This window comes from Flavobacterium sp. FG68 (assembly GCF_057808895.1).
Genome location: NZ_JBMDIY010000039.1, coordinates 1 through 55,920, shown reverse-complemented (window position 1 = coordinate 55,920; position 55,920 = coordinate 1). Strand labels below are relative to the sequence as shown.

41 protein-coding genes, 1 tRNA gene and 1 pseudogene are annotated in these 55,920 nt (G+C 32.3%); 20 read left to right on the top strand and 23 right to left on the bottom strand.

Annotated features, from left to right (window positions below; genetic code table 11):
• Positions 1-105: 105 nt before the first annotated feature.
• The 3 genes from ACODSB_RS20670 to ACODSB_RS20660 are packed head-to-tail and all read right to left on the bottom strand — an operon-like array spanning position 106 to position 8,289.
• Positions 106-597 carry a hypothetical protein gene (locus tag ACODSB_RS20670; protein WP_488938406.1) on the bottom strand — a complete coding sequence of 164 codons (492 nt, stop codon included), beginning with the start codon at positions 595-597 and terminating at the stop codon, positions 106-108.
• A complete protein-coding gene (locus ACODSB_RS20665; RefSeq protein ID WP_488938405.1) occupies positions 594-4,787 on the bottom strand; it encodes a DUF6443 domain-containing protein in 4,194 nt (1,397 codons plus the stop codon). The genes ACODSB_RS20670 and ACODSB_RS20665 overlap by 4 nt, the downstream gene beginning before the upstream one ends.
• A gap of 10 nt (positions 4,788-4,797) precedes the next feature.
• Positions 4,798-8,289 (bottom strand): RHS repeat domain-containing protein, encoded by a 3,492-nt coding sequence (locus ACODSB_RS20660; protein ID WP_488938404.1) that lies wholly within the window; start codon positions 8,287-8,289, stop codon positions 4,798-4,800.
• Between the two features lie 547 nt (positions 8,290-8,836).
• Here ACODSB_RS20660 and ACODSB_RS20655 point away from each other — a divergent pair.
• The 6 genes from ACODSB_RS20655 to ACODSB_RS20630 all read left to right on the top strand — a co-directional run bounded on the left by ACODSB_RS20655 (position 8,837) and on the right by ACODSB_RS20630 (position 14,232).
• The gene (locus ACODSB_RS20655) at positions 8,837-9,382 is read left to right on the top strand and encodes a DUF4494 domain-containing protein (protein ID WP_488938403.1); all 546 of its coding nucleotides are present in this window, start codon (positions 8,837-8,839) and stop codon (positions 9,380-9,382) included.
• 177 nt (positions 9,383-9,559) lie between these two features.
• The gene (locus tag ACODSB_RS20650; RefSeq protein ID WP_488938402.1) at positions 9,560-11,071 is read left to right on the top strand and encodes an ArnT family glycosyltransferase; all 1,512 of its coding nucleotides are present in this window, start codon (positions 9,560-9,562) and stop codon (positions 11,069-11,071) included.
• Positions 11,072-11,596, top strand: a complete 525-nt coding sequence (locus tag ACODSB_RS20645; protein WP_488938401.1) for a DUF4269 domain-containing protein — start codon at positions 11,072-11,074, stop codon at positions 11,594-11,596.
• A gap of 126 nt (positions 11,597-11,722) precedes the next feature.
• A tRNA-Met gene (locus ACODSB_RS20640) sits at positions 11,723-11,795 on the top strand.
• 161 nt (positions 11,796-11,956) lie between these two features.
• Positions 11,957-13,051 carry a Ppx/GppA phosphatase family protein gene (locus ACODSB_RS20635; protein WP_488938400.1) on the top strand — a complete coding sequence of 365 codons (1,095 nt, stop codon included), beginning with the start codon at positions 11,957-11,959 and terminating at the stop codon, positions 13,049-13,051.
• A gap of 206 nt (positions 13,052-13,257) precedes the next feature.
• The gene (locus ACODSB_RS20630) at positions 13,258-14,232 is read left to right on the top strand and encodes a polyprenyl synthetase family protein (protein ID WP_488938399.1); all 975 of its coding nucleotides are present in this window, start codon (positions 13,258-13,260) and stop codon (positions 14,230-14,232) included.
• A gap of 39 nt (positions 14,233-14,271) precedes the next feature.
• On the opposite strand, the gene ACODSB_RS20625 is transcribed toward ACODSB_RS20630, so the two are convergent.
• Positions 14,272-14,598, bottom strand: a complete 327-nt coding sequence (locus ACODSB_RS20625) for a hypothetical protein (protein WP_488938398.1) — start codon at positions 14,596-14,598, stop codon at positions 14,272-14,274.
• Between the two features lie 122 nt (positions 14,599-14,720).
• On the opposite strand from ACODSB_RS20625, the gene ACODSB_RS20620 reads away from it, so the two are divergent.
• Entirely contained in the window at positions 14,721-14,933 is a 213-nt protein-coding gene (locus ACODSB_RS20620; RefSeq protein WP_488938397.1) for a helix-turn-helix domain-containing protein, read from the top strand.
• A gap of 258 nt (positions 14,934-15,191) precedes the next feature.
• Here the strand turns inward: ACODSB_RS20620 and ACODSB_RS20615 are convergent, their stop codons facing one another.
• The 9 genes and pseudogenes from ACODSB_RS20615 to ACODSB_RS20575 form a co-directional block, all read right to left on the bottom strand.
• Positions 15,192-15,605 carry a hypothetical protein gene (locus tag ACODSB_RS20615; RefSeq protein ID WP_488938396.1) on the bottom strand — a complete coding sequence of 138 codons (414 nt, stop codon included), beginning with the start codon at positions 15,603-15,605 and terminating at the stop codon, positions 15,192-15,194.
• A gap of 406 nt (positions 15,606-16,011) precedes the next feature.
• Positions 16,012-16,610, bottom strand: a pseudogene (locus ACODSB_RS20610) (REP-associated tyrosine transposase).
• Between the two features lie 435 nt (positions 16,611-17,045).
• Positions 17,046-17,522, bottom strand: coding sequence for a hypothetical protein (locus ACODSB_RS20605; RefSeq protein WP_488938395.1), 477 nt, complete (start codon positions 17,520-17,522; stop codon positions 17,046-17,048).
• Positions 17,523-17,528: 6 nt separating this feature from the next.
• Entirely contained in the window at positions 17,529-21,026 is a 3,498-nt protein-coding gene (locus tag ACODSB_RS20600) for a DUF6443 domain-containing protein (RefSeq protein WP_488938394.1), read from the bottom strand.
• Between the two features lie 32 nt (positions 21,027-21,058).
• Entirely contained in the window at positions 21,059-24,850 is a 3,792-nt protein-coding gene (locus ACODSB_RS20595; protein ID WP_488938393.1) for a DUF5977 domain-containing protein, read from the bottom strand.
• A 313-nt stretch (positions 24,851-25,163) separates the two neighbouring features.
• Complete coding sequence (locus ACODSB_RS20590; RefSeq protein ID WP_256637064.1) at positions 25,164-25,469, bottom strand: hypothetical protein; 306 nt, start codon at positions 25,467-25,469, stop codon at positions 25,164-25,166.
• Between the two features lie 165 nt (positions 25,470-25,634).
• Positions 25,635-26,165, bottom strand: a complete 531-nt coding sequence (locus ACODSB_RS20585) for a hypothetical protein (protein ID WP_488938392.1) — start codon at positions 26,163-26,165, stop codon at positions 25,635-25,637.
• 2 nt (positions 26,166-26,167) lie between these two features.
• Positions 26,168-26,785 carry a cysteine hydrolase family protein gene (locus ACODSB_RS20580; protein WP_488938391.1) on the bottom strand — a complete coding sequence of 206 codons (618 nt, stop codon included), beginning with the start codon at positions 26,783-26,785 and terminating at the stop codon, positions 26,168-26,170.
• 242 nt (positions 26,786-27,027) lie between these two features.
• Entirely contained in the window at positions 27,028-27,885 is an 858-nt protein-coding gene (locus ACODSB_RS20575; RefSeq protein WP_488938390.1) for a leucine-rich repeat domain-containing protein, read from the bottom strand.
• Between the two features lie 181 nt (positions 27,886-28,066).
• On the opposite strand from ACODSB_RS20575, the gene ACODSB_RS20570 reads away from it, so the two are divergent.
• Both ACODSB_RS20570 and ACODSB_RS20565 read left to right on the top strand, forming a co-directional pair.
• Entirely contained in the window at positions 28,067-28,558 is a 492-nt protein-coding gene (locus ACODSB_RS20570; RefSeq protein WP_180860033.1) for a DUF1761 domain-containing protein, read from the top strand.
• Positions 28,559-28,677: 119 nt separating this feature from the next.
• On the top strand, positions 28,678-29,823 hold the full coding sequence (locus tag ACODSB_RS20565) for a GNAT family N-acetyltransferase (RefSeq protein WP_488938389.1): 1,146 nt from the start codon (positions 28,678-28,680) through the stop codon (positions 29,821-29,823).
• A gap of 33 nt (positions 29,824-29,856) precedes the next feature.
• Here the strand turns inward: ACODSB_RS20565 and ACODSB_RS20560 are convergent, their stop codons facing one another.
• Entirely contained in the window at positions 29,857-30,726 is an 870-nt protein-coding gene (locus ACODSB_RS20560) for a diacylglycerol/lipid kinase family protein (protein ID WP_053470646.1), read from the bottom strand.
• Between the two features lie 62 nt (positions 30,727-30,788).
• Between ACODSB_RS20560 and ACODSB_RS20555 the strand changes: the two genes are divergently transcribed.
• Positions 30,789-31,751 carry an App1 family protein phosphatidate phosphatase gene (locus ACODSB_RS20555; RefSeq protein ID WP_488938388.1) on the top strand — a complete coding sequence of 321 codons (963 nt, stop codon included), beginning with the start codon at positions 30,789-30,791 and terminating at the stop codon, positions 31,749-31,751.
• A 159-nt stretch (positions 31,752-31,910) separates the two neighbouring features.
• Here the strand turns inward: ACODSB_RS20555 and ACODSB_RS20550 are convergent, their stop codons facing one another.
• Entirely contained in the window at positions 31,911-33,824 is a 1,914-nt protein-coding gene (locus tag ACODSB_RS20550) for an ABC-F family ATP-binding cassette domain-containing protein (protein ID WP_488938387.1), read from the bottom strand.
• A gap of 107 nt (positions 33,825-33,931) precedes the next feature.
• Here ACODSB_RS20550 and ACODSB_RS20545 point away from each other — a divergent pair, with 107 nt between their 5' ends.
• The gene (locus ACODSB_RS20545) at positions 33,932-34,315 is read left to right on the top strand and encodes a DUF983 domain-containing protein (RefSeq protein WP_180860027.1); all 384 of its coding nucleotides are present in this window, start codon (positions 33,932-33,934) and stop codon (positions 34,313-34,315) included.
• Here the strand turns inward: ACODSB_RS20545 and ACODSB_RS20540 are convergent.
• From ACODSB_RS20540 to topA, 8 genes are all read right to left on the bottom strand, one after another.
• Positions 34,296-35,369 (bottom strand): NAD(P)/FAD-dependent oxidoreductase, encoded by a 1,074-nt coding sequence (locus tag ACODSB_RS20540; protein ID WP_488938386.1) that lies wholly within the window; start codon positions 35,367-35,369, stop codon positions 34,296-34,298. The two genes, ACODSB_RS20545 and ACODSB_RS20540, sit on opposite strands and share 20 nt — an antisense overlap.
• A gap of 76 nt (positions 35,370-35,445) precedes the next feature.
• Entirely contained in the window at positions 35,446-36,435 is a 990-nt protein-coding gene (porN, locus tag ACODSB_RS20535; protein ID WP_053470624.1) for a type IX secretion system ring subunit PorN/GldN, read from the bottom strand.
• A 344-nt stretch (positions 36,436-36,779) separates the two neighbouring features.
• Positions 36,780-37,769: a type IX secretion system ring subunit PorN/GldN gene (gene porN, locus ACODSB_RS20530; RefSeq protein ID WP_053470625.1), complete on the bottom strand. Its 990-nt coding sequence runs from the start codon at positions 37,767-37,769 to the stop codon at positions 36,780-36,782.
• A gap of 43 nt (positions 37,770-37,812) precedes the next feature.
• Entirely contained in the window at positions 37,813-39,354 is a 1,542-nt protein-coding gene (gene porM, locus ACODSB_RS20525) for a type IX secretion system motor protein PorM/GldM (protein ID WP_053470626.1), read from the bottom strand.
• A gap of 52 nt (positions 39,355-39,406) precedes the next feature.
• On the bottom strand, positions 39,407-40,051 hold the full coding sequence (gene porL / locus ACODSB_RS20520) for a type IX secretion system motor protein PorL/GldL (RefSeq protein ID WP_053470627.1): 645 nt from the start codon (positions 40,049-40,051) through the stop codon (positions 39,407-39,409).
• 72 nt (positions 40,052-40,123) lie between these two features.
• Positions 40,124-41,527: a T9SS ring complex lipoprotein PorK/GldK gene (gene porK / locus ACODSB_RS20515; protein ID WP_053470628.1), complete on the bottom strand. Its 1,404-nt coding sequence runs from the start codon at positions 41,525-41,527 to the stop codon at positions 40,124-40,126.
• A gap of 263 nt (positions 41,528-41,790) precedes the next feature.
• Positions 41,791-42,942 (bottom strand): formimidoylglutamase, encoded by a 1,152-nt coding sequence (locus ACODSB_RS20510; RefSeq protein ID WP_488938385.1) that lies wholly within the window; start codon positions 42,940-42,942, stop codon positions 41,791-41,793.
• A gap of 3 nt (positions 42,943-42,945) precedes the next feature.
• On the bottom strand, positions 42,946-45,462 hold the full coding sequence (gene topA, locus ACODSB_RS20505) for a type I DNA topoisomerase (RefSeq protein ID WP_488938384.1): 2,517 nt from the start codon (positions 45,460-45,462) through the stop codon (positions 42,946-42,948).
• Positions 45,463-46,167: 705 nt separating this feature from the next.
• Between topA and miaB the strand changes: the two genes are divergently transcribed.
• The 9 genes from miaB to ACODSB_RS20460 all read left to right on the top strand — a co-directional run bounded on the left by miaB (position 46,168) and on the right by ACODSB_RS20460 (position 55,860).
• Positions 46,168-47,613: a tRNA (N6-isopentenyl adenosine(37)-C2)-methylthiotransferase MiaB gene (gene miaB, locus ACODSB_RS20500; protein ID WP_488938383.1), complete on the top strand. Its 1,446-nt coding sequence runs from the start codon at positions 46,168-46,170 to the stop codon at positions 47,611-47,613.
• An 85-nt stretch (positions 47,614-47,698) separates the two neighbouring features.
• A complete protein-coding gene (locus ACODSB_RS20495) occupies positions 47,699-48,070 on the top strand; it encodes a GxxExxY protein (protein WP_488938382.1) in 372 nt (123 codons plus the stop codon).
• Positions 48,071-48,205: 135 nt separating this feature from the next.
• On the top strand, positions 48,206-49,468 hold the full coding sequence (locus tag ACODSB_RS20490; RefSeq protein ID WP_488938381.1) for a sigma-54 interaction domain-containing protein: 1,263 nt from the start codon (positions 48,206-48,208) through the stop codon (positions 49,466-49,468).
• Positions 49,469-49,566: 98 nt separating this feature from the next.
• Positions 49,567-50,073, top strand: coding sequence for an LptE family protein (locus ACODSB_RS20485; RefSeq protein WP_180860013.1), 507 nt, complete (start codon positions 49,567-49,569; stop codon positions 50,071-50,073).
• A 103-nt stretch (positions 50,074-50,176) separates the two neighbouring features.
• A complete protein-coding gene (locus tag ACODSB_RS20480) occupies positions 50,177-51,883 on the top strand; it encodes a tetratricopeptide repeat protein (protein WP_488938380.1) in 1,707 nt (568 codons plus the stop codon).
• Between the two features lie 4 nt (positions 51,884-51,887).
• Entirely contained in the window at positions 51,888-52,226 is a 339-nt protein-coding gene (gene secG / locus ACODSB_RS20475) for a preprotein translocase subunit SecG (RefSeq protein WP_073488821.1), read from the top strand.
• Between the two features lie 141 nt (positions 52,227-52,367).
• Positions 52,368-52,643, top strand: coding sequence for a co-chaperone GroES (locus ACODSB_RS20470; protein ID WP_012023920.1), 276 nt, complete (start codon positions 52,368-52,370; stop codon positions 52,641-52,643).
• 85 nt (positions 52,644-52,728) lie between these two features.
• Entirely contained in the window at positions 52,729-54,357 is a 1,629-nt protein-coding gene (gene groL / locus ACODSB_RS20465; protein WP_053470637.1) for a chaperonin GroEL, read from the top strand.
• A gap of 300 nt (positions 54,358-54,657) precedes the next feature.
• On the top strand, positions 54,658-55,860 hold the full coding sequence (locus ACODSB_RS20460) for an alkaline phosphatase family protein (RefSeq protein WP_488938379.1): 1,203 nt from the start codon (positions 54,658-54,660) through the stop codon (positions 55,858-55,860).
• The last annotated feature ends 60 nt before the right edge of the window (positions 55,861-55,920 follow it).

Here is a 55,920-nt window from a genome sequence, read left to right as displayed (position 1 = left end):
TAAAGTTAAGATTTAGTTCTTAACTAGAACTCCATGCTAAGTTAGCACATCCAGACATTTGCGCAGCTTTTTCAGTTGAACTCTTCGGAGAGCAGGGTACATTACCTATTCTATCACTAACTTTGATACATTAACAAATGTTCCAATATCAATAGTTGACTTATCATTTACTTTATGTAACAAAAAATGAAGAGTATCTATTTTAGTATTTTTGGGGTATCTTATCATAAACACTCCATTGCCAGAACCTAAATTACCAAAATGTTTTTCCTCTATTTTCCATTCTAATAAGTATTCACTTTTCTTAAACTCTTTGCTTATTTTTTTTAATTTCAAGACAATTTGATTATTTGGAGATAATGCAACTTTTCTTTTTTCCCCTTTTATAACTTTATAATGCCAAACTTTTTCAATCCATACAGAATCAATAATATCTAAATCTCCCGTTTGCAATTTATTTGCTGTAGAGAGATAAAACCCATTTTCTTTTGAATTTGAAATTGTTGAAGATGCTTGAGGTGTTGCCGTATTGAATTCATTACAACTAACACACATTAACGCTATAATGCACAGACAAATTAAAACTTTCTTTCTCATTTTCTTGACAATATTGTTCGTGGCACGTTCTTATTTGCTTGTTTTATATTATGGTAAATATTATTTGGAACTACTGTATCATAAAAAATTTCTCCTGCGGAATAACCTCCATATACTTTATTAGTGTCAATAGTTCTAATACCTAACTTATTTAAGGTTTCATTTACGGCTTGCCCACAATTATTAAAAATAAGTGAATATTTACTTAATGCCTGTTTTGTCATTTCCTTTTCTCCTTTTTCAGCTGTGGATGATTGTATTTTAATTACTACACCTTCCTTATATTCCGAATAATCCTTATCAGCAAAAAATTCATTAATAGTATGAAATGTGTCTTTCCTAGCATCTAAAGCAGGCCCGCCACTTACTGGATTATTGCCACTATTAGAATTTTCATCTTCGTCTCTACCCTCTTTTGAAATAAATACCCATCCCGTATCGTCATTACCTACTAATAAAGCATTATGTCCAAAACCGCCTGCTCCTTTTGGCGCATTTACTACAGCAACATAATCACCTTTTTTGTATTGTTCTTGTTTAGGTGTAGAAATACCGTGGCTTGCTTTTGCTTCTTCAAATGACACTTCTTTATTTCCATCTTTATAAATTCCTTTTCTTCCTGAATTATGGGCATCCCAATCGTAGGTAGCTAGCATTCCATCTGGGTCAATAAAAAATACAGGATTGTTATAACAATACGTATATGGTGACCATCTTCTAGACATTTCTGCTAATGGGTCAATATTTATCCAACGTCCAAGAGCAGGGTCATAATTTCTAAAACCATAATCGTACATTCCAAGCCCTAACTCCTCCTGCAACTCTTTTCCGTTGTACTTATACTTTAATCCATCATTAGTAGAATTTTTAGCAATATTATATCCTTCTTGTTTTAACCCAAAAGGATAATAGTTGTTTTCTTCCTGAATAACAAGATTTTTGTCATAACTCAAACGGATATTCCCAAGATGATCTTTATATTGATATATATATTTAAAAGAACTTGCTGTTACAGCTTCCACATATCCTTCAGCAGTTGGGAAGAACTTAAGTCCTGTATTTACATATTGATACCCTCCCAAATAATCTGTTGTTGTAACACTTAACGGTGAGGTAACACTTACAACTTTCTGCACTTTCTGCCCTACTGCATTATAAAGATATACAATGTTTCCTGTTGTACCAAAAGTAATTTTTGTTGGAAGGTTTAAATGGTTATAGGCAATAGCAGTAATATTCTTGTTGTTATCCTTTGTCATATTGCCATTTACATCATAAGCATAATCATCTACTGTATTGGCTGCACTATCTACAAATCCGCCTGCTTTATTAGCTGCCAATGCATTATCGGTTACTTTCATTAACTGGTTGCCCGTATTATTATTTAGATAATTGTATACTAAATCGTCTATAAAAACAGTACTGGAACCATTTAAACCATTGCGTTTTAAGGTCTGGATATTACCATTTTTATCATACGTTAAAACCTCATTATAGGTATTAGCAAGTGTGCTGCCATTTTTAAAATAAGCATTTTTTAATCGGTTTAAATTATCATATTTATAACCGTAAGCTCTAATAATACCCGCATCTGAATTTGTAGCCCAAAATGTCTCTGCGATATTTCCATTATATAATGGTACTACATCCGGACTTGTCGCTGTTGGATTATTATAGTTTAAACTAAATGCAAATAAATCCTTTGGATCTCCACTTTTTTGAAGACCTGTTATATCATTGATATTCGTAAGCCAGCCGCGAATATTATAAGTGTAATTAATATTTTGTGTTGGAATTGTTGTATTATTACCTACGTTTTTAGAAACCAGCTGCCCTAACTCATCATAAGTATTACTGGCTAAAAGTTCAATTGTTCCTCCGTTTATTTGATGTGTATTTGTTTTTAAACGATCCTGATCTGTGTAGGCAAAGGTATCTTTTGTTTCAATTTCAGTCCCAGTAATTCCAGCCCTGCTATGTTTTGTAATGCTGTACTCAATTTTACCTGAAAAATCAAGCTTGATGTCTATATAAGTATAGCCTCCAAGAAAGTTTTTAGTATAATTGCGAATTGGTCTGGCCTTAGAATCATAAAGTATATGGCTTGTTTCAGCTCTTACAGGACTTGTTGTGGTATCATCCAAAATTCTTGTCCATGACCCTGTTGCTAACCCTACTGGCTTTACAGTTGTATTGTAATATACATTCTGAGTGGCTGCCTGTGCCGGAATAGTCGGCGGATCTGGATAATCGTAATTATCGTAGTAATTAACTGTTAAAATATGATAAATGGCAGCTGGCGAAGGAGAAGCTAAATTAGTAGGCCAGACTACATTGGTATAACGTATATTAACATTATTAATATTGTTAACAGCAGAAGCTGTTTTAACTTCACTAAAATTTGTTGTCTCTGCATTTCTGGCCCCCTGAAGATTTGTCCTGTCTAAAGCAGTTACAGATACAGCCGGCATCCAGCCGGTAATAACAGGCCTGTTCAAAGCATCATATTTGGTAATCAGCCAGCCTGTAGAAGTTGTATTATTAAATGGTGAATTGGCTGGTCCTGTCGCCACAACTCTATCGAGTCTATCATAAATAATAAATTCCCATTGTTTGCCCGGCAGTTTTTTCTCTACAAGTCGATTACGAGAATCATACTTATACTGATAACATAAATCGTTTAAGGAATTTTGCAGGCTGTTGTCAATTTGGGCGCTAAAAGTACTTCCGGCAGCAGCATTAAAACCTGGTAATAATCGTATTGAATTAGAAGCTGTTAATGATAATGAAGCCCCTGAAGCTACTGTGACCGTAGATGTAATATCAATTGGTATGTTTAAGGCATTAATAAGATCAACTGCTTTAGGAGGCATTACATAGGTTAAATTACCATACTGATCGTAAACATAATAGGTATCGTGTTTTACTCCTGCATCATAGGTGCGTTTTAAGATTAACTGTCCTTCTTTATTTTTAAACTCAACTGTTGATCCATTACTTTCTGAAGGTGATGCTGTCGTATTCTCATCATAAGTTATAGTCTTAAAAAGCTGATTAACAATATAAAGGCCACTTTGATTTCCCTTACTTAATGCAATATCATATAAGCCTGAAGTTGAATTCCAGATTGCATTTACAGTATAATTTTTTACAGCATCATTGGTTACATTGGTCTGATAAGCCATTTTTACCGTATGGTTATTCGCAAGCGCCCAATCTGCTCCCGGTGCTGCCTGCTGTAAAACACGATTTAATGGAGAATCTTCTAATTGTTTTTCGCTAAAAGGGTTTGTATTTGCCACGCCATAATTAGTCTGGTATTGTGCAACTAAATTAGGAAACAGAGTAAAAGGATTAATATAATTGGCATTATTTTGTGTAGATGCATAAGGAAGATATTCTCTTACCTGCCTCCCAAAACCATCATACTCAATAGGTGTTACTATATCTTTTCCAGAGTTGGAAGCTTGGTAATCTAAACTTTGTATTGGCCTTCCCAAACCATCAAAATATGTAACTTTTTGTGCAGCCTGAACTATTGTAGGGTTTGCTATACTAGTTGTAGTGGGCGTTTTATAAACAATATTCCTAATAGCATTTTGATTCTGCAGACTTGCTTCTAAAGTTGTACAATTGGCACTTGTACCCGGAATCGTTGGACAATTGTCTGTATTATCAAGAACATAATTCCCAGGTGGTTTGGTACATTGCTGAGCAATAAAATTTAAAGGATCACCCAATCCGTCTAAATCATTGTCCAGATACCAAGTTTTTGCGGTATCACAAGCCAGATTTTTAGTAAAACTTAAGTAACATCCGTTCCAGCTTGTTGGTGAATTTGTTAAATAAAAAACCAATGCATTGTTTTCAATTTTTGCAGCAAAATTTGCTAAAGAACTTCCTTGAGCCGATGAAAGTTGTCCTAATTCCATATTAGGCAATGCAGGAGAAATAGTTAACGTTGCAACAGTACCAATTTTTAAATAACCTGAACTAGCCCAAGTTGCATTAATAGAAATTGTTAAGACATCATTATTTACACAAATTGTACCTCCGCCAGTTCCTGACTGACCATTGTTATTTAAACTTGGAACGCTAATATTTTGTGTGTAATTAGGATAAATTCCAGCCTGAACCTGACCAAAAAACATCATTAAAAAGAAAACTAAGCAATAATTATAATTTTTCATCTTTCTCATATTAGTTTTTATACTGGTATTTGTTTTCTGACAATATATTATCATTTTTATCCTTAACGTTTATCAATCTTCCAAATGAATCATACGTGTATGTTATTTTATCATTTTTGGGGTCCGTGATAGTACTCACACCAATAAGCGGGATATGACTAAAAGTCGAAACCATAGCATTAGGCAAAAGATCTCTCAGTGTGTTAATTGATGCTAGCTGATCTTCGTTATAAGTATCCAATACAGTTGTGGTTATTCCTAAAGCAGCAGCTACATTTGCGTAACTCGCATTTTCTATTTTAGCAATAGGCTGAGTTTGTTTGTATCCCCATAAAATGGTTACAGGAATTCCGTTTTCTAATGTATATTGCTGAATGTTGGCTTTAGAATCATATTTATCATAAGTAACTTTCCTTTCAGGAGCTGTATAAGTCGGACTATTTGTTCCTTTACCCGCAAAAATGTACTTAGGCAGAATCCAATTACCAGTTGTAGCATCTTTTGCATATTGTGTATTTTGTCTCGACAGAAGTTCCGTATTTTTACGATTCTCAGTAACTATTGGAATTCCTGTCATCTTTGCATTAGTCATTATATCTTCAATAGGGTCAAGTTGAGGGCGTTCTTTCGAATAGTAATATGTGGTAACAAGTTTATCACTATTGGTAGTGAACTGATCATCGTTACTAGTTTTATTTGTACTCGTTTTAATATTTAAGTCAGAATCATACGTTAAAGTTTCATCAACTGACACCGCATTACCATTAAAGTATGATCTGGTATTAGTTCCTACTAATTTAACATTACTTGATATCAGAGGATATGATACAAATGTAAAATCTGTCATTCCAGGATAAAGCATATCATTACAAGAAGAACTCAAGCCTCTTAATTGATTAATATTTATTATACCAAAAGAATACTGATCTGGACTTACACTTTGGTAAGAATAACTTTTCTGAAATAAAAGCGTGTTATTTTTATCATAAGAAGCTTCAAATGAAAGAAGTCCATTAAAATAATTCAAAACAGTTGGAAAGTTTTTACCACTTATATTTTCATAATTATAATAAGTATATATCTTTTTTCCATTAGTTAAATCATTATTATCCACTTCAGTTTCTTCAATACTTTCATAAGCAACCAGACCTCCGTCACTTGTAAATAGATTATCAGACGAAATTGAAATTTCATTACTTACAGTTGCAGTTGTAACAAGCTGGCCATTTACAGCGTCTGGCTCTCTAACTTCGCAAAATGTTTCTTGGGTTGATAAAGGTTGAAAGCGTGTTAAAATTCTTCCTACTGAATACTTTAAGTTTTTCTTGTTTGCAATATTTCCTGTTGAAGAATAATTTTTAATGGTGTTGACTCTCAAACCTCCCGTTTTACTTACTTTAGTAACACCAGTATCGTCGTAATAACGAAAATCTGATTTTAATCCCGCAATTTTATAAGTATCTGAAGTACTATATTGAAGTGTATTTATAATATCTACCGCATAAATAACAGTTGGATCGGGATCATAATCAATTCTAATAGATTCGTTCCATGTTTTTCCATGATTTGATTCAAATGCAACCCTTAGTTCATCTGTAACTTTCCATTGTTTGATAATTGTTGTAACCCCTTGCTTTGTTTTAGAAAAAACAATTCTGGAAGCATTATTACCGGGATTAAAATTATCATAACTATAAACCGGCGCATTGGGATTAGGAAAAGGTGTATATCCATCATTAATGACATTAGTGAAAGATATTGTAGTTGAATTTGCCAATTTAAAATCATGGTGATAAACATCTGTGCTCTTACCAAAACTAGTTAAACTTTTAGGTTTATAAGCTTTGGCTAATTCTACTTTATCAGGAATAAATTGATTAGAAAATGAATTAGGTTCATATTCAAATTCAGAAAAACCACCTGTAGGATAAGTTATTTTTTTCAGCATATACGTTCCTGCTTTTTCATTATCTGTATATCTGTTTATTCCTTGATAGTATCCATATCTAAAAGGAACCTGATAAGTGGCTTGCTGGCCATTTATATAGGCAGGCTGATAATATTGCATTTGATATTCATAATCAAAATAAGCTAAATCAGGCAGTAAGGTTTTATTATCTATACCATTAAAATAACCCCAAAAATCTTTAGCAAATGAAATTTTCATAGGCATAGTTGAACTAAGGTCATATTCAAGTTTATAAGTTGGCATAGTTCTGTCCTGATTACCCTGACTATCATAACCAATTTCTTTTACCGTATCTAATTTTAGTCTTTTCCCTAATCGATCTTTATTGGTGTTATAAAAACTCAATGAATTGCTTACACTAGGGTTTCCTAAATATTCCACATAAGGAAAATAACTATAGCCCAATTCAAAAGTTTTTATCTTTTTATTTATTACTCCTCGGTACGAAATATCAATAGCTTTTAATCTTTTTGGAGTTGGTAAAGATGTTACAGGAACAATATCTTCTCTATCTTCAAGTATAAAATCAATGACAGTACTATTTGTCGTTATTTTTGATAATATTTTTATATCATTTTGAACAATTCTATTTCTTAATCCCTTAACATTTTGATTTTCACCTGAGCAAGTTTCGGTAATTAAATATCTTTCCTGAAAAGATAAGTTCGCCGAAGAAGCATTGATATAAGAAAAATCAATTTTATTCCCGTTTACAAGGGTAATTGATGACAACCAATATGTTCTTCCTACTCTATCCACCTGATCAGGTTCTGTATCTGTATTAAAAGCTTGTTCGCTCACCCCAAATGTATACGTTATCCCATCGGATGTTTTCGCAGTCATATTTGTCATATCAAAAACAATATCTTCTGTCTTATTTAACTGAATAACCTGTTTTGTTTCAAAATCTATGTAGAAACTTCCAGAATGACCTCCGAAATTAAATTGATAAATATCTGGCTGTGCACCACCTTGTTCGATAAGATTTTTAACGTCGAAAGGAAATGTTCCATTAGGCAGAGGATAAAGATTATCAGATTCAGGCGAAGCATAACATCTGTGTCTTAAATGTTTATAACTTCCTTGATAACCATAATTTAAAATAATATTTTTAACATGAGAATAGTTTTGAGGTACTACTGAATAAAACATATCCATATCATCTCTTTTTCCTCTAACTTCTTGAATAATGCTGCCGGCAGGTGATAAATCCCATCCTAAGCCTACCCAGGTTGCTTCATCAGAAACCTTAATACCTGAACTATGATATCTTAATTGAATTGGAATTTCTATTCCTGCTTCCTTAATGGTGTAAATTGGAATCGAAATATTTGCCGTCCCTGTATTATATCCAATGGGAATATCTCCGAATCTCCCTAAAAGTGCTGCCTCAGGAGATGATGGAATATTAATTTTAGGAGAAAAAGTAGAAACATTTTGCGAATACAAAGTCGCACTTAAACCGAAAAACAAAAAAAACAACGTAAAAAAATTGCTTTTTTGTTTAATAAAATAATTAATAATAGATTTCAATTTGTTTTGGTTGGAAAGGGTCATATAATTAGTTGAATTATTATAAACTTGAGCTAAGTGGATTTTCAACACAATATTAATGCATTTTTTAAATGTTAATTTTTTATTTTTTTAACAAGACAAAACTTCTTTATTGTTGCTTTTTAAAAACATTTGGAAATCAATTAATTATTATATTTTTGATTAGTTTTTGTAAGGGCAAAAAACATTTTAGCAAGATTAATATAAATGAAAATCACATTTTTATTTTGATGCTAATCTATATAATTAGCTATTTAATTTTTACGGTAATTCCATATTGTTTTTTAGTTTTAGATCGAAAAAATTCTTGTTATAGATCTTAATATTTCAAAAACATTAATTTTATTTTCAACATAAAACTTCAAGAGCATCAAATTAAATTTTGATAAATTTTTATTTAAAAACATAATTCCAAACCAATCAACACTTTACAAAAAACAAGTACAAATTGTGAATATCTATTTTTTAAATTCCTGATTTATTTTGCTGTAAAATCTATCTTTGGCATCCTTAAAAATTAGAAAAAATGAGTGCAATTTGGTACGAATGCAAAGTAAAGTATAGAAAAACCGATGAAACTGGAGGCCAAAAAGTTTTAACAGAACCTTATTTGGTAGATGCAATATCTTATACAGAAGCTGAAAAAAGAATTAATGAAGAAATGGCCGCTTATATTAGTGAAGAATTTAAAATCACCAATATTAAAGTAGCAAATTATGCGGAGATTCATCCATTTGAAAATGCTGACCGCTGGTTTAAATCGAAAGTTTCTTTGATTGCTTATGATGAAGAAAGCGGAAAAGAAAGAAAATCAAACATGTATATGCTGGTTCAGGCAAATGATGTGAGAGAAGCTTTTGATAACACAATTCATGTTATGAAAAATACAATGGGAGAATATTCTATTCCTGCCATTTCAGAATCGCCAATTATGGACGTTTTCCCATATTTTAGCGGTGAGGAAGAAGAAACCGAAATGCTGGAAAGATTCAACGCTCTAAAAGCTTCAAAACCTGCAAAAGCAGATGAAGAAATAATAGATCACATGGAATTTGAAACCGTAGAGGAATAATTTTTTTTAAACTTCAAAAAATTAAATTCCAAATTCCAATATTGAAATTTTAATAAATCAGCTTCAGAGAAATCTGGAGCTTTTTTATTTTCGGGCAGAAAAACTTATAGGTATTTTCAAACCAAAATAAATCCTATATTCGTTATACAAAACCATTTACAACCAACCAAAAACTTCATGAATAAAAAAACACTTATTTTAATTGGGTTTATTATTTTAAAATTTGTCTTGCAATATGTTTTAATAAGTCCCGAATATGATTTGCAGCGCGATGAATATTTACATCTCAATCAGGCGCATCATTTGGCTTGGGGTTATTTATCTGTTCCTCCGATAACTTCGTGGTTTTCTTATATTATATTACTGCTTGGGAATTCTGTTTTTTGGGTCAAGTTCTTCCCTGCTCTTTTTGGTGCTTTGACACTTTTAGTTGTCTGGAAAACTATTGAGCTTTTAAAAGGAAATTTATACGCTTTAGTTTTAGGCGCACTTTGTATTTTATTTTCGGCTTTATTAAGGATCAACATGTTATACCAGCCAAATTCATTTGATGTTTTGTGCTGGACATTATTTTATTATATTTTGATTCAATATGTTACTTCAGAAAAATCAAAATGGCTTTATATAGGAGCCGTTGTTTTTGCTTTTGGATTTTTAAATAAATACAACATCTTATTTCTTTTAATTGGCCTTTTACCGGCAATTATACTTTCTGAACAAAGAAAAATATTCGCAGAGAAAAAATTATATTTCGCCTTGATTTTAGGGTTATTATTGATTTTACCAAATTTGTTATGGCAGTACAATAATCATTTCCCAATTGTACATCATATGAAAGAATTGGCCGAAACACAATTGGTAAACGTAGATCGTGCAGACTTTGCAAAAGAACAGATTTTATTTTTCATAGGTGGATTCTTTGTCATTCTTTGTTCTTTTTATGCCTTACTTTTTTATAAACCATTCGAAAAATATAAGTTCTTTTTTGCGTCGATAGTTTTTACATTAATTGTCTTTTTATACTTCAAGGCAAAAGCTTATTATGCAATTGGCTTATACCCTATTTATATCGCTTTTGGCTCGGTTTTTCTTGCAGATGTTTTACAAAATGGATGGAAACGCTTTTTAAAACCTGTATTTATTGCACTTCCTTTACTATTTTTTATTCCGATGTATTACTTGGCTTTCCCAAATAAAAGCCCAGAAAAAATAGTTGCAGAAAAATTGGAAACGCACCGCTGGGAAGATGGAAAAGAACATAATTTATCGCAAGATTTTGCCGATATGCTGGGTTGGAAAGAACTTGCACGAAAAACAGATTCGGTTTATGCTTTGTTTCCAAAAACAGAAAATACTTTAGTACTTTGTGACAATTATGGTCAGGCCGGAGCTATAAATTATTATACCAAAAAAGGAATTAAAGCCGTGTCTTTTAATGCCGATTATGTAAACTGGTTTAACCTAAATCTGTATTATACAAATCTAGTTAGGATTAAGGAATTTGACAAAGACAGTAAGGAATTTGTAGAAACGAGTCCTTATTTTGATATCTCTTTAATTGGCGGCGAAATCACAAATAAATACGCCAGAGAATACCGAACCACAATTTTTATTTTTAAAAACGCGAAAATCAACATCAACAAAAGGCTTGAACAGGAAATCAAAGAAGAAAAAAATTACGATAAATAAATGATTGATTTCAGCAATATTGAATATTTAAAAACCGGAAATCCAAAACAGATTGAAGCTTACGAAACCTTAAAGCAAAATAAGGTTATGGAAGCTCTTTTTGAATTTGATCCAATTTTGGCCGGAACAATTCCCATTAATATTGATATTGAAAACAGTGATCTGGATATTATTTGTTATTGGAAAAACAAAACCGAATTTATTGCAGCAATTTCTTTTTCTTTCGAAAATAAAAATGAATTTAAAATTCAAGAAACTATTATTGACGAACGCGAATCTGTAATCGCTAATTTTAAAATAGATGATTTCGAAATTGAAATCTTCGGACAAAATATTCCAACCAAAAATCAAAACGCGTACAAGCATATGATTATTGAACATGAAATATTAGAATCAAAAGGTGAAAATTTCCGTTTAGAAATTATTAAACTCAAACAAAATGGTTACAAAACCGAGCCAGCTTTTGGCGAATTATTAGGTTTAAAAACCAATCCCTATTTAGAATTACTAGAATATAAATTGTGACTTAAGGAATTATAAACCACAATTTACTAAATATCAATCACTTAAAACTAAAGTTATTAAAATGAAAAATTTTCAATAATTTCTTTGCATAACAGTATTTAGTGCGTATCTTTGCACCCGAAACATCGCGGGATAGAGCAGTAGGCAGCTCGTCGGGCTCATAACCCGAAGGTCACAGGTTCGAGTCCTGTTCCCGCTACTAAGTAAAAGCTTCAGAGAAATCTGGAGCTTTTTTCTTTATAAAAAAAAGCACTTCGTAAAAAAGCATGCTTTTTGATTGATTTTCTTTACGTTAACGAGAAGAAAAGCAATAATTATCTTAATTATTTATTTAAAATTATATTTTAATCGTAAACTCCAATGTTTAAAAAAAACAACCCCCAAATTTTTCTTTTTACCCTTTTAAGTTTATTTTTTTCCATCAATTCATTTTCTCAAAAAAATCTTTATGCCGGAATTGAAGTTGGCCGAAGAGCGATAAAAGTTTCTGTTCTGGATGTAAGTAATATCAAGAAAGCTGATTATAAAATTCTTTCGTTTTGGACAGAGAGAATTAATTTTGCCGAACATATTGCTAATACCGGCGAACTTACTGAAGACGATATTAACAGAGCCAGCACTATTGTAGCTGAACAATTAACAAAAATACGAGCAGAATACAAAATGCCCGAAACCAATATTTTTATTGTAGCTGCACCTGTTTTCTCATCTGCCCGCAACGCTGATGTTTTAAAAAATAAAATTGCGACGCTAACGAACAAAGAACTTGAAATACTTAATGTTAACGAAGAGGCTAAAACACTGGTTAAAGGTGCAATGCCGCCAGTTGATTATTCTAATGCTTTTTTGCTTGATATTGGTGCGCAAACTACTAAAGGCGGATACATTGATGAACTAGAAGATAATAAATTAGAGTTTATCCCTTTAGAACTTGATTTTGGTACAATGACACTTACTGATGCAGTGAAAAAAACGGTTGTAAATCAAGCGCAGGTTAATGATATGTCGGCATATCAGGAAAAGTCTTTTGATTTTAACTCGGTGCTTCGTAAAAAAGTACAAGCATTACTGGATAAAAATCCTCTTTTATTAAAAAAGGACAAAATATATTTATCAGGTGGGGCTGTTTGGGCTTTTGCTACTCTATATTATAATGAAAATGTAAAAGAGCATTATATTTCTTTAAACATGGAAGACATTCTTAATTATGATGCAATCCTGAAAAACAACTTTGTTAAATTCACTAACCTTGCTAAAACTAATAAAGAAGCTGCAAGAGTTTTGAGTACTTATAATCAGGAATATTTAATTTCTGCAAATAACATATTAATTGCCTGCTTAGAAGGTGTTCCAAATTTAGAAACAAAGAAGGTATACTTTGTGAAAGAAGGACAAGTAACATGGCTTATTTCATACATTGCAGATCGCTCTAAAAAAGTGAATACTAATTTTTAAGAAATTGTATTTCAAACTTATACAAAGCTTCAGAGAAATCTGGAGCTTTTTTTATTTTGAATAGAATCAATTTGAATATTTCAGGAACAAATTCTAAAAAAACAAATTTACAACCAATTTAGAATATAAATCAATTTTAGAATTTTTCTTAACACATAGCTAAAAATCTGTAATTTAGCTGTTTACAAATTAATAATATTGGTTTTATGCATACAATAACTCAATATACAGATTTTTTTATTAGTTATTTAGAAAATCAGATTATAGATAAAGAGCCCAAAAACCTTTATGATCCCATAAGCTATATATTATCGTTGGGAGGAAAAAGAATACGGCCTGTTCTTACTTTACTTACTACAGAAATTTTTGATACAGATTACAAATTAGCATTACCAGCAGCTTTAGCCATAGAGATTTTTCATAATTCTTCACTAGTTCACGATGATATTATTGATGAAGATCCTATAAGGAGAGGAAAACCAACTGTACACAAAAAATGGAATACTAACGTCGCTATTCTTTCCGGAGATGCCATGATTATCCTAACCTATCATTATCTGCAAAGTTACGAACCAAACCTTGCTAAAGCTTTGACTAAAGCGGTTACCAAAATGGGAATCAAAGTTTGCGAAGGGCAAACATGGGATGTTGATTTTGAAACCCGACAAGATGTTACGGTTTCAGAATACCTAAAAATGATTGAATATAAAACCGGAGCACTCATAGCAACGTCAATGAAAATGGGTGCTATTATCGCTCAAACTTCTCCCGAAAACTGCGATTTAATTTATGATTTCGGGCTTAATATAGGCTTAGCATTTCAGCTGCAAGACGATTATTTGGATCTTTTTGGCGATACTCCAACTTTTGGCAGACGATTATGCGGTGATATTATTTCGAACAAAAAAACCTATTTATATTTCAAGGCTCTTGAAATTCTAACTGAAAGCGAAAAACAACAATTAATGGAATTGTACGCTGTTCGCCTTGATGATAATGCAAAGAAAATTGAAACCATAACAGAATTATTTCAGGCATCTGGAGTACCAGCCGCAACTCAAGAATCCATTAAAAAATATACTTTTAAAGCTTCTGAAATTTTAGAGAAGATTGATATTGACGAAAATAACAAAACACTTTTGAAAGATTTTGCAGAAAGTTTAATAGGGAGAAGAGTTTGATTGTTTTCGTTTAATATAAAATCTTTCTGCAACTGCCTATTAAATTTCAGTTTCTAACAAATCATTGATCTCATCTAAAAACTCAAGTTCATCCAAAGGAAAAAGCTGGAGCACTAACTCTAAAATAAGTCCCACATTAATAGATTGACTTTTTTCTTTTTTTGAAATTTTATGCGTTTCTTGATCTATCGCCAAAATACATAATTGCAGTATATTTTTAATAACGCAGCCTAGTTCATAATAATTTATGAATTTGATTTCGGCAGTATAAATCTCTTTTTCCTCATTAGCACGTTTTAAGGTGTTGAAGTACAATGCAGATAGCTTTTTAATATTCTCTAAATTCTTAGTTTGTTTTGTTTCCATAATTATCTATTCATCTACTTTATTTTTTATTTAATTCAATTTTTACATTTAGTTATCATATAAGATAACCTGTTTCAGCAAATATATAACAAAATTTGAATTATCATAAAAGATAATTTATTTTGAAGCAAACTATACAACAAAAGGTTGGAAAGCGAATTCAAGAGATTAGAATTCAGAAAAATATTACTCAACAAGAATTAGCCGCAAAATGCAATTTTGAAAAAAGTAATATGTCAAGATTAGAAAAAGGGAATGCTAATGCTACTCTTTCAACTTTAGAAAGAGTTTGTGAAGCATTGCAAATAGATTTTAATGAATTATTTAAGTTTTGAATTCTTGATCTACCGCTTGTAAATAATCTAGATTATTTCACAAAGTATAAAACACAAAAACCTCACAGATATGAGGTTTTTGTGTTTTATACTTTGTTTTATTAACTTTCTTCATTTGCACGAGCGGGACCGCGCCAGTGAGAGGAGATACTACTATCAATCTCTGATTATCTGGAAATGTTAGATGGAATTATTAACTATCAACACACCTAGTCTATTACAAAAAAAGGTTTTCTTAAATATCAAACTATTCATTGTCTATTCAGCAAACATTTGATAAATAAGCACTTCAAATTTGTCATTTTTATAAAGATTTCCATTATTCCATAAAATGACTCCATTATAAATAGTGTAATTTATCGTATACAAATATTCTTTCTCTCCTTCATAAAAACTTATGTCAAAAAAACCATTGTTCATTTTCATATTAACATCGGCTGTAATAAGTTCTGAAGCGGAGAGTTCATTAATTATCTTCTCAATCTCTGCTTGATTTGTAATAACTAAGTTTCCACTTTTAAGGTTATGACCACCATTACAAAAAACTTTATTTGTTATTGTAATTTCTTTTATTTTTGAAGTATCAATCTTCTTATTTTTATTCTCTTGTCCATTACAAGAAACAATTAAAATTAGAAATAAAAACGATATGTATCCAAGTATTTGTTTCATAGAGATTACTATAATTTAATTTAACATTATTATTTACGTGGTTCTACAAGAACACTTTGTAACTTCATTGTACTTAAAGACAATGAAGCTCCTAGTTTAAAAGCTGACTTACCATAAATTGAAGTCGATACTCCAAAACTTGTAGTTGTCCAATCAAACTTACTAGCAATTCCCATAGTTATTGTTCCACTTAAGTTTTTATAACCTCCCCCTAATTCCAGGCTATTACCTGCAAGTGTAAACCTATTAAAATTTTTAGCTGTTGAATTTGCTGCAAATATACCCCGCTCTCCGAAGTGTTTTCTAATTCAATGCACGCTGCGCAAATGTCTCTGACTTTGCGCCACTTTTTAAATTTCCATCAGAAAACAAAAACGTCTAAAAGTCTCTGACTTTAAAATAGATTTCAATACTGATTATAACGAACAAATGATTTATTATCTAAAACATTAACAATTATATTATCTGCTTTTTCTATTTTTAGCAAGCCTGAATCATAAACATAATTACTTGCACTTGAATAAACATAATCTGAGGCTTTAGCAACAATTCCGGCTCTTACAGGATTTAAATGTATATAATCTAATTTAGACCACATAAATTCATTTGTATAAATTTCTTCTGCATGGTTTCCATATTGCCAGAATTGGTATTCTTTATTTCTTGAATGGCTTTGTGTAGCTAACTGAAAACGTTCCAACATCCATTCTCTTCTACTTTCGGGACTATTTTGAATTTTTTCGAGAATATTTTTAGCTGTAAACTTTTTAAAATCCCTTATTAAATCTGATAATGTCCCATTTTCAGACTGAACAATTAAATGTATGTGATTACTCATAATAACATACCATATAAAATCATTCCTTTATTCTGAATACAGTATTCTAAACTTTCAATAACAATATCTCTATAAATCTGACGTGTAAAAATATCTACCCAGTCTACAACTGTAGAGGTTATAAAATGTGGCAATGCCTGATCTCTGATAACGTATCCTTCTTTCATTATATTTTTTTTACAAAAACATAAGATTTAACTTATTTATTTTATCATTTCTAGAAATAGACAAGAAAAGTCAGAGACTTTTGACACCCTTATAATTTCTAAGAACAAAAAAATTGCGCAAAGTCAGAGACATTTGCGCAGCTTTTTCAGTTGAACACTTCGGAGAGCATGGGTGTAGTATTTAACTGATTTGTGGATGACTTTTGAGACCCAGGAGCAAAGACTGGAGCATCTTACGGAATAACTAGCTATTTTGGTACACCACTTTAATACTTTACCTCCAATATTAAAACAAAAAGGATGAGCAATACCGTCCATCCTTTTTTAATTTATTTTCAATAATTATTCTTTTTCAATACGTTATAAATATAAAATCGTATATCGCTAACTCTGGAACATTCCTACTCTTTACATGCTATCGCCAGAGGAGGCATTTTATAAATCTAAAACTTGCATTTTATTTTCATTTTTGGTGGTAGTAGTATCTAATTCGTTTTTTTCATTCTCTGTATTTTTACGAATATTGAGATTACCTTTGACCCTAACATAATAACCTTTTTCTTTTGTTTCTGGATAAATTACAAAAATAGTATCTTCTGTGTATCTGATAATTTTTTTTGTAGAGTCAAAAAAAGTAAATAAAGAATCATTAGTAACATACCATTTTTTTTTTAATCGTCTGGGATGGTCTGAAAAAAATCTTCTTTCATCTTTTGATTTATTATATGAATATTTTACTGTGTTTCCTTTATTATCGAAGCTAAATGTAAATCCATAAAATTCGGCTCTATCTCTAGTCCATTCATAATTCCAGTATTGAATAGAATCTTTACAAATTAAATATTCTAATTCTTGCTTCTTGTTAGTACAACCCAAACAGATAAGTACTAACAATATAATTCCTTTTTTCATAATAATTTAATCGTGAGGATTACTTAAAGTTTCTAATCGAATTTGAAATGTATTTTTGTTAATCTGTACATTTACACCACTTCCATCAAACTTAGATTGAATATTGACTCCATTATTAGCATTGAGAGTGTTATAATTTGAAATTTGAGATTTTACTCCCTTTAAATCTATTTCTCCATTCAACATCGCATTATATACTCTATTTGTGAAGCCAGAACTTACAGAATATTTGTTAATATCACTAGTGTTGTTAAAATCGGCTGTCTGTGTTTGCCCCAAATAAACTTTAGAGTGGTCTAAAAAAGTATATTTATCAGATGAAATATTTTCGCTTTTATGACCAAAAACGGGACTTCCTTCGTGGGCAATAGTATTGCTTAAATCATGAAAATTATTATAAAAACCAGATTTAAAAGATTTTGCATTCATCATTACTGTACCATTATTTCTAGTATAACCACCTACGTTTTTGTCTAGCGAACTGCTTGCATCAACACCAAAATAACCACTTGCACCCATTTTACTTGCATAATGACCTATTATATTACTTACAGCCAATCTTGTTCCTTTTTTACTGTAATCTAAATCAGATAGATTATAGTTTTTGTTGCCAATTTCCACTTTTATAGCATTTCCAACTCCAGTATCTCGAATAAAGTTCCCTTTTGAATCAAAAATATGGTCATTAGGCGCCATTCCATCAGGGTCAGTAAAACGTAAAGGATTATTAAAGCAATAATTATAAGGCGACCATCTTCTCATCTTCTCCGCTAAAGGGTCAATATTACTCCAACCCGCTCTTGCTGGGTCATAAAGTCTCGAGCCATAGTCATACATGTTAAGCCCCAGCTCGTCCTGCAGTTCTTTCCCGTTGAACTTATACTTATTCTCAACACCAGTCTTAACTGTATTATAACCTTCCTGTTTCAATCCGAAAGGATAGAAGTTACTTTCTTCTTTAATAGCAAGCGTTTTATCATAACTTACACGAACGTTGCCCAAATGATCTTTGTAGTGGTAAACATATTTATAAGCACCAGATACAGGTTCAACATAACCTTCTGCCGTTGGAAAAAATTTCAATGCAGCATTGTCATACTGGTAACCACCTAGATAATCTGTTGTTACAACAGGTTTACTTGTCTCGCTTACAATTTTCTGTACTTTCTGCCCTGCTGCATTGTAAAGATATGCAATGTTTCCTGTTGTGGCAAAAGTTATTTTGGTTGGCAGGTTTAAATGGTTGTAGACAATAGCGGTAATATTTTTATTGTTATCTTTAGTCATATTACCATTGGCATCATAACTATAATCATCGACCGTATTGGCTGCGCTGTCTACAAAACCGCCTGCTTTATAAGTCGTAGCATTATCGACCACTTTGGTAAGCTGGTTTAAATTATTTGTAGGGCCGTAACTGTATGTCAAATTATCAATTTGCTGCAATGCTGCATTACCATTACGAACCAGAGACATAATATTTCCGTTTTTATCATAGGTAAGAGTTTCGTCGAAAAAATTATTTATAGTACCGTTTTGTTTAAAAATACCGGTTCTTAAACGATTTAAATTATCATATACATATCCGTAACCTCTTATTATGGTTTCAGAGTTATTACTAGTCCAATACGTTTCGGCAATGTTTCCATTATATAAAGAACTTACACCCGCAGTAGCTGCTGTGTTATAATTAACTTTAAAAGCAAAAAGATCTTTAGGATCTCCTGATTTACTTAATGCATTTACATCATTAATTCCTGTAAGCCATCCACGAATATTATAAGTATAATTTACATTTTGAGTTGGCGCAGCGGTAGTATTCCCTACTTTTTTAGAAATTAACTGTCCTAATTCATCATAAGTATTGCTGGTAATCAGTTCAACCGTACCTCCATTTATTTGATGAGTTTGTGTAAGCAGACGATCCTGAGCAGAGTATGTAAAAGCATCTTTCGTCATGAGTTCAGTATCTGTACTCAGTCTCTTATGTCTGGTAATACTATATTCAGGTTTTCCAGAAAAATAAAGTTTGATATCTGTATAAGTATATCCTCCTAAATGATTGATAGTGTAAATTCTAATAGCTCTTGCTTTATCATCATAAAAAGTAGCCATGGTTTCTCCTAATACCGCTGTACTAGTAGTAGGTATTCTTGTCCATGAAGCAGATGCCAGACCTTTTATTTGAGATGTCCCAAGCACAGTCTGTCCTTCAATAGTAGTGGGTATTGAAATAATGGGAGTACTTGGAAAAGTATAATTATCATAATAATTAACTGTCAAAAGTTTAAAAGATGTCGGAGCAACTGTATTTGTATAATACGCCGCAATACCATCTATAGTTCCGCTAGTCTGCTTACTTTCGTTAATTACAGATGCATTGTTTTGTGCTGTCTGCAGACTAATTCTACCTGCGGTGGTTGCTGCTGTTCCTGTTGACCACCCCGTATAAACTGGACGATTGAAAACATCATATTTAGTTATAAGCCACCCAGCAGTTGTTAAATCTGAAAAAGGAGAATTAGCAGGTCCTGTAGCCACAACTCTATCCAGTTTATCGTATACAATAAATTCCCATTGTTTACCTGGCAGTTTTTTCTCTACAAGTCTATTACGTCCATCATATTTATACTGATAACATAAATCATTAAAGATAGTCGCTGTAAGAGTACCATCGGCTTTTGGAGGTATTACATAGGTAAGATTTCCAAATTGATCATAAACATAATAAGTATCATGTTTTATCCCTGCATCATACGTTCTTTTTAAAACGACTTGTCCTTCTTTATTTTTAAATTCAATCGTAGAACCGTTTATTTCACTTGGAGTTCCAGCAGTATTTTCATCATATGTAACAGTTTTATAAAGCTGAAGAGGAGAACAATACCCGCCATCAACAAAAGATATATCATAGACTCCTGATCCGGAATTCCATGTTGTAACTGCTTTAAACAGCCTTACCTCGTTAGCTATGTTTGCCTGATAATCCATTTTTATCTCATGACCTGCTCCTAGTCTCCAGTCATTTCCAGGCGCAGCCTGTTTCAGAACTCTATTTAGTGGTGAAGATTCAAATTCTTTTTGGGAAAAAGCATTATAGGCAGGACTGATTATTTCTAATGGAAATTTTGCTGTATAATAATTAATCGTAGCAGTCGCAGCATTGGTTTTGAGATAACTATTACCTGTATTAGTAAAAGCATAAGGCAGATATTCTTTGTCCTGCCTTCCAAATGCATCATATTGAATATGAGTAACAATATCTGTATTAGAAGAATTTATTCCGTCTCCTTGTCCAATCCCAATAGTTTGTATCGGACGCCCTAATCCATCGTAATAAGTTACATTTTGAATAAGATTAGTTTTAACAAGACTATTTAAGCCTGCTGCAGATGTTGCTATTCTTGGATTAATAGTATATATAAAATTATTATCACTCATTGTTTGGGCAAATGTCTGAGCCGTTGCCAACAATACTAAATATATAAAGATGTATTTTTTCATACAATTTAAAAGTTTCATTTATTTAACTATTATTATTGAACCATACTGTCTAAACGAACATTTTGAATCTCCTGAGCAAGCACTGTAAATGTTTTAGAAAAAGAAAGCTGGTTTGCTGGTAAAACTACACTCTGTGTTAGGGTTCGGTTAGTCTCATTTAGGTGCAAATAAAAAATAGTAAAATTAAAAGTGGCTTGTGCATGTGTAGACATATTACATTTAACAGTAATAGTCATTTGGTTATTTTCTGAATCATAATCATAATCGAAATCATAAATTGGTGTTGATTGTGTACAAATTCCATTAGCATTTGCATAATTTTGACCATTAACATTTGCATCAACATCTGCCTTATTATCTGCATCTGCCTGTGATATTGTAGAAATATAAGTTCCTGCAGGAACATTATAAACTACAGAGGTTCCTGCTGATCCCCATCCGCAATCATTTTTAACATAAGATTTACTCTTAGCAACGCTAGAATAAATTGCTTTTGTACAATCTGTCTGTTGTCCTTTATAATTATAACAGTAACGCTGTAATACATTAAAGTTTTTATCTCTAACAAGCCATAATCTATTATTTTCATCATAACTGTAGTAAGTACCCGCTCCTTTAGGATCTATTATGCTGCTAATACCAACTAAAGGAATATAAGTATAAGTAGTAACCATTGCGTTTGGTAAAGCTGCTCTTAAACTATTTAGCGCTTCCTTTAAATTTGCTTCAGTATAAGTATTTGACTTTGTTATTACATCTGTCACTAAATTAGCAGGAATACTTGAATACGCCATATTTTCTATTTTAGCTATAGGCTGTGATTGATTATAGCCCCAAATTATAGAAACATTTGTTCCAACCTTATTATGATATTGAAGAATATTTCCTTTATTATCTCTTAAATCTATAACATCTTGCTCTTCCAGAGCCTGTGCGCCTACAGATGTAGAAATACTTTTCGATAATATAAGGCCCGAGCCAAAATCGTTATAATTGGATTGCTTAGTATTTATTAAAACATTGTCTCTATAGGTTTTCTCTGTTACTACTTCATCAATTCTATTTTTACTTACCAAATTAGTTAATATAGGCTGAGCAGATAATTGATTTGAAAAATATGGGTATGATTTTTCTATTTTCACATCTGAAAGTCCATTATGATATATTTCATTTGTTACAAAAGGAAGACTTGAATCATATTGGATATCCGTTGTAGTAGTGACTATATTATTATTTAAATATTTTGAATTTGTTTTTTTTGTCAAAAGATTTTGAGAAACCGGTATATTTGAAGTAACTGTGAATCCATAATCATTAGTAACATTAGTATCACAAAGACTATAATATTGTCTATAAAATGCATCTACTCCGGTTGATATTGGAAAGCTGTTAATTATTCGATATGTATATTCATTAATTTCCTGATCCAGAATTTGATTACTAGAATTATAAATTGTTTTGTTAATCAATTTTCCTCTTCTGTTTTCATTATCAATATAAGTTAGCATAGGATAAGCACTATTCTTCATAAAAAGACATTGACAATAAGTACAATCAGGCGTTACAGGTGTGCCTGATATACCTCTAACTCCTGGAGTATTAGGATACTCATTTGGAGAAGAGAATTCATATTTTGTATATCCAGTATTTACTTCTGTTTCAGTTATTTTCGAGTATCCTACAAAGCTCCCTGATGTAAGCTCAATACCTCCTTTAGGAATATCATATACAGAAAATGATTTTGCTACCATTGTATCTATATAAAAATCAATTATGTTAGCAAATTTTGGAATATTATTAATATACCCAGAGGATTTACCATTTTGATCTACATAAGTATAATCTATTTTTTTTGCAACATTATTATTATCCGTTAGTTTTTGAGATTTTATCCTTGCTCCTCCTGATAAATAATTTTGACCTAAATATTGAAATTGATTGTTTTCATACTCAAATTCAACACTCCCACCAGTTGGATAAGTAAGCTTCTTTAACAAACCTGTTAGCGAATAAGAATTAGGAATTAAACTATAATTTCCGGGTATAGTTTGAAAACTGTTATTGTTCACTAATGGGAACGGTAATACTGAATTCTCATTATTGTTTTTATAAAAAAATAAAGTTGGTGTTAACAGCACATTTGATGTTGTATTTGCAGCTCCATTATTATTATAGTAACCCAAATAATCTCGCTCTAAAGAACCTCTTCTAGGCAATTTATTGGTATATTCATATTCTAAGGTATAAGTATTAAATACAGTATTATAATTGCTGCCATAAACCTTAACATTTTCTAATTTTAGTCTTTTACAATCAGGATCTGTACAATTTTCTTTTGAATCGAAATAAGAATAATTAAGAACAAAGCGCTTGATAGTATTATCTTTTTTGTCTTTAACAATTATTTCTGTCAAAGCATTTTCACCTATATAATCCTGCCTGATCAAACCATATTGAAAAATTACAGTACCTTCATCAAATGCAATACTGGTTAATCTTTTTCTTTTAGGATTTTTCGTCATTGATGTCATCTTTAAATAATTGTAAGGATCACTTTCTAAATATGGCGTCAAGATGCACTTATTCAATTGATTTTCATTTTGTGAACTTATGGTTAAGTTTACTTTGGTATCAATTAAGATATTATTTTCTAAATTAGAATTACTATAAGTGTCATAAAGAAAATTTACCGTTTTATTTGTTTTATCGTCTTCAATTTTACTTAAATTCCAAGTATGTATTCTCTTATTATAATAATTAGCATGATAACTAAATACTAAATCCATATTCCCTGAACAAGATCCTGATGGCACGGGAATTGTTCCAAATGGACGATAAAAATTCTCATTTACTTCCTCTTCACTAAATTTATATTTAATTCCGTTTGTGTTAACAATATTGAATTCGTAAAAATCTTTAATTTTTTTTAAAGCTGTTACCTGATGATAAGGATTAGCATTTAAAACACTTAAATTATTCTCTCCTAAATTGACATAATTATAAAACCCAAAACCAGGGTTTTCTCTTTTATCAACAATCAGCGAGTTCATTTTTAAACCAGCATTGTCTAAAAAAGTAGTAACAAATCCTGTGTTGTTATTAGGATAAATATCCGTTTGATTGGTATTATTTGTAGTTATAAATTTAGAGCTAAGACCAGGAGCATTTACAATAAAAGTATCTGGTATATCTTTTTGTACATTTGGATCATTACTTGCTAAATATGTCCAATCCGCCCAAAAATGACCATTTTCACCATCTGTTTCGTTTTCATTTATATCCTCTCTATAAAGAAAAACAGGAGAATCGTTTGGAAAATTTGAATATCTATAATATGGAGAAAATAAAGGAATCGTTCCGTTTTTTTTTCTGTTATAACCTTGCTTCTTAATATAAGGCATGATATGAACTCCTGTGTCTCCTCCATCTAAATATTGGGTAGCAACAGTAACTTCATTATCTGGAACATCATTAACAATTCTAATAATATTTCCTCCAGCATTTAAAACCCAACCTAAACCTACAGAAGAAGCCCTATCATCAACCTTTATACCGCTTGAATCGTAATTCAAACTAATTGGAATATTAATATTACCTGAGATAATCTCATAAATAGGGATTTTAACATCCGTTTTACCTGTATATAAGTTTACTTCACTAATATTATACTTTTGAAAAGCCATAACATCTGGTGATGCGCTAAATATTTTTTCTGGAACTGGATTTATAATCTGACTATTATAATTTTGAGAAAAAATGCTGAAATTATTAAATAATAAAATTAATAATAAATAGTAAAGGTGTTTTTTTTGGAGTATTTTCATTATTCGCTTACTTATTGTTTGAATAAAATCTAAAATTATTTTTCTATACTGAGACAAATCGATTTATTAGATTTCACATTTAACCAACTAGTTGTCAATATGTTAATTTACTTGATTTTAAAATTATTTTTTAAACAGTTTAGGAAGCAATAATACTAAAAAAAGAACAATATCTTAAGTAAATATTAACATTTAAATTGCCACAAAAAGATTTTTATAAAAGCTTAGATCTATATCGATTTTGGTATAAAAAAAACCGTTCATTTCTGAACGGTTTTTTTTATACCAAAATATATTTTATCGAATCTATAACTTAAGCTCTAAACAAAGCATACTTATTATAGTTATACAAAACCTTATCATAAGGAACATAAAGAGAAACAATTTTCTCAGTCGATTCATCAAATTTAATTCCGTTGTGTTTTCTGAATAAGTAAATTTCTCTCAAACAGTTTGATAAACTTTGGTGAATTTCACTTGTAAAAGTTGGCAGTTTTTTGTCTCCAACCAAAAGGTCAATTTGATAATTCGAGCTGCTTTTTGATAAGTTATTACCAATAATTCTGATTGTAAATGTGGTTGACTTTCCGTATTGTTCACCTTGATATTGTAGTGTCATAATTTTATAGTAAAAAGGTTAGTATTTTATGTTTAAATTTTCTTTAGAATTGAATCCAATCTTAAAGTTATAAAAAATATTAATGCTTTATAAAAACCCGCATCAAAATAATTTAAGCAAAGTTAATATAAATTCTATTTACTGCATTTTTTTACACCAAACTAATTAATTCCAAATACCAGCTTTTCCTTTTTGAGTAATATTATTAGCAAACAAAGGCGTTTCTTCATTATTATGAGCTTCTAAATTTTGCAGCATCTGGCTTTTCACTAAACTTAAATCAGTAATATTTAATGATTTCAGCACCGCCAAAAACTCAGGAGTTGCGCTAACAGCAACATGATTATGAAGTTCACACTGATCATTTGATATCGGGACAATTTTAAGTTCCCAGGTCACTCCTATTTTTGTTGTGCCTAAAGGCGAAATCGAATCAGAAACAGAATTTACTCTGCAATGGTTTTTACTTCCAATTTCTTCAACATAATGCTGTACTAAAAAATTATCTGCAACTTTTTCTACATTGATAGACATTCGCTTTCCATCTTCAGAAAATGAAACTCCACTGGCAATATGCGACTTTGAACACGATTGATATTCAAAATCCTTTAGAGTAAACAGCCATTCGGTAATATTTATTTTTTCTGCAGGACAATCAATAACCGCCTTTGCAGTACATTCAGCAAGTATTTCCATCTTTATGATTCTAAAATGTTTATAAATTCTTGTGCAGATAAAAGTGAATGTCCATAACTCGGAAAATTAATTTCTACAGTTGCGATTATCTCGTCCTGATTAAAAGAACCTATTCCATCTTTGATCAAAGTAACGTGATATCCTAATTCTACGCCATATCTTGCCGTTGAATCAATACAAGTATTGGCTCTCATTCCGGCAATTACAATATGGTCTAAATCATGAATTTTTAAAAGAAAATCCAAATCAGTATTAGCAAAACCACTTGCTGTCCAATGGTTTTGAGCTATTAAATCTCCCTTCTCCGGCAGCAAATCCGGATGAAATTCTGCACCCCAGCTTCCTTTTTCAAAAAGAGTTAAATTTTTGCTTCCGTTATGTGATGGAGAAAAATATTTCCATTTCAAATAATCTTCTTTTTGCGTTTGACGATGCGGCACATAAATTACTTTAATATTATGTTTTCTAACCGCAGTCAATAAGCTTTTTAGGTTTGCAATAATATTGTTGCTTTCCACGGTTTCTTTTACAAAAGGCCAAAGTTTTCCTTTTTCGGAAAGAAAATCATTATAGGGATCAACTAATAATAATGCAGTTCGGTGGTTTTGATACTTACTCATAGTTTTGAATTTTAAAAATTAGAAATAACTGATTCCAAAATTCAAACCCAAACATAAGTCGTTGATATTTAATTATTTAAGAAACAACAACGAATTGATATTCCGCTGAAAATCATCGTATTAACGAAATATCAAAAATATATTTCTCCTAAATTATATAACAAAAAAAGCTGTAACGAATTACAGCTTTCATATTTTTAAATACCTGATCGTCAATAATCAAGTAAAATTTCATAAACAAATTAGTTCACAATATTGCTTTCCGTTTTTCTTTCTTCATTTACATCTAATAAAAACAAATTCCCATTTTCATCAAACATTGTCATATTCAAAGCATCTAATAAAGTAAGATTTTTTGAAACCGAGCCTGTGAATTTGTTATAGGAAAGATTCATTTCTGAAAGGTTAGGCATTTTTTCTAATTCCTTAGGAATCTCACCACCAAAACTATTATTGTATAAACTAAAATTTTGGAGAATATTCAAATTAGAAATATCTGAACTTACGGCGCCAGATAATCTATTATTATTTAATAACAGAATTTTTAAAGTCGAAATTTTATACAACGAACTTGGCAAAACACCTGCAATTTGATTATCAAACAAACAAAGAATTTCTAATTGATTTAGTTTTCCAATTTCCTGTGGTAATTCACCGGAAATATTATTCTTAAAAAGTTCCAGATCTTTCAAATTCTTCAAATCGCAAATACTTCCCGGAATTGCACCAGACAACTGATTACCGGAAACATTTAAAACCTGAAGCTCTTTAAAATTACTGATTGAATTTGGTAATTGTCCTTTAAGATTATTTTTATGAAGATCAACTGCCACTAAATTTACAAGCTCAAAAAATTCAGCAGGCAATTCTCCTTGCAAATTATTATCTGCTAAATTTAAAGAAGTTACTTTTCCGTTTTCGGCATAAACTCCATACCAGGTTGAGACTGATTGTGATAAATCCCATTTTATTTTCCACTGCGAACCATTCGTCGCGTGATATAATTTAATTAGCGCGTCTTTCTCTTTATCTGAAACAGTATCTGCAAAAATATTAAGAGAAAAAACAAATGCTAAAAAAAGTGTTGCAAGGCTTTTCATAACAGATTTGGGGGATATGTTTTTCTGCTTCAAAATTAGTTAATTACTAGATATAAAGCGACTTATGTCGATAAAGTGTTAATAAATAAAAAATTCGTCTTACTTTTCTTCTTTATAAAATATCGAAATCGTTATAGTTTTTTAACTATTTTTGAAACAACTAATTACAAAAACCTATATTATGGAAAAAATTAACCTAATTACATTTTTCGTTGCCGCGATTGTGACACTCATAATCGGTTTTATTTGGTATCATCCAAAAGTTTTTGGAACAATCTGGATGAGAGAGAATAATTTTACTGAAGAAGATCTGAAAAAAGGAAACATGCTCAAAATATTTGGGTTTACGTACATTTTTTCAGTAATGCTTTCAATGGCTTTAATGTCGTTTACCATTCATCAGTCTGGCGCTATCGGAATGATTGGCGGCCCGCAATTTATTGAAACGGCAAAACCATCTTTCCACGCTTTCATGGCTGATTACGGAACTGCATTTCGTACTTTTAAGCATGGTGCGCTGCATGGATTTATGTCGGGATTGTTTTTTGCATTTCCTATAGTCGGAATTAATGGTTTATTCGAAAGAAAATCATGGAAATACATCTTTATTCATGCCGGATATTGGATGCTTACTCTTACTATAATAGGCGGTATTGTTTGCCAGTTTGCCTAAATTATAAATAGTATAAACCCGTTTGAAGCCAAAACTCAAACGGGTTTTTCTTAATAATAACTTAAAGAAAATGAGTTATTACAAATATTATCTAATTTTGAAGAAATTAGCTCACACTTTTGAATACAACTTATTCTTTTCAAATCTATAACAGCGCGTCATTACTACCCTTAGAATGGAATTCGCTGGCTGCAGATAATATTTTTTTGACACGGGAATATCTCGAAGTACTGGAAAACTCTTGTCCGGTAAATATGATTTGTCATTTTATCGGAATTTTTGAAGAGGAAAAACTTATTGGAATTGTTTTAACCCAATTTTTATTTGCCGAAAAACTGGAATCGTTTGGCGAACGCGATCAATGTTTAAAAACATCTGTTCGTAATTTTGCTTTAAAAAATTTCGCTTCCCACGTATTATTTGTTGGAAACAATATGCTAACGGGACAGAATGCTTTTGTTTTTGATAAAAACGTAAAAGAATCAAAAGCTCTAAAAACGCTTCATAAAGCTATTAATCAGCTTAAAAAGGATTTAAAAGAAAGCGGAAAGAAAGTTCACATCACCAGCATAAAAGATTTTACTGCAAAGGAAATTGAACCTTTGCAAGCTGAATTTAAAAACAATTATACGTTTTCGACACAGCCCAACATGGTTTTTAAAATCAGCGAAAATTGGAAAACAGAACAGGATTATGTTGATGCATTGTCAAAAAAATATCGGGACCAATACAAACGCGCACGCAAAAAATCTGAAGGAATAGAAAAACAGCAAATGTCTTTATCTGACATTCGAAAATATGAAGATGTTATTTATGATTTGTATTTTCATGTGGCTAAAAATGCGCCTTTCAACACTTTTTTTCTGGCCAGAAACCATTTCAGTTTTTTTAAAGAAATCATGAAAGAGGACTTTTTACTTTATGGTTATTTTTTAGATGAAAAACTAATTGGCTTTAATACGCTGATCAAAAACGGAGAAGTCATGGACACTTATTTTTTAGGTTATGACGAAAGTGTTCAGCGCGAAAAAATGTTGTATTTGAACATGCTTTACGATATGATTGCCTATTCTATTAAAAAGGGATTTAAGGAAATTGTTTTTGCCAGAACTGCTCTTGAAATTAAAAGCTCTGTTGGGGCAAAACCTGTAAAAATGTACGGTTTGATCACACATAGTAATGCCTTAATCAATCATAATATTGCAAGGTTTTTCAATTATTTAGAACCAAAAACAGAATGGCAGGAACGTAATCCGTTTAAGTAACAGCTTTGACAAAGTTTAAAACCTTGTCAAAGATTAAGGAACTGCCAGTTTCATTTGTTTGTGCAGAATATGAATTTCTAATTCCTTTTGCGCTCCGCAATATTCACCATCAATTTGAAAATGAACTGGAATATCTGTTTTTATTTCAGCTTTGTCTGTCGAAATAATTACAATATCTTCAGAATCTATTGGCATGTTTCCGGTAATAATTTTTCCAATTAATAACAAGTCCAGACTTTTTAAAATCACCAATTCAAATTTTCCGTCGTTCATGGAACCATTTGGGTTAATGACTACACCAGTTCCGTATTTCTGTGAATTAGCAATAACAATCATTCTTGCGACATGATCAACGGTTTTATTGTTTGCTGATATGGTTGCTACAAAAGGTTCATCAGATTCTGTTAATGTGGTAAAGGCTTGCAACGCATAACCCCAAAAACCTCTTACATCACTTTCTTCATAATTTTTGACCAGATTGGCATTCAAACCAAGATCGCTTAAATGGATACTTTTTTTGCCGTTTATACAAATCATATCCATTTCGATATAATGATGCAGAAAAGCAATTTTAAGGTTTTCTTCGATTCCGGCAGGCAGGTTTAAATCGACCGAAAGTCCGTTTGCAGATCCGGCTGGCAAAATTCCGATAATTACATCGTGTTCTTCCATAGCTTCGGCAACCATTTTTATGGTTCCGTCACCGCCGGCAACTATAATTCGTTCCGGCTTATATTGATTATAAAGTGCTTGTATTTCTTTTAAATCATTTTTGCCTGTCGTTTCATAAACTTCCAAATCAAAATGATTTGTCGCCGCAAACTCCTGAACAGCCTCAATTAAACTTGATTTATCAAGATCTCCCGAAATAGGGTTTACAACAAATATGATGTTCTTTTTCAAAATTTTATTTTTAAAACCAATTAAAATAATTAATTTACATGTTATATAAATATACGTAATTAATGAAACCAATTTTACAATTATATCGGGGTTATGCCAATGAGGAAGAATTAATTGTGATGGGGCATGTCTTTAAAAGAACGTATGATTATGATTTCCAGAAGAAAAGCCTAAAAAATGCACGCTCAGTTGTTAACCAATTCAGAATAAAAACAATTGAAAATTTTGATGTTTACCTAAAATGCGGCAATCAGGAAATCCACACCAAAACGCTGGACGATGGTTATTTTAAGTTTTGTATTCCGCTTGAAAAGGAAAGTCCTTTTGGATGGATTGAATACGAAGTGAGCATCAAATATGGAGGTAAAACTATTATTTCAAAAGGAAGTTATATACGTCCGCATAAGGGAAATCTAGGAATCATTTCTGATATCGACGATACTTTTTTGGTTTCGCATACGCAGAATATCTTCAAAAAAATGTACATCTTACTTTTCAAAAATGTAAACGACAGAAAAGTTTTTAAAGATGTTGTCCCTCATTATCAGGCTTTAAGTTCGGCCGGACGACACAATAAAGAAGAAGAAAATGCTTTTTTTTATGTTTCGAGCAGCGAATGGAATTTGTACCGATTTATTATAGAATTTACCAAAATACATAATCTGCCGCGCGCCGTTGTTTTATTGAAAGATATTAGACGTGGAATTACTGATTTTTTCATGAGCGGACGTGGGAATCACGATCATAAATTTGATAAAATAAAGCATGTTTTAGAGTTTTATCCTAATCTTAAATATGTTTTATTGGGAGATGATTCGCAGCACGATCCGGTTTTATACGAGCGAATCTGCAAAATTTTTCCGGTTACTGTAATTGCTGTTTATATCAGACAAACCGGAAAAAGTAAAAAAAAGGAAGTCAAAAAGATCATGAAAAATTTAGAATCGCTTGATGTTTCTGTTTGTTATTTTAAAGAAAGCAGCGAGGCGATTGCGCATTCCAGATCTATTGGGGTTATTAAATAAGTTTTGCTGCTGATTATGGCACACGGATAACACTAATTTAAACAGATTTTTTTATTTTTTAATGTAAAGAAAAAGACCTTTATCAAATTTTGAAACTTTGACAAAGGCCTTAAATATGTGTTTCAGAAACTGAAAACTGAGACTGCGACTGAAAACTAATTAAGCATTAAAATTATCAATCTCTTCCTGAACAACTTCCCAGTCTATAAGTAATTGCTCTAAATCTTTTTTCTTTTTGTTGTATGCTGTAAAAAACGATGCGTCTTCGATGTGTTTGTCGTAATTAGAAGCAAGCATTTTATCATCATGCTGAATGTCTTTTTCTAATTGCTGAATCTGACTTTCAATTTTACTCAATCGGTTTTGAAGTGCTTTTCCTTTTTTCTGATCTTCGTATGATGCTTTGTTTGTTTCTTTCGGAGCAGCCGCTTTTGCAACATCTTTTTTCTCCACTTCACGCATGTTTTCAAGATTGCGCTGTTCTAAGAAATAGTTGATATCTCCTAAATATTCTTTGATTTTTTGATCTTTAAATTCGTAAACGATATTAGACATTCCCTGAAGAAAATCCCTGTCGTGAGAAACTAATAATAAAGTTCCGCCAAATTTTTGAAGTGCTGCTTTCAAAACATTCTTAGATTTAATGTCTAAGTGATTTGTAGGCTCATCCATCAGCAATACATTGATTGGCTGTAATAATAACTTACAAAGTGCCAAACGGTTACGTTCACCTCCAGAAAGTACTTTTACTTTTTTCTCAACATCATCACCACGGAAAAGGAAAGATCCCAACATATCACGTACTTTCATACGATTGGTGTCTGTTGCGGCATCTTCCATTGTTTGAAGCAAAGTGATTTCGCCATCAAGATATTCTGCCTGATTCTGAGCAAAATATCCTAATTGTACATTGTGACCTAATTTAATAGTTCCGTCGTATTCAAATTCGTTTACAAGCGCTTTGATGAAAGTAGATTTTCCTTGTCCGTTTTGTCCAACAAAAGCAATTTTACTGCCTCTTTCAACAAGTAAACTTATGTCTTTTAAAATTGTTTTGTCTCCGTATGCTTTTGTAACATTTTCTGCTTCAATCACTACTTTTCCAGGTTCTTTTGAAACTGGGAACGAAATATTCATTACAGAATTATCGTCTTCATCAACTTCAATTCTTTCTACTTTATCTAACTTTTTAATTAACGATTGTGCCATCGAAGCTTTTGAAGCTTTCGCACGGAACTTTTCGATTAATTTTTCTGTTTCTTCTATCTTTTTCGCCTGATTCTTTTGAGTCGCTAATTGCTTTTCACGAATTTCATGGCGAAGTTCTAAATATTGAGAATAAGGTTTATTAAAGTCGTATGCTTTTCCTAAAGAGATTTCGATGGTACGGTTTGTAACGTTATCAAGGAACATTTTATCGTGCGATACAATTACAACAACTCCGGGATAATTGCGAAGAAAACTTTCCAACCAAATGATACTTTCGATATCCAAGTGATTCGTTGGCTCATCCAGAAGCAATACATCATTTGACTGTAATAATAATTTAGCCAACTCTATACGCATTCTCCAACCTCCTGAAAATGTTTCGGTTTGGTTGTTAAAAACTTCTCTTTTGAAACCTAATCCTAAAAGAATTTTCTCTGTATCTCCAACATAATTGTAACCTCCAAGAAGCTCAAAACGATGTGTATAATCAGATAAATCTTCAATAATCTGTCCGTATTCTTCACTTTCATAATCGGTTCTGGTAACCAATTGATGATTGATTTCTTCTAATTTTTTCTCTACAATTTTAATTTCGGTAAAAGCTTCATAAGCTTCTTCTAATACGGTTCTTCCACGTTCAAAATCAATATCCTGACGTAAAAATCCCATTTTGATATCTTTCTCCTGAGAAATAACTCCTGAATCCGGAGCAAAATCTCTTGCTAACATTTTAAGCATTGTCGATTTACCTGCTCCGTTTTTACCAACAAGACCTACGCGGTCGCCGGCGCCTAAACGAAAAGTAACTTCTTCAAATAAATATGTTCCTCCAAAAGAAACCGAAAGATTGTGTATATTAAGCATTAAATTGTTGTTTAAAGTTTAAAGTTTCATGTTTTGATACCTTAAACAGAGAATGAAAATTGTAAATTTGCGTTACCCAGATAAATGGTAATGTAAATTTTTTGCAAATGTTAAAAAAAGGATCCAAACTAAATAGTATTTTAACAGGAAGTTGTCCAAAATGCCAAAAAGAGAGCATGTATTCAGACAAAAATCCGCTTCATTTGACTAAAGTTCTAAAAATGAACGACAATTGCAGTCATTGCGGTTTAAAATATCAAATTGAACCTTCGTTTTTTTATGGTGCAATGTATGTGAGTTACGGATTAAATGTTGCAGTGGGAATTGCTGCCTTTATTGTTTCATTTGTGTTTTTCGGAGCAAGTATTGGAGAATCTTTTATCGCAATTGTTATTACATTAATTGTTTTGTTTCCGTTTGTTTTGCGACTTTCCCGAAATCTATATATTAATATGTTTATTTCTTACGATCCTAAGGCCGGTCAGGAATAAGGGATTTCAAATATCTTTTATGAAAGCGTTTTATATCGGCTTCCCTGTCTATTGGAGTTCCATTTTCAATATTGTCATACAACATTTTTGCCAAAGCCGGACCCAGCATTACACCGCGGGTTCCTAATCCGTTAAGTAGATGAACAGATTTGTATACTTCATGAGTACCAACCAGAGGTCTTCTGTCTGCAACTGTAGGTCTAACTCCTGCAAAATGTTTTACAATTTCAAAATCGCAGGTAATAATCTCTTTAATACGATCTAAAAGTTCTTGTTTGCCTTCTTCCGTTGGAAGATCTGTTTTGTCATGCCAATTGTAAGTTGCACCAACTTTATACAAATTACCGCCTATTGGCAAAATAAAAACGCTTGTATTAACAATTACATCTAATTTTAAATTAGGTGCATTTATTAAAAACAATTCACCTTTTGTTCCATCCAAAGGCAGATAATTAAAATACGGATTTTTATGCAGTCCAAAACCTTCAGCAAATATAATATGACGGGCTTTAATGTTTTTATACTGAATTCCTGAATCATGAAAATCTAAAAAAGAGCTATGAAAAGATTCTTCCAGAAGGAAATCATTCTTCTTTAAATATTCTCTATAACTTTCTAGTAATTGCCCGGTTTTTACATATCCTGTATGCAAAACTTCACCATAATCATAAGGAGAATCAATACTTTGGTATTTTTTAGTAATTAGTTTTGTGGATAAAAAGGGAGCTAAGTTAATTTTATCAGAAGCAGCAAACCAATTATTCTGTTCTTCAATTGAAAAAAACTTTCTAAGAATGGGCATTTTAAAGTTGAATTTTTCCTGCAGTTTTTCTTCAACCTGTTCATAGAACTCATTCATTAAGACCAAATGTTCTTTAGCATTCCAAACTTCACTGAAACGTTTCAAAATAACCGGATTATACAAACCTCCCGCAATTCGGGAAGAATTTTGAGATTTGTCATCAACAACTAAAATAGACTTATTGTTTTTAAGGGCAACTTCTGCAAAAGAAATCCCAGCCAGCCCAGATCCCACGATTAAATAATCAAGCATTATGAATGTATAGATAAAATAAAAAAACTCTTACTGCAAAGGTAGTAAGAGTTTTTCTTATAATTGGTTTAGATCTTTAGTAGTTCCACATATCTTCTTCGAAGTTACGAATCTTCTCTTTTACTCTTTCAGATTCTAACAACTGATTTTGTGCATTATCTTTCATGTAATCTTTAATTTCACGATCTCCATACATATTCTCCTCTTTGTAAATAACTGCGTTAAAACGTCTTGAATTAAGTATTTGATCAAATGAAATTGGAAGTGCCGAATTACTGTCGTTAAAAGCTTTTGCTTCATGAAGTACTGTTCGGGCATTTGGGAAGAAAACCCAGAATAGTTCAATATAGTCTTTTTCGTCACTATTCATCGTATAAACATCTGGTGTTACGGGACAAATTCCAAGCAAACGATATTTCAATTCACTTTGGCGTTTATCAAAATACCAATATCCTTTTACTTTGTATTGTGAAACATCGGCAGCTGTAAGATCTTGTCTTAAAATATATTCAGCAGGAACAGTTCTTGTTGGACCTATAGTTTGGTCAACATAATTTACCACTTTCTTTTTACCAGTACCCGTTACCACTTTTTTCTTTACAACACGTGTTTTAAAATCATCAGGATATTGATTTATAAGTTCCCTACCTGCATCCGTTGTATCAACACGGGTTAATGAACCTTCAATGTCTTTCATGGATTTTTTGGTATTGAAATAACTATCTGTATAAACTTCAGTTATTTTTCCTTGTCTGATTCCTTTGGTCAAAACATCATAAAGTGAACGTCTGTCTGAGCCAATATTGACAGTATCTACAGGAAAATATAAAGGAAAATTGATTTTTTCATTTAAATCAATAATCTCCCAGGTAGTTTTTGCCATTAAAACATCACGATCATCTACATAGCCATAAGCTAAAGGCTTATCATTATCAGAGATAAGCTGCGCAGCTGTTTTAAGCCCAATTTGATCTGCTGTTTTAGCATTAAGTAAATTAGATTGAGCATTAGAAATAATACCGCCAGCGATAAAAACAATAACCATTAAAAAACTTTTCACTTTCATCATAATATTTTTTATAATAAACCTAAACGCAGTTTGATGTGTAATATTGTTATTTTTCTTACAATAATATCAATTTGTAGAAATTATAATTACAAATTTAAAAATTAATTTTAATTAACGTTTAGCTAACATACAATAAATATTTTACAAAACGCTATAAATCTGATCATTACAAAACAAAATCATACCTTTTGTAATATCTTTCCCTGCTATTTTGCTTTTTTTTAAAATTTAAAGCTTAATAAAATTTATATAAGATAGCATTAAAAGTGTTGCCATCTGATCAAAAAAAAACTCTCACTACGTTAGCAGTGAGAGTTTTTCTTATAATTTAATTTTAAAACTTAGTAGTTCCACATATCTTGTTCGAAGTTACGAATCTTCTCTTTTACTCTTTCAGATTCCAATAACTGATTTTGTGCGTTATCTTTCATGTATTCTTTGATCTCACGATCTTGGTACAAGTTTTCTTCTTTATAAACAATCGCATTAAAACGTCTTGAATTTAAAATCTGATCGAATGAAATTGGCAGAGCCGAATTGCTGTCATTGAAAGCTTTTGCTTCGTGAAGGACTGCACGAGCATTTGGGAAGAAAACCCAAAATAATTCGATATAATCCTTTTCGTCACTGTTCATTGTGTAAACGTCCGGAGTTACAGGACAAATTCCAAGTAAACGATATTTTAATTCACTTTGACGTTTATCAAAATACCAGTATCCTTTAATTTTATACTGAGTAACATCTGCAGCAGTAAGATCTTGCTTTAAGATATATTCAGCAGGAACTGTTCTTGTTGGTCCAACTGTTTCGTCTACATAAGTAACAACTTTCTTTTTACCAGTACCAGTAACAACTTTTTTCTTCACAACACGTGCTTTATAGTCATCTGGATATTGGTTGATAAGTTCTCTACCAGCATCTGTTGTGTCAATACGAGATAAAGCACCCTCGATGTCTTTCATAGATTTTTTAGTATTGAAATAACTATCAGAATAAACCTCAGTTATTTGGCCTTTTCTAACGGCTTTCGTCAAAACATCATATAATGAACGTCTATCAGAACCAATATTAGCAGTATCTACTGGAAAATACATAGGGAAGTTGATCTTTTCATTTAAGTCAATAATCTCCCAAGTTGTTTTACCCATCAAGATATCTCTATCATCAACATAACCGTAAGCTAAAGGCTTATCATTATCAGAGATAAGTTGCGCAGGAGTTTTAAGCCCAATTTGGGCAGGCGTTTTTGCATTTAGCAAATTTGATTGCGCATTAGAAGCAAAACCTCCAGCGATTAGAACAATAGCTATTAAAAAATTTCTTACTTTCATCGTGGTATTATTATAAATATTGACTGAAGATTTCAGTACTTAATTATTGTATTTCATAAATTACCGGAGCAGTTCTTGGCAATAAATAACTACCAGCTCCAACAAGTTTAGTTTTAATTTCAGAAATAGTAACTTGATCTCCTTTACCTGCTCTTGAAAGTACTTGCTTACATTGTGCATTTAATCTATTACCAGTAACAACAACTGTAGGCTGTCCAGCAATTTTCATGTTAAATCCAACAACATCTAAACCAACTTCAAAATCAAAATCAAGCAATTTAGCACCAATAGTAGCAATTTCTAAGTTAGATCTAGGTCCTTTAACAACACCCATTTCACCTCTAATTGTACCTGTTGGCCCAGGAATACCTTTAATTCTGAATGATTTCTTATCAGTAACTTTATCTCCGTTTGGTAATGTTCCTGTTACAGAAATTGTAGCTTCTGTACCTGAACCCGGGCTCATGTTATATTTACCTGGTTTACCAGCTGAAGATAATCCTGGAGCGCTAGCAGAAATTTTGTTAGCATCAACTCCTGCAAATGATACAGAGATTGGGTTAACAACTCCTCTATACACTACATTCATTTTATCAGCAGAAATCGTAGCTGAGTTTGGTCTTGGAACTACAACGTAAGTTCCTTTGAATTTTAATGGAATGTTTTTACCATCTTCTAAGAAAGTAAATTGACCATTAATGTTTTGTTCACCTACACCACCAGCAGTTAAAGAGATAACAGCTTGTCCGTTAACAATTTGTCCAGGACCTTGGAATGAAGTTGGTTTTGTGTTTTCGTCATAACGACCTAAAACTACTTTACCTGTAACTTTTTCTCCTTGGAAATAAGCATTTTTATCTAAAACAACGATTGCCTGATAGTTGCTATAAGAAGCAGCAGCAACTGCAGCTTTTCCTAAAGCACTGTTGTAAACATCAGTTTCTGCTTTTTTAACGTCATTTTGCCAAGCTGAAAGTTTAGCAGCAGATGCAATTGCAGGGAAACCTTTAAAGTGGTAAGCTAAGTATTTTTCTTTTATACCTTCTTTGTTTTTTACTTCAGAAACATCAAATTTCTTTTCAACTTCTGCAATAATGTTAGCATACTTTTTATCTGTTCCTAAAGCAGCTTTTAAGTCTGCTTTGTATTTTTCGATTTTAGCGATAATTTCGTTACCTTTTTTAGTGTAACCGTCTCCTGTAAACCAGTCGTCGATGTTATCACCTCTATCCATAGCTTCGTATGGTAGTTTTCCAGTTTCTTTTTCAACCTCAAATCCTTTGATAGACTGAGCTTTTAAAGTACCGATATAATCGTAAAATTCTTTTGAGATTCCTTCAACTTTGTGTGCAGTTTCTGCTGCAGTAATGAACTCTCCTTTTGCTTCAGCAGCTTTTTGATCTAAAGATTGTAATAAGCCTTCGTTTGTTGTAACTGAAGTAGTATTTGCAGCTTCAAATTTTTCGTTCATCAAACCAAAAGCAGAAATTACTTCTTTTGATACGTTCATTGCTAACATCGCGATGAAAACCAGATACATCAGGTTAATCATCTTCTGTCTAGGGGTTAATTTTCCTCCTGCCATTTTTTTCTAATTAGTTCTTATTAATAATTTTAATATAATAGTTAAAAACTAATTATCCTTTGTTACTCATTGCAGAAAGCATACCACCATAAACACTGTTTAAAGAAGCAATGTTTGCAGTCATAGACGCCATTTGCTCTTTTAATTTAGATGCGTTATCAGCGATTTCTTTATTAGCTTCAGCATTTCTTGCTGCACTTTCTAATTGTACTTTGTATAAACTGTTTAATGATTCCATTTGAGCAGCAGCAACAGATAATTCTTCAGAATATTTCTTTTGTCCTGCAATAGAGTCTACTGTTGGAGAGATTGCTTTAGCAGCTCCTTCGAAGTTTTTGATGCTGTTTCCTAAGCTTGCCATTAACTCACCGTCAACTTTAGCTTCTTTTAACATTGCATCTAATTTTTGAGATAATAATCCCTGGGCATCAGTTGATTCAGGTTTATCCGCTTTTTTTCTAGCTTGTCCGTTAGCTAATTCTGGGTAAACAAGAGTCCAATCCAACTCGTCTTCAACTGGTTCAAAAGCAGATAACGCGAAGATTAACGCCTCAGTTAATAAACCTACTGAAAGCATAACTGTTCCTGTTAATGGTCCAATTTCAAAGTGAGTAATTTTGAATAATGCTCCAACGATTACTACTGCCGCTCCCATACCATAAGCGAAATTCATTGCTTTTTTACTTAATAATGCCATAATAATTTTTTTTTAGGTTTTAATTTTAAAATAGATTCGATTTGGTTATTGTATTGATTGAATTATAAATTACTATTTCTTTTTACCAGTTCCGTTTCCGGTTACTTGAGTTCCCATGTAATCTTGTACAGTTCTGAAACCGATATAACTTCTTGCAGAATCAGCATATTCGTGGTCACGAGTACTTACTTGTAGGAAGTAAGCAACATCTTTCCAAGAACCTCCACGAACCACTTTTCTTTGGTTCTTTCCGTCAATTACGTTAGGGTTCATTGTAGAAACGTACTCGTATGCGTTTGGATTATAAGCTGAATCTGTCCACTCTGAAACGTTTCCTGCCATGTTATATAATCCGTATCCGTTTTGCTCGTAAGATTTTGCTTCAACAGTATATAAAGCTTCATCGGCAGCATAATCTCCTCTGTTAGGCTTAAAGTTTGCCATGAAACATCCTCTGTCACTCTTCGTGTAAGGACCACCCCAAGGATAAGTTCCAGACTCCAGACCACCTCTTGCAGCATACTCCCATTCTGCTTCTGTTGGAAGTCTGAATGCGTTAACCAGGTCACGCCCTTTTTTCTTAGATTTAATGTAGCTGTTTTTGTTTAAAGTTCTCCAGGCACAGAATGCTTTAGCTTGTTTCCAAGTTACACCTACTACTGGATAATCTCCATAAGCTTTATGCCAGAAATAATCATTATGCATTGGCTCATTATATGAATATGCGAAATCTTTAATCCAAACTGTAGTATCCGGGTAAACACTAACTTGTTCAGTTTTAACGAAGTCTTTTCTTTTTCCAACTTTAGCTTTTGCAGCAGCCTGAATATCCATCCAAGAATAACGGAATTTCAATTTATTTACGTCAATTGTTCTTAAACCATTGTATGATTCTTCAATTGGTAAATACATAGAATCCATTACTTCAGCATAATACTCATCTGGATAAGCTTTAGTATCTCTAATTAACTTAACTTTTTTGTTTAATTTTCTACCAGCATACGGATCATCTTTTGTTCCTACACTATAGTAGTTATCATACATGTACTTATCGTAAGCTGTCATTTTATCCGGCTCAGAATCATTAAATGCATAATCAGCAATACTTCCTCCTTTAGCACCTTTACCACCAGTACTTTTTTGACCTGTTTCATCAGCCAAAATAGCAAGACGTACTCTCATTGTAGAATCTTTTACCCATTCTACGAATTGACGGTACTCACTGTTAGTAATCTCAGTTTCGTCCATATAAAATGATCTAACTGTTACTGTTTTAGTAGGAGCATCTTCTACGTTAGCTAAATCAGCGTCTGATTTACCCATGATAAAAGATCCACCAGGAACTAATGTCATTCCATAAGGCTTCTCGGGATGCCATTTCCCTCCTGTAACACCAACTAATTCACCTTTGTCACCTGACTTACCACAGCCGATTACTAGTGTTAACATTGCTGCAAATGCAATAAACTTCTTCATATAAATTTGGGATTATCTATTCATTATTAAAAGTCCGTAAACGTATTTATTATTTATCTAAAAAACAATACTACTTGCGAAATTTATTTTACCGTTCAAAAATAATGTTAAATAAAATAAAAAAAAAATATTTCATCGACAAACTGATTAAAAAAATCGACGTAAAACGTTAAATTTTATAATATATAAACCTTATCTTACTAAATTTTTTAACAATATTTTGAAAAACTTGAAAAAATTAAGATTTTCATTAAAATTTTCTTCTACAAAGCGTTTTTTCTTTGTGCTTTCCACCATCTTTCTGGCAATTCCTGATTACAAGCGCTCAAATATTCTTCATAAGAACACGGTAATAACGTATTTCTTTTTAGTTTATTGCTGCCGTTTGTTTCAAATGGAATCTCGATCCACCAACGCTCTGTTTTGTCACTTTTATAAAAAACCAGCTCCTCCTCTTCTAAAGGAACAATATATTTTAAATAATTTGTTCTGCTTCCAAATGGATATTCTTTTGAACGATAATGATATCCTTCAATAAAATACCAAACTATCTGAGCCACAATAGGTGCTTCTGCAACTGTACTATTATGATTAAATACTCCAAAAGAAGATACTTTATCACTAATTCCCGCATATCGTGCCAAAGAACAAATCTCTTTTCCATTGAAACCATTTGGTTCAAATGTAATAGTATTTCCTGAAGCTGAAGACTTTACCGAATTCAAATCGATACTAACTAAATCAGCATCTCTAAAAACAGGTTCTGCCAGCGCTATTTTGTTTGAGATTTCACCCAAACGGTAAGCATCAAAAAACAATTTTTCAATTAAATCAATTTCTTCCTGCGAATTATAGTACGTTTGGTATCCTATATTACAGTAATTGAAAAGATTATTAGGCTCATCAATTATGATTTTTGTTAAATATGAATTAGCCGAAACTGTTTCATCTTCTTTACCAAAATCAAATCTGTTATCTACAGCAACCATATTTACCATTTGCTCTAAATCATCATATGCGCGATATAAAGCGTATGTTAAATCCTGCGAACCTCCCAGGACTATAGGAATGACTTTATTTTTAATTAATGCAGAAGTTACCTTCTTAACTGCAAAATAAGTATCCTCTACAGAATCTCCGGCAAGTACATCACCTAAATCAGCAATTGAAGCATCCCAATTTCCGGGAAACATTCCATAAAGCTTTTTTCGAACTGTAGTAAGATTAACTTCATTAACCATGTTAATATTGCGTCGGTCTTCTAAAACACCAACAATTGCAATGTTAATTTTACTAATATCCGGAAATTGATCCTGAGTATGCAGAACAATTTTACTTCCCAGTTCTTGTGAAGACAATGAACTAATGAATTTTAAAATTCCATCATTTAAAGGCTCTAGAAAATCAAATTCCATTCTTTATTTCTTTTTTGCTGCTGTTTTTTTTGCTGGTACTTTTTTTGCTGCTGTTGTTTTCTTAGCAGCGGTTTTTTTAGCCGGTGCTTTTTTCTCGATCATTTCCTGAACTTCGGCCAATGTTAATTTTGTTGCATCAACATCTTTGCTTAACTCAATTTTGATTTTACCTTTAGTAATAACCGAGCGTCCCCAGCGCGCTTTTTCAACCAAAATTCCTTCGTCTTCCCAATTGTGAAGAACCTTATCTATGTTTTTTTGTAATTTATCTTCAATTAACTCCTCAACATCAGCCTGAGATAAATTATCAAAATTGTATTTTTTACTCACATTTACAAAAAGACCATTCCATTTAATGAAAGGACCAAAACGTCCCACACCTTTTTGAACGGCTTCCCCTTTGTAAACCGCAATTGGAGCATCAGCAACAGCTTTTTCATCAATTAATTCCTGAGCTCTTTCTTTAGTAACACTTAAAGGATCTTCTCCTCGAGGTAATGAAATAAATACACTTCCGTGACGAACATAAGGACCGTAACGACCGTTGCTTACTTCTACTTCTTCTCCTTTATAATCTCCTAAAGTTTTAGGAAGCAAAAATAAATTCAAAGCTTCTTCAAGCGTAATATTTCCAATATTTTGATCTGCCATTAAGCTGGCAAACTTTTTATCTTCATCGTCTGCTTCTCCAATTTGAGCCATTGGTCCAAATTTTCCTAAACGAACAGAAACCTGTCTTCCGTCAGCATCTTTACCAAGAATCCTTTCACCACTTTCACGTTCAGCATTTGCCTCAACTTCTTTTACATTTGGGTGAAATTTATTGTAAAAATCCTGCATCATGATTGCCCAGTCAATATTTCCTTCGGCAATTTCATCAAAATCCTGTTCTACTTTTGCAGTAAAATTATAATCCAGAATATTTCCAAAGTTCTTTACTAAGAAATCTGTTACGATAGTTCCAATATCTGTTGGAACTAATTTTCCTTTATCTGAACCTGTGTTTTCTTTTAAAACCTTCTCTCCTACTTTACTGTTTTGCAAAGTAAGCTGCGTATATTTACGTTCCTGACCTTCAAGTGTCCCTTTTTCAACATAATTTCTGTTGATAATTGTAGAGATTGTTGGTGCATAAGTAGACGGACGTCCAATTCCAAGTTCCTCTAATTTTTTCACTAAAGATGCCTCAGTATATCTTGAAGGCGGTCTTGAATATCGTTCTGTAGCTGTAATATAATTGTTAGCTAGTTTTTCGTTTACTTTTAATGCCGGAAGCATTCCTTCTTGTTCTTCTTCGTCATCATCATGGCCTTCAAGATACACTTTTAAGAAACCTTCAAAAAGTAAAACTTCTCCCGAAGCTGCAAAAATTTCACTGTGATTATCAGCTTCAATTTTCACGTTTGTTCTTTCTAATTGTGCATCGCTCATTTGAGAAGCCAATGTTCTTTTCCAGATCAAATCATACAAACGAGCCTGATCACGATCAATATTTACAGTATGACGTGACATATCAGTTGGACGAATTGCTTCGTGCGCTTCTTGCGCTCCTTTACTTTTTGTTGCAAAAGTTCTCGGTTTTGAAAACTCTTTTCCGTATGATTTTATGATTTCAGCTTCAGCCGCGTCCATTGCATCTTTTGAAAGATTCACCGAGTCAGTTCTCATATAAGTAATAAGTCCCGCTTCGTACAAACGCTGTGCTAACTGCATCGTGATTCCAACTGGCAAATACAATTTTCTTGCTGCTTCCTGTTGAAGCGTAGAAGTCGTAAAAGGTGCTGTTGGTGATTTTTTGGTAGGTTTAGTTTCTAAATCAGCTACCGTATATTTTGAACCGATGTTTTGATTTAAGAAATCTTCGGCTTCTTTTTTAGTATTGAAATTTTTAGGCAGTTTTGCTTTGAAAGCTTTTCCTGCTTCGTTTACAAATTCGGCAACAATTGAATAGGTTGCAACAGCATTGAAACTTTGAATTTCGCGTTCTCTCTCCACAATCAAACGTACAGAAACAGACTGTACACGACCAGCAGAAAGTCCTCCTTTAATTTTTCTCCACAAAACCGGAGATAATTCGTAACCCACTAAACGATCCAGAACACGACGTGCCTGTTGTGCGTTTACTAAATTATAATCAATTTCCCTTGGATTGTCGATTGCTTTAAGAATCGCAGATTTAGTAATTTCATGAAAAACAATTCGCTTTGTTTTTTTTGTATCCAGTTTCAGTTCTTCCGCCAAGTGCCATGAAATAGCTTCTCCTTCGCGGTCCTCATCACTTGCTAACCAAACCATTTCGGCATTTTTAGATAGTGTCTTAAGTTTACTTACCAAGGCTTTTTTATCCGGAGAAACTTCATATTTAGGTTTAAACCCATTCTCTACATCTACCCCTATTTCCTTTGATGGTAAGTCGGCTATGTGACCATAACTTGACTCCACCTGAAAATCGCTCCCAAGAAATTTCTCGATCGTTTTCGCCTTTGCAGGTGATTCCACTATTACTAAATTCTTTGCCATTGCTCTTATTTTCTGCAACAAAAGTATTTATTTTTTTTAAATATTAACCTCGCGATTGAATTTTTGAGGTATTTTGATATTATGAAACTTAAAATTGCAGATTTATCTGTAATATTCTGTAATATATATATAGGTATAACTTTTATAGGATTATGACCGTCAAATTCTTTTATTTTAGATTGTTGATTTTAGATTTTAGCTTTCTCATGAATCTTAATTCATTTCTATTAATATAAAATCTAAGCGCTAAAACTAAAAATTTAACCGCAAAATTCACAAAGGTTTACGCAAAGTTCGCAAAGATTTAATGTAAGCTGAAAATTCAGTGCTATTTAAATATTTTAGATTGTAGAATGTAGATTTTAGATTACTCCATAAATCGATTTTCTTTATATCAATCTAAAATCTTCTTCCTAAATCTAAATTTTAACCGCAAAGTTCACAAAGTTTTTACGCAAAGTTCGCAAGTTTTTTTTCTGAGCTGAAAATTCAGTACAAAGTCCGCAAAGCTTTGAGAATCATTTTAATCTTTTTAATCTGTGGCTATTTAAATATTTTAGATTACTGATTTTAGATTTAAGATTTCTCACAAATCGATTTTCTTTCTATGAATCTGCAATCTAAAATCTAAAATCTAAAATTTCTCCTCTGCCATCTTGTCATATTGACTGTATTTACGCTATCTTTGCACTTTGAAATTTTACAATGGAAAAGATTATTGAAGAAAGTAAACAAGGCGAAAGTCTTGTTTTAGAAAATAAACCTGAGAATACTAAAAAACTATTTATAGAAAGTTACGGTTGTGCGATGAATTTTTCGGACAGTGAAGTCGTAGCTTCCATTTTATCTGAGGGCGGATATAATACAACTTCTATTTTAGAAGAAGCTGATTTGGTTTTGGTTAACACTTGCTCAATTCGTGATAAAGCAGAACAAACTATTCGTAAGCGTCTTGAAAAATACAATGCGGTAAAACGCACGAACCCGAAAATGAAAGTAGGCGTTTTGGGCTGTATGGCGGAGCGTTTGAAGAGTCAGTTTTTGGAAGAAGAAAAAATAGTGGATCTTGTTGTTGGCCCTGATGCTTACAAAGATCTTCCAAATTTATTAGCAGAAGTTGAAGAAGGCCGTGACGCTATCAATGTTATTTTATCAAAAGAAGAAACTTACGGAGATATTTCGCCAGTTCGTTTAATGAGTAACGGAATTACTGCTTTAGTTTCAATCACTCGTGGCTGCGATAATATGTGTACGTTTTGCGTTGTGCCTTTTACACGCGGACGTGAGCGTAGTCGTGAACCTCAAAGTATTATGACCGAAATTCAGGATTTATGGAATAAAGGTTTTAAAGAAATTACGCTTTTAGGGCAAAACGTTGACAGCTACCTTTGGTACGGCGGCGGTTTGAAAAAAGATTTCGTAAACGCTTCAGATATGCAAAAAGCGACTGCTGTTGATTTTGACCAATTACTTGAAATGGTTGCTGTTGGATTCCCTAAAATGCGTATCCGATTTTCGACTTCAAATCCGCAGGATATGCACGAAAGCATCCTGCATGTTATTGCAAAATATCCAAATATTTGTAAACACATTCACTTACCTGTTCAATCTGGAAGTAACCGAATTTTGAAAGAAATGAATCGTTTGCACTCTCGTGAAGAATATATGGCTTTGATTGATAAAATCAGAGCGATTGTTCCGGATGCTTCGATTTCGCAAGATATGATTGCCGGTTTCCCAACTGAAACTGAGCAAGATCACCAAGATACGATGAGTTTGATGGAATATGTGAAATATAATTTCGGTTATATGTATTCGTATTCTGAACGCCCGGGAACTTTGGCCGGAAGAAAAATGAAAGACGATGTTGAAGAAGAAACGAAAGCCAGAAGATTACAGGAAATTGTTGATTTACAGCAAAAACACGCTTGGTTTAGAAGTGAGGAATTTGTTGGAAAAACAGTTGAAGTTTTAGTAGAAAAAGTTTCTAAAAAGTCAAAAGACGAATTCTCCGGAAGAAACTCTCAAAGTATTACGGTTGTTTTCCCGAAAGAAAATTATAAAATTGGTGATTTCGTAAACGTAAAAATCACAAGCTGCACTAGTGGGACTTTAAAAGGTGAAGCTGTAGGTTTGAGTGAAATGAATTAAGTTAGTTTGCCACGAATTACACAAATTTGCACGAATTTTCTTTCTTTTATTTTATGATTCAATAAATTTGCTTAAAAAGTAAATTATGGAATTATATAGAAAAGAAGAATATTTTAAAATTGTTGGCATTTGTATGGAAATTCATAGAATCCTTGGTGGAGGACTTCTTGAAATTGTTTATAAAGATGCTTTAGAATATGAATTTAAAAAGCACAATATTCCTTTCGAACGAGAAAAGGAGTATGATATTCAATATAAAGACATTGTTTTAGCACATAAATTCTATGCTGATTTTGTTGTGTATGATGAAATTATTCTAGAAGTTAAAGCATCAAAAGATATAATTGATGAATATACAGCGCAAACAATTAATTATTTAAAACTGGCAGATAGTGATTTAGGAATTATTGTTAACTTTAATAAAAAGTCATTACAGCATAAAAGAGTTATTCATTAAGCCGATTTCAAAAAATTTGTGGAAATTCGTGAAATTCGTGGCAAAAGAAAAAATTATAAGCCGGAGTTTAAACGTTAAAGGCAAAAGGGTAAAACCTGAAACCTGAAACAAATAAAAACTTGAAACAAAATATACATGGAAACAGTTCAAGCAATAAAACAACGATTTGAGATTATTGGTAATGATCCAAAATTAAATCGTGCCATAGAAAAAGCCATTCAGGTTGCTCCAACTGATATTTCGGTTATGGTAACTGGGGAAAGTGGTGTTGGTAAAGAAAACATTCCCAGAATTATACATTCGCTTTCACACAGAAAGCATGGTAAATATATTGCAGTAAACTGCGGAGCGATTCCGGAGGGAACAATTGACAGTGAACTTTTCGGACACGAAAAAGGTGCTTTTACAGGCGCTACAAGTACACGTGAAGGTTATTTTGAAGTGGCCGACGGCGGAACCATCTTTCTTGATGAAGTGGGTGAATTGCCATTAACAACTCAGGTTAGATTACTGCGTGTTCTTGAAAATGGTGAATTTATAAAAGTAGGTTCGTCTCAGGTTCAAAAAACTAATGTTCGTATTGTAGCGGCAACAAACGTAAACTTGTTTAATGCAATCGAAAAAGGAAAATTCCGTGAAGATTTGTATTATCGTTTAACAACAGTCGAAATTACATTGCCGCCTTTGCGTGAGCGAAATGAAGATATTCATTTATTGTTTAGAAAATTTGTGGCCGATTTTGCGCACAAATACAAAATGCCTCCATTAAAATTAGATGATGATGCGGTAAATGTGCTTCAAAAATTTAGATGGAACGGAAACATTCGTCAGCTTCGAAATGTGGCTGAACAAATTTCGGTTTTAGAAACCAATCGTGATATTTCGGCTTCAACTTTATCCTCATATCTTCCATCAGAAGGAAGCAATTTACCATCTGTAATAAACGACACGAAAAAAGACAGCGATTTTAGTACCGAAAGAGATATTTTATACAAAGTGCTTTTTGATATGAGAAGTGACTTAAACGATCTGAAAAAGCTTACTTTGGAATTGATGAAAAACGGTACTTCAAAAATGCAGGATATTAATCCGAATTTGATTCAGAAGATATACGGGTCGCAGGAAAACGACAGCGAAATTGATTTTGAAGAAGAACCAAGAACAGCGGTTATGACACCAACCGTTCGTGAAGAAAATTACCACCAGCAGATTCCGGAAGATAATTATTTATTTGCCGAGACTATTGAAGAGGAAGAAATTCTGCGTTTAGAGCAAAAAGAAATCGAAATGATCAAAAAATCATTAGAAAAAAACAAAGGAAAAAGAAAAGCCGCTGCAGATGAATTAGGAATTTCTGAAAGAACTTTGTACCGAAAAATTAAACAATTCGACTTGTAATTTCTTGTAAAGAAGTTAAAACTCAAAAATGTTTTAAACGAATTGAATATCTTTGGCCTAAACGCCAGCAAACTGGCGAAGTAATCTTATAAAATAAAATGAAACACTTAAAATATCTTCTAATTCTTTTAATTGCAACAACTTTTAGCGGTTGTGGATTTTACAATTTTACTGGTTCAACAGGGCAAATCGATGCTAAAACATTTCAGGTTAACTTTTTCCATAATAATGCTGATTTGATTGAACCTGGAATTGATAGAGATTTTACGCTGACATTGCAGGATTTGATCCAAAATCAAACGAATCTAAACTTGGTTAGTAATGGCGGGGATTTGATATATGAAGGAGAAATTGTAGATTACAGAATTACGCCAATGACAGCAACAGCTGATCAGCAAGCGGCACAAAACCGTTTAACAATACGTATTAATGTAAGGTTTACCAATAAAAAGAAAGAAACTGACGATTTTGAGAAACCTTTTGAATTTTACTATGATTTTGAAGGAAGAGATCTTCCAACCGGATCTACTTTAAATACAGCCATTAAAACGATTTACGAAAGAATCACACAAGATATATTTAATGAATCACTGGCAAAATGGTAAAAATGTTTATTTGTGGAATCGGTTAATTGTTTAATCGATTTAAAGCAATTACACAAATAAACGGTTAAACGAATAAACACAAAAAACGATTAAACAATAAAAAATGAACGTTACTGATTATACATACTTAATGAACAAACCTGATGCTATTACAGAAAATCAGGCAGAAGCATTAGGAAGTGTTTTGAATGAATTTCCATATTTTCAAAGTGCCAGAGCGCTTCGATTAAAAGGACTTTACAAACAAAACAGTTTTAAGTATAATTATGCATTAAAAGTAACGGCGGCACATACAGCAGATCGTTCGGTCTTGTTTGATTTTATAACTTCTGAAACTTTTACTTCTATTCAGAATGATTTTTACGATCAAAAGCTAAGAGAACTTTTAGAAATAAAAGTATTTGACAGCGAAGTCGTTACTTTTGAACCGGTTGTAAAAATCCCAGAAATCCGAATTGACCCAATTGAACAATCTATTCTAAAATCAATTAAAGAAGCGACAACTGTTGTTTTTGAAGAGCCTTCTAAAATTGAACAAAAAACAGCTGAAGTAATTATTGAAGAATCACCTTTAGCACAAACAGAAGAAATTGAATCCAATACTTTTGAAGAACCTGCAAAAGTTCAGGAACAAACAATTGAACATATTGCAGAGCCATCAATTGTAATTCCTACGGAAGAAGAAATACTCAGCACTTTTAAAGAGGTAACTGATGAGGAAACTGCTGAAGATTTACTTACAGAGAAACCAATTGCTATTATTAATGAAGAAGAAATATTCAACTCTTTTAAAGAAGTAACTGAAGTTGAAGAAAAAACAATTGAGCCGGAACTTATAGAAGAACCAATCTCAGCATTTGAAGAAGAAAAAGCTGAAAGTTCTTTTAATGAACCAGCTGAAATTGAAAATATAACTGTTGAAGCAATTGTTAATGAATCTGTTCTAACTCCAAGCGAGGAAGAAATATTGGATACTTTTAAAGAAGTAACCGAAACAAAAGAAGAAACTATTGAATCTGAAACAGAACAAACTATTTTAACTCCAAGCGAAGAAGAAATACTAAATACATTTAAGGAAGTACCAGAAGTTGAAGAAAAAACAACTGATACTATCATCGAAAAACCTGTTACAAAAATAACTTTCTTTGATGAAGTAGTCGAAGACGATGAAATTGAGGAAGTTCATGTTGATCCAATCGAAGAATCTATAATAGTTTCTATTAAAGAAGCATCAACAGTAACTTTTGAAGAGCCAATAATTGCTGAAGAACCAAAAGCCGAAACAGAACTATTAGAATTTGAAATTCCTAAAATTGAAGTTTCTGAATCTGTAAAAGAAGCAGAGGAGAATTTAGAAATAGGCAAACCAATAGATTTTGTACGTGAAAAACATTCTTTTCAGGAATGGTTACAATTAGCTAAAGCAGAACCTATTGACAGAAGTTCAGATGCTCCAAAAGATGCAGAAACCGATGAAAAAAAAACAACTGAAGTGACTGAAATAGTTTCTGTTGAGGAAGAAAAGAAGAAAAAGGCAGAAATAATTGACCGTTTTATTGAAACAAATCCAAAAATTTCTCCAATAAAACCAACAATGTCTACTCCTCCTATTTCTTTTAATATTAATGAAGAGGAGAATTCATACCTAATGACAGAGACTTTGGCCCGTGTTTATTTGGAACAAAAAAAATATACAAAGGCCATACAAGCATATGAAATATTAATTTTGAAATATCCAGAAAAAATTAGTTTCTTTGCAGACCGCATTTCGGATATAAAGATTTTACAACAAAATAACAATAACATTTAATACAATGAGCACATTTTCAATTTTCTTAGTTTTAATCACAATAGTTTGCTTTCTATTGATCGTAGTAATTATGGTACAAAACCCTAAAGGTGGAGGATTATCTTCAACTATCAGTGGAACTCAAATGTTAGGCGGTGTACAAAAAACAACTGACTTTTTAGATAAAAGTACTTGGACACTAGCTACTATTTTGATTGCTTTAATCCTGCTTTCAAGCTTAAGCTTCACTGGAGCTCTAGGTGATACAGGATCTAAAATTATTGATAAAACAGAAGCGCCTGCGTCTACACCAGCTGCGCCAGCTCAACAAACTCCTGCTCCGGCAGCACCTGCAGCAAAATAATAATTTTGATATAAATTAAAATGCCAGCCTGTCAAAGCTGGCATTTTTTTTAGGAAATAATGTCAGTTTACAGAGCATGGCACAATTTCTGAAAGTTTATTGAACATTAAAAAACGTATAACTTAATATAATATAAAAATCATGGCTTTAAACATTAAACCGCTTTCAGACCGCGTACTTATTGAACCTGTTGCAGCTGAGACTAAAACTGCTTCAGGTATTTTTATTCCAGATACTGCCAAAGAAAAACCACAAAAAGGTACTGTTGTAGCAGTTGGAAACGGATCTAAAGATCATACTATGACTGTAAAAGTTGGTGATACAGTTTTGTACGGTAAATATGCCGGAACAGAATTGAAATTAGAAGGAACTGATTATTTGATCATGCGCGAGGATGACATCTTAGCGATAATCTAAAAATAATATGTATCAGGTTGTAAGTATTAAGAATTAAAACTAAAGAAACTTGAAACAAATCAAACTTTAAACAAAAATTAAAAAAATGGCAAAAGATATAAAATTTGATATTGAAGCACGTGACGGATTAAAACGTGGTGTTGATGCATTAGCAAATGCTGTAAAAGTAACGCTTGGACCAAAAGGTCGTAATGTAATTATTGGAAAATCATTTGGTGGACCAACAGTTACTAAAGATGGTGTTTCGGTTGCAAAAGAAATCGAATTAAAAGACCCATTAGAAAATATGGGCGCACAAATGGTTAAAGAAGTTGCTTCTAAAACCAATGATTTAGCGGGTGACGGAACTACAACTGCTACAGTTTTAGCTCAGGCAATCGTAAAAGAAGGTCTTAAAAACGTTGCTGCAGGTGCAAATCCAATGGATTTGAAACGCGGTATCGATAAAGCAGTTGAAGCTATCGTTGCTGACCTTGCAAAACAAGCTAAAGTTGTTGGAAGCGATTCTGATAAAATCAAACAAATTGCTTCTATCTCGGCAAATAATGACGAAGTTATTGGTGAATTAATCGCTACTGCTTTCGCAAAAGTTGGAAAAGAAGGAGTTATCACTGTTGAAGAAGCTAAAGGAACTGATACTTTCGTTGACGTTGTTGAAGGAATGCAGTTTGACAGAGGATATCTTTCTCCTTACTTCGTAACAAACCCAGAGAAAATGGAAGTTGAATTAGACTCTCCATACATTTTATTATACGACAAAAAAGTATCTTCTTTAAAAGAATTACTTCCAGTTTTAGAGCCAGTTGCACAATCAGGAAAACCATTATTGATTATCGCTGAAGATGTTGACGGAGAAGCTCTTTCTACTTTAGTAGTAAATAAATTAAGAGGTGCTCTTAAAATTGCTGCTGTAAAAGCTCCAGGTTTTGGAGACAGAAGAAAAGCAATGTTAGAAGATATCGCAATCTTAACTGGTGGAACTGTAATTTCTGAAGAAAGAGGTTATACACTTGAAAATACAACTATCGAAATGTTAGGAAACGCAAAAAGAGTTTCTATCGATAAAGACAACACAACTATCGTAAGTGGTGCTGGTGAAGCTGATATCATCAAAAACCGTGTAAACCAAATTAAAGGTCAGATGGAAACTACAACATCTGATTATGATAAAGAAAAATTACAAGAGCGTTTGGCTAAATTAGCCGGAGGTGTTGCAGTTCTTTATGTTGGTGCAGCTTCTGAAGTTGAGATGAAAGAGAAAAAAGACAGAGTTGATGATGCATTACACGCAACTCGTGCTGCTGTTGAAGAAGGAATTGTTGCTGGTGGTGGTGTTGCTTTATTAAGAGCAAAAGCTGCGTTAGCAGACCTTAAAGCGGATAACGCTGACGAAGCAACTGGAATCCAGATTGTTTCTCGTGCAGTTGAATCTCCATTAAGAACTATTGTTGAAAATGCAGGTCTTGAAGGTTCTGTAGTTGTTGCTAAAGTTTCTGAAGGTTCAGGTGATTTTGGATACAACGCTAAAACTGACGAATATGTAGATATGCTTACAGCTGGAATTATCGATCCTAAAAAAGTAACTCGTGTGGCTCTTGAAAATGCTGCATCTGTTTCTGGAATGATCTTAACTACAGAATGTGCATTAATTGATATTAAAGAAGAAAGCGCTGGTGGAATGCCAATGGGTGGCGGTATGCCGGGAATGATGTAATCGTTCTTTTCTTAAAACTTAAAACGCCAGATGAATGTCTGGCGTTTTTTTTGTTTTTGTTTGCCACAAATTACACAAATTTTCACGAATTATTTTTTTTTAGCCACAGATTAAAAGGATTCTCACAGATTATAATCTTTTTAATCCTTTTAATCTGTGGCAAACTTTTTCACACATAGCATTCGTGAAAATTCGTGCAATTCGTGGCAAACCTCTTTTTAAATTTATAATTGTTTAACATTCTGTTTTTGCTCTTAAAGGCGGTTATAGGTAAATTTGTGAATTCAATAAAATTCAATAATGAAAAAGCATTTTACCTCACTTCTATCTTTAATTTTCCTTTTACTTTCTTTTGTTTTACAAGCCCAATCTAGTAAAGACGCTTATGTAGTTTTAGTCTCTATGGATGGATTTCGCTGGGATTATCAAAAACAATTTAATCTTCAAAATTTAAAGCAAATTGCAAAAGAAGGCGTTCATGCAAAATCAATGAAACCTTCTTATCCGAGTAAAACTTTCCCTAATCATTATTCGATTGTAACGGGACTTTATCCAGATCATCACGGAATCATTAATAATGTTTTTTATGATGCATCACTAAACGAATCGTTTTCATTATCATCCAAAGCAAAAAATGATTCTCGTTTTTATGGCGGAAATCCAATTTGGAATGTCGCTGAGCAGCAAGGTGTAAAAGCGGCATCATTCTTTTGGCCGGGATCTGATATTGATAAAAGGAATCCAAGTTATTATAAAAATTACGATAATAAAATTCCATATGGAGCGAGAATAGACACCGTTTTAAAATGGTTACAGCTTCCGGAGAAACAACGTCCGCATTTGGTGACTTTGTATTTTGATGAACCAGATCATACGGGACATAATTTTGGTCCGCTTTCTCCTGAAAACAAAAAAATGGTTATCAAAATGGATTCTATTATGGGAGAATTGTCTAAAAAACTAGATCAATTAGCCATCGGAAAACAAATCAATTTAATTATTGTTTCAGATCACGGAATGGCCGATATCAGCAATGATAAAAAAGTAGCTGTTCTGGATTATCTAAAACCGGAATGGCTGGGTTACAAAGATGTAATTAATCCAATTATGAGTCTTCAGGCAAAAGCAGGTTTTCAGGATTCAATCGCTAAAGCTTTAAAAAAAGTACCGCATATCAAATTTTGGAAATCAACAGAAGTTCCGAAGAGATTACATTATGGAACAAATCCGCGAGTTCACGATTTTGTTATTGAAGCAGATAAAGGATGGAGTTTAGTTGGTAAAGAAAGTACACACATAAATGGTGGTACACATGGTTATGATAATGACGAAAAAGATATGCATGCTATTTTTTATGCCAAAGGCCCAGCTTTTAAAGTAGACAAAATTGTCCCAACATTTCAAAATGTTTCTGTTTATCCTTTAATCGCTCATATTTTAGGCTTGCAGATTAGCGAAATTGACGGGAAGTTGAGTGATGTAAAAAACATGCTGAAAAATTAATTATAATGACTAGTCCTAAATAATCGATACAGATTTAATTAGACAAAAATATTTAATTAA

What these genes read in the sequence shown, in the direction of transcription:
- ACODSB_RS20600 (WP_488938394.1), bottom strand. Translation starts at nt 21,026, where the DNA reads ATGAAAAAATACATCTTTATATATTTAGTATTGTTGGCAACGGCTCAG.
- ACODSB_RS20595 (WP_488938393.1), bottom strand. Translation starts at nt 24,850, where the DNA reads ATGAAAATACTCCAAAAAAAACACCTTTACTATTTATTATTAATTTTA.
- ACODSB_RS20670 (WP_488938406.1), bottom strand. Translation starts at nt 597, where the DNA reads ATGAGAAAGAAAGTTTTAATTTGTCTGTGCATTATAGCGTTAATGTGT.
- ACODSB_RS20480 (WP_488938380.1), top strand. Translation starts at nt 50,177, where the DNA reads ATGAACGTTACTGATTATACATACTTAATGAACAAACCTGATGCTATT.
- ACODSB_RS20585 (WP_488938392.1), bottom strand. Translation starts at nt 26,165, where the DNA reads ATGGAAATACTTGCTGAATGTACTGCAAAGGCGGTTATTGATTGTCCT.
- ACODSB_RS20645 (WP_488938401.1), top strand. Translation starts at nt 11,072, where the DNA reads ATGATTGATTTCAGCAATATTGAATATTTAAAAACCGGAAATCCAAAA.
- porL (WP_053470627.1), bottom strand. Translation starts at nt 40,051, where the DNA reads ATGGCATTATTAAGTAAAAAAGCAATGAATTTCGCTTATGGTATGGGA.
- ACODSB_RS20570 (WP_180860033.1), top strand. Translation starts at nt 28,067, where the DNA reads ATGGAAAAAATTAACCTAATTACATTTTTCGTTGCCGCGATTGTGACA.
- ACODSB_RS20510 (WP_488938385.1), bottom strand. Translation starts at nt 42,942, where the DNA reads ATGGAATTTGATTTTCTAGAGCCTTTAAATGATGGAATTTTAAAATTC.
- miaB (WP_488938383.1), top strand. Translation starts at nt 46,168, where the DNA reads ATGGAAAAGATTATTGAAGAAAGTAAACAAGGCGAAAGTCTTGTTTTA.
- ACODSB_RS20625 (WP_488938398.1), bottom strand. Translation starts at nt 14,598, where the DNA reads ATGGAAACAAAACAAACTAAGAATTTAGAGAATATTAAAAAGCTATCT.
- secG (WP_073488821.1), top strand. Translation starts at nt 51,888, where the DNA reads ATGAGCACATTTTCAATTTTCTTAGTTTTAATCACAATAGTTTGCTTT.
- ACODSB_RS20490 (WP_488938381.1), top strand. Translation starts at nt 48,206, where the DNA reads ATGGAAACAGTTCAAGCAATAAAACAACGATTTGAGATTATTGGTAAT.
- ACODSB_RS20655 (WP_488938403.1), top strand. Translation starts at nt 8,837, where the DNA reads ATGAGTGCAATTTGGTACGAATGCAAAGTAAAGTATAGAAAAACCGAT.
- ACODSB_RS20460 (WP_488938379.1), top strand. Translation starts at nt 54,658, where the DNA reads ATGAAAAAGCATTTTACCTCACTTCTATCTTTAATTTTCCTTTTACTT.
- ACODSB_RS20630 (WP_488938399.1), top strand. Translation starts at nt 13,258, where the DNA reads ATGCATACAATAACTCAATATACAGATTTTTTTATTAGTTATTTAGAA.
- ACODSB_RS20470 (WP_012023920.1), top strand. Translation starts at nt 52,368, where the DNA reads ATGGCTTTAAACATTAAACCGCTTTCAGACCGCGTACTTATTGAACCT.
- ACODSB_RS20550 (WP_488938387.1), bottom strand. Translation starts at nt 33,824, where the DNA reads ATGCTTAATATACACAATCTTTCGGTTTCTTTTGGAGGAACATATTTA.
- ACODSB_RS20575 (WP_488938390.1), bottom strand. Translation starts at nt 27,885, where the DNA reads ATGAAAAGCCTTGCAACACTTTTTTTAGCATTTGTTTTTTCTCTTAAT.
- groL (WP_053470637.1), top strand. Translation starts at nt 52,729, where the DNA reads ATGGCAAAAGATATAAAATTTGATATTGAAGCACGTGACGGATTAAAA.
- porK (WP_053470628.1), bottom strand. Translation starts at nt 41,527, where the DNA reads ATGAAGAAGTTTATTGCATTTGCAGCAATGTTAACACTAGTAATCGGC.
- ACODSB_RS20615 (WP_488938396.1), bottom strand. Translation starts at nt 15,605, where the DNA reads ATGAAACAAATACTTGGATACATATCGTTTTTATTTCTAATTTTAATT.
- porM (WP_053470626.1), bottom strand. Translation starts at nt 39,354, where the DNA reads ATGGCAGGAGGAAAATTAACCCCTAGACAGAAGATGATTAACCTGATG.
- ACODSB_RS20590 (WP_256637064.1), bottom strand. Translation starts at nt 25,469, where the DNA reads ATGACACTACAATATCAAGGTGAACAATACGGAAAGTCAACCACATTT.
- ACODSB_RS20545 (WP_180860027.1), top strand. Translation starts at nt 33,932, where the DNA reads ATGTTAAAAAAAGGATCCAAACTAAATAGTATTTTAACAGGAAGTTGT.
- porN (WP_053470624.1), bottom strand. Translation starts at nt 36,435, where the DNA reads ATGAAAGTGAAAAGTTTTTTAATGGTTATTGTTTTTATCGCTGGCGGT.
- ACODSB_RS20485 (WP_180860013.1), top strand. Translation starts at nt 49,567, where the DNA reads ATGAAACACTTAAAATATCTTCTAATTCTTTTAATTGCAACAACTTTT.
- ACODSB_RS20635 (WP_488938400.1), top strand. Translation starts at nt 11,957, where the DNA reads ATGTTTAAAAAAAACAACCCCCAAATTTTTCTTTTTACCCTTTTAAGT.
- ACODSB_RS20540 (WP_488938386.1), bottom strand. Translation starts at nt 35,369, where the DNA reads ATGCTTGATTATTTAATCGTGGGATCTGGGCTGGCTGGGATTTCTTTT.
- porN (WP_053470625.1), bottom strand. Translation starts at nt 37,769, where the DNA reads ATGAAAGTAAGAAATTTTTTAATAGCTATTGTTCTAATCGCTGGAGGT.
- ACODSB_RS20580 (WP_488938391.1), bottom strand. Translation starts at nt 26,785, where the DNA reads ATGAGTAAGTATCAAAACCACCGAACTGCATTATTATTAGTTGATCCC.
- ACODSB_RS20495 (WP_488938382.1), top strand. Translation starts at nt 47,699, where the DNA reads ATGGAATTATATAGAAAAGAAGAATATTTTAAAATTGTTGGCATTTGT.
- ACODSB_RS20650 (WP_488938402.1), top strand. Translation starts at nt 9,560, where the DNA reads ATGAATAAAAAAACACTTATTTTAATTGGGTTTATTATTTTAAAATTT.
- ACODSB_RS20665 (WP_488938405.1), bottom strand. Translation starts at nt 4,787, where the DNA reads ATGAAAAATTATAATTATTGCTTAGTTTTCTTTTTAATGATGTTTTTT.
- ACODSB_RS20605 (WP_488938395.1), bottom strand. Translation starts at nt 17,522, where the DNA reads ATGAAAAAAGGAATTATATTGTTAGTACTTATCTGTTTGGGTTGTACT.
- topA (WP_488938384.1), bottom strand. Translation starts at nt 45,462, where the DNA reads ATGGCAAAGAATTTAGTAATAGTGGAATCACCTGCAAAGGCGAAAACG.
- ACODSB_RS20555 (WP_488938388.1), top strand. Translation starts at nt 30,789, where the DNA reads ATGAAACCAATTTTACAATTATATCGGGGTTATGCCAATGAGGAAGAA.